The organism is Blastomonas sp. CCH1-A6 (assembly GCF_001556365.1).
Classification (GTDB): Bacteria; Pseudomonadota; Alphaproteobacteria; order Sphingomonadales; family Sphingomonadaceae; genus Blastomonas; species Blastomonas ursincola.
In genome coordinates, this window is record NZ_LSIS01000187.1 from 1 (window position 1) to 48,492 (window position 48,492).

53 protein-coding genes are annotated in these 48,492 nt (G+C 65.3%); 6 read left to right on the top strand and 47 right to left on the bottom strand.

Translation table 11 applies throughout. The features are described from left to right. Positions 1-101 precede the first annotated feature (101 nt). From AX735_RS08100 to AX735_RS26770, 4 genes are all read right to left on the bottom strand, one after another. On the bottom strand, positions 102-629 hold the full coding sequence (locus tag AX735_RS08100) for a hypothetical protein (protein ID WP_033967159.1): 528 nt from the start codon (positions 627-629) through the stop codon (positions 102-104). A 113-nt stretch (positions 630-742) separates the two neighbouring features. Beyond that, on the bottom strand, positions 743-1,261 hold the full coding sequence (locus AX735_RS08105) for a hypothetical protein (RefSeq protein ID WP_010409110.1): 519 nt from the start codon (positions 1,259-1,261) through the stop codon (positions 743-745). A 22-nt stretch (positions 1,262-1,283) separates the two neighbouring features. After that, entirely contained in the window at positions 1,284-1,475 is a 192-nt protein-coding gene (locus AX735_RS08110) for a hypothetical protein (protein ID WP_156445886.1), read from the bottom strand. Positions 1,476-1,570: 95 nt separating this feature from the next. Beyond that, complete coding sequence (locus tag AX735_RS26770; protein ID WP_082741042.1) at positions 1,571-2,152, bottom strand: group II intron reverse transcriptase/maturase; 582 nt, start codon at positions 2,150-2,152, stop codon at positions 1,571-1,573. A 163-nt stretch (positions 2,153-2,315) separates the two neighbouring features. Between AX735_RS26770 and istA the strand changes: the two genes are divergently transcribed. Both istA and istB read left to right on the top strand, forming a co-directional pair. Beyond that, entirely contained in the window at positions 2,316-3,803 is a 1,488-nt protein-coding gene (gene istA, locus AX735_RS08120; protein WP_066278423.1) for an IS21 family transposase, read from the top strand. Then, positions 3,800-4,651 carry an IS21-like element helper ATPase IstB gene (istB, locus tag AX735_RS08125; protein WP_371859768.1) on the top strand — a complete coding sequence of 284 codons (852 nt, stop codon included), beginning with the start codon at positions 3,800-3,802 and terminating at the stop codon, positions 4,649-4,651. Before istA ends, istB begins: the two co-directional genes overlap by 4 nt. Here istB and AX735_RS24225 read toward each other — a convergent pair. The 19 genes from AX735_RS24225 to AX735_RS08225 form a co-directional block, all read right to left on the bottom strand. Further along, positions 4,546-5,967, bottom strand: coding sequence for a reverse transcriptase/maturase family protein (locus AX735_RS24225; protein ID WP_202189532.1), 1,422 nt, complete (start codon positions 5,965-5,967; stop codon positions 4,546-4,548). The genes istB and AX735_RS24225 overlap by 106 nt on opposite strands. Before the next feature lie 827 nt (positions 5,968-6,794). Then, the gene (locus tag AX735_RS08140) at positions 6,795-6,989 is read right to left on the bottom strand and encodes a hypothetical protein (RefSeq protein ID WP_010409103.1); all 195 of its coding nucleotides are present in this window, start codon (positions 6,987-6,989) and stop codon (positions 6,795-6,797) included. Beyond that, positions 6,986-7,534: a hypothetical protein gene (locus AX735_RS08145; RefSeq protein WP_035386550.1), complete on the bottom strand. Its 549-nt coding sequence runs from the start codon at positions 7,532-7,534 to the stop codon at positions 6,986-6,988. The genes AX735_RS08140 and AX735_RS08145 overlap by 4 nt, the downstream gene beginning before the upstream one ends. 22 nt (positions 7,535-7,556) lie before the next feature. Continuing rightward, the gene (locus tag AX735_RS08150; protein WP_010409098.1) at positions 7,557-8,678 is read right to left on the bottom strand and encodes a phosphoadenosine phosphosulfate reductase domain-containing protein; all 1,122 of its coding nucleotides are present in this window, start codon (positions 8,676-8,678) and stop codon (positions 7,557-7,559) included. Positions 8,679-8,684: 6 nt separating this feature from the next. After that, a complete protein-coding gene (locus tag AX735_RS08155) occupies positions 8,685-9,401 on the bottom strand; it encodes a hypothetical protein (protein WP_062126508.1) in 717 nt (238 codons plus the stop codon). 44 nt (positions 9,402-9,445) lie between these two features. Further along, on the bottom strand, positions 9,446-9,955 hold the full coding sequence (locus tag AX735_RS08160) for a hypothetical protein (RefSeq protein WP_010409093.1): 510 nt from the start codon (positions 9,953-9,955) through the stop codon (positions 9,446-9,448). Positions 9,956-10,019: 64 nt separating this feature from the next. Continuing rightward, complete coding sequence (locus tag AX735_RS08165) at positions 10,020-10,334, bottom strand: hypothetical protein (protein WP_010409090.1); 315 nt, start codon at positions 10,332-10,334, stop codon at positions 10,020-10,022. Between the two features lie 16 nt (positions 10,335-10,350). Continuing rightward, the gene (locus AX735_RS08170) at positions 10,351-10,644 is read right to left on the bottom strand and encodes a hypothetical protein (RefSeq protein WP_010409087.1); all 294 of its coding nucleotides are present in this window, start codon (positions 10,642-10,644) and stop codon (positions 10,351-10,353) included. A 77-nt stretch (positions 10,645-10,721) separates the two neighbouring features. Continuing rightward, a complete protein-coding gene (locus AX735_RS08175; RefSeq protein ID WP_062126506.1) occupies positions 10,722-11,528 on the bottom strand; it encodes a Mom family adenine methylcarbamoylation protein in 807 nt (268 codons plus the stop codon). 11 nt (positions 11,529-11,539) lie between these two features. After that, positions 11,540-12,544: a deazapurine DNA modification protein DpdA family protein gene (locus AX735_RS08180; protein ID WP_066278431.1), complete on the bottom strand. Its 1,005-nt coding sequence runs from the start codon at positions 12,542-12,544 to the stop codon at positions 11,540-11,542. A 50-nt stretch (positions 12,545-12,594) separates the two neighbouring features. Next, entirely contained in the window at positions 12,595-12,954 is a 360-nt protein-coding gene (locus tag AX735_RS08185) for a DUF3768 domain-containing protein (RefSeq protein WP_062126565.1), read from the bottom strand. Between the two features lie 43 nt (positions 12,955-12,997). Then, on the bottom strand, positions 12,998-13,963 hold the full coding sequence (locus AX735_RS08190) for a hypothetical protein (RefSeq protein ID WP_062126500.1): 966 nt from the start codon (positions 13,961-13,963) through the stop codon (positions 12,998-13,000). Beyond that, positions 13,960-14,154, bottom strand: a complete 195-nt coding sequence (locus tag AX735_RS08195) for a hypothetical protein (RefSeq protein ID WP_062126497.1) — start codon at positions 14,152-14,154, stop codon at positions 13,960-13,962. The genes AX735_RS08190 and AX735_RS08195 overlap by 4 nt, the downstream gene beginning before the upstream one ends. A gap of 1 nt (position 14,155) precedes the next feature. Continuing rightward, positions 14,156-15,853, bottom strand: coding sequence for an ATP-binding protein (locus tag AX735_RS08200; RefSeq protein WP_062126492.1), 1,698 nt, complete (start codon positions 15,851-15,853; stop codon positions 14,156-14,158). Between the two features lie 93 nt (positions 15,854-15,946). After that, positions 15,947-16,132: a hypothetical protein gene (locus AX735_RS08205; RefSeq protein ID WP_024310655.1), complete on the bottom strand. Its 186-nt coding sequence runs from the start codon at positions 16,130-16,132 to the stop codon at positions 15,947-15,949. Continuing rightward, positions 16,129-17,403, bottom strand: coding sequence for a hypothetical protein (locus AX735_RS08210; RefSeq protein ID WP_024310654.1), 1,275 nt, complete (start codon positions 17,401-17,403; stop codon positions 16,129-16,131). The genes AX735_RS08205 and AX735_RS08210 overlap by 4 nt, the downstream gene beginning before the upstream one ends. Then, on the bottom strand, positions 17,400-18,605 hold the full coding sequence (locus AX735_RS08215) for a helicase HerA domain-containing protein (protein WP_010408937.1): 1,206 nt from the start codon (positions 18,603-18,605) through the stop codon (positions 17,400-17,402). Before AX735_RS08215 ends, AX735_RS08210 begins: the two co-directional genes overlap by 4 nt. A gap of 16 nt (positions 18,606-18,621) precedes the next feature. Continuing rightward, positions 18,622-19,176: a hypothetical protein gene (locus AX735_RS08220; RefSeq protein WP_062126489.1), complete on the bottom strand. Its 555-nt coding sequence runs from the start codon at positions 19,174-19,176 to the stop codon at positions 18,622-18,624. Between the two features lie 13 nt (positions 19,177-19,189). Further along, entirely contained in the window at positions 19,190-19,858 is a 669-nt protein-coding gene (locus AX735_RS08225; RefSeq protein ID WP_035386547.1) for a DUF7007 domain-containing protein, read from the bottom strand. 173 nt (positions 19,859-20,031) lie between these two features. Between AX735_RS08225 and AX735_RS08230 the strand changes: the two genes are divergently transcribed. After that, positions 20,032-20,214, top strand: coding sequence for a CsbD family protein (locus AX735_RS08230; RefSeq protein WP_016510257.1), 183 nt, complete (start codon positions 20,032-20,034; stop codon positions 20,212-20,214). Here AX735_RS08230 and AX735_RS08235 read toward each other — a convergent pair. Together AX735_RS08235 and AX735_RS08240 are read right to left on the bottom strand one after the other, a co-directional pair. Further along, positions 20,186-20,623, bottom strand: coding sequence for an HNH endonuclease (locus tag AX735_RS08235; RefSeq protein ID WP_062126486.1), 438 nt, complete (start codon positions 20,621-20,623; stop codon positions 20,186-20,188). The two genes, AX735_RS08230 and AX735_RS08235, sit on opposite strands and share 29 nt — an antisense overlap. 43 nt (positions 20,624-20,666) lie before the next feature. Then, positions 20,667-21,974 carry a hypothetical protein gene (locus tag AX735_RS08240; RefSeq protein ID WP_062126483.1) on the bottom strand — a complete coding sequence of 436 codons (1,308 nt, stop codon included), beginning with the start codon at positions 21,972-21,974 and terminating at the stop codon, positions 20,667-20,669. Between the two features lie 75 nt (positions 21,975-22,049). On the opposite strand from AX735_RS08240, the gene AX735_RS08245 reads away from it, so the two are divergent. After that, positions 22,050-22,574 carry a hypothetical protein gene (locus tag AX735_RS08245; RefSeq protein WP_016510268.1) on the top strand — a complete coding sequence of 175 codons (525 nt, stop codon included), beginning with the start codon at positions 22,050-22,052 and terminating at the stop codon, positions 22,572-22,574. Between the two features lie 63 nt (positions 22,575-22,637). Here the strand turns inward: AX735_RS08245 and AX735_RS08250 are convergent, their stop codons facing one another. The 10 genes from AX735_RS08250 to AX735_RS08290 form a co-directional block, all read right to left on the bottom strand. Beyond that, on the bottom strand, positions 22,638-23,156 hold the full coding sequence (locus tag AX735_RS08250; RefSeq protein ID WP_037447358.1) for a thermonuclease family protein: 519 nt from the start codon (positions 23,154-23,156) through the stop codon (positions 22,638-22,640). Next, positions 23,153-23,398: a hypothetical protein gene (locus tag AX735_RS24955; protein WP_079247040.1), complete on the bottom strand. Its 246-nt coding sequence runs from the start codon at positions 23,396-23,398 to the stop codon at positions 23,153-23,155. The genes AX735_RS08250 and AX735_RS24955 overlap by 4 nt, the downstream gene beginning before the upstream one ends. Then, positions 23,395-24,003 (bottom strand): DUF6927 domain-containing protein, encoded by a 609-nt coding sequence (locus tag AX735_RS08255; protein WP_231729971.1) that lies wholly within the window; start codon positions 24,001-24,003, stop codon positions 23,395-23,397. Before AX735_RS08255 ends, AX735_RS24955 begins: the two co-directional genes overlap by 4 nt. 52 nt (positions 24,004-24,055) lie before the next feature. Then, a complete protein-coding gene (locus AX735_RS08260) occupies positions 24,056-24,700 on the bottom strand; it encodes a hypothetical protein (protein WP_010408914.1) in 645 nt (214 codons plus the stop codon). Positions 24,701-24,751: 51 nt separating this feature from the next. After that, entirely contained in the window at positions 24,752-24,943 is a 192-nt protein-coding gene (locus tag AX735_RS08265; RefSeq protein WP_024310640.1) for a hypothetical protein, read from the bottom strand. An 84-nt stretch (positions 24,944-25,027) separates the two neighbouring features. Continuing rightward, entirely contained in the window at positions 25,028-25,219 is a 192-nt protein-coding gene (locus AX735_RS26775; protein WP_446471797.1) for a DUF7673 family protein, read from the bottom strand. 421 nt (positions 25,220-25,640) lie between these two features. Next, positions 25,641-27,875, bottom strand: a complete 2,235-nt coding sequence (gene acs, locus AX735_RS08275) for an acetate--CoA ligase (protein ID WP_446471796.1) — start codon at positions 27,873-27,875, stop codon at positions 25,641-25,643. A 47-nt stretch (positions 27,876-27,922) separates the two neighbouring features. Next, positions 27,923-28,957 (bottom strand): alcohol dehydrogenase AdhP, encoded by a 1,035-nt coding sequence (adhP, locus tag AX735_RS08280; RefSeq protein ID WP_066278433.1) that lies wholly within the window; start codon positions 28,955-28,957, stop codon positions 27,923-27,925. 79 nt (positions 28,958-29,036) lie between these two features. Continuing rightward, on the bottom strand, positions 29,037-30,557 hold the full coding sequence (gene adh / locus AX735_RS08285) for an aldehyde dehydrogenase (protein ID WP_066278437.1): 1,521 nt from the start codon (positions 30,555-30,557) through the stop codon (positions 29,037-29,039). Between the two features lie 140 nt (positions 30,558-30,697). Next, a complete protein-coding gene (locus AX735_RS08290; protein ID WP_231738994.1) occupies positions 30,698-31,774 on the bottom strand; it encodes a helix-turn-helix domain-containing protein in 1,077 nt (358 codons plus the stop codon). Between the two features lie 25 nt (positions 31,775-31,799). On the opposite strand from AX735_RS08290, the gene AX735_RS24230 reads away from it, so the two are divergent. Further along, positions 31,800-32,593, top strand: a protein-coding gene (locus AX735_RS24230) for an IS5 family transposase (RefSeq protein WP_425475286.1) whose coding sequence is annotated in 2 segments (ribosomal slippage) — positions 31,800-32,157 and positions 32,157-32,593 — 795 coding nt in all. Because the reading frame shifts where the segments join, the coding sequence is not laid out codon by codon here. Between the two features lie 192 nt (positions 32,594-32,785). Here AX735_RS24230 and AX735_RS24960 read toward each other — a convergent pair. The 12 genes from AX735_RS24960 to AX735_RS08355 all read right to left on the bottom strand — a co-directional run bounded on the left by AX735_RS24960 (position 32,786) and on the right by AX735_RS08355 (position 47,652). Further along, positions 32,786-32,947, bottom strand: a complete 162-nt coding sequence (locus AX735_RS24960) for a DUF7673 family protein (protein WP_156445589.1) — start codon at positions 32,945-32,947, stop codon at positions 32,786-32,788. A 40-nt stretch (positions 32,948-32,987) separates the two neighbouring features. After that, positions 32,988-33,479 carry a hypothetical protein gene (locus AX735_RS08305; RefSeq protein ID WP_016510938.1) on the bottom strand — a complete coding sequence of 164 codons (492 nt, stop codon included), beginning with the start codon at positions 33,477-33,479 and terminating at the stop codon, positions 32,988-32,990. Between the two features lie 15 nt (positions 33,480-33,494). After that, the gene (locus tag AX735_RS08310; protein ID WP_062126480.1) at positions 33,495-34,433 is read right to left on the bottom strand and encodes an ArdC family protein; all 939 of its coding nucleotides are present in this window, start codon (positions 34,431-34,433) and stop codon (positions 33,495-33,497) included. A gap of 125 nt (positions 34,434-34,558) precedes the next feature. Beyond that, a complete protein-coding gene (locus AX735_RS08315) occupies positions 34,559-36,607 on the bottom strand; it encodes a ParB/RepB/Spo0J family partition protein (RefSeq protein ID WP_066278458.1) in 2,049 nt (682 codons plus the stop codon). A gap of 164 nt (positions 36,608-36,771) precedes the next feature. Beyond that, the gene (locus tag AX735_RS08320; RefSeq protein ID WP_050811008.1) at positions 36,772-38,496 is read right to left on the bottom strand and encodes a strawberry notch C-terminal domain-containing protein; all 1,725 of its coding nucleotides are present in this window, start codon (positions 38,494-38,496) and stop codon (positions 36,772-36,774) included. Positions 38,497-38,652: 156 nt separating this feature from the next. Further along, complete coding sequence (locus tag AX735_RS08325; RefSeq protein WP_063142269.1) at positions 38,653-39,657, bottom strand: tyrosine-type recombinase/integrase; 1,005 nt, start codon at positions 39,655-39,657, stop codon at positions 38,653-38,655. Next, complete coding sequence (locus AX735_RS08330; protein ID WP_063142271.1) at positions 39,654-40,568, bottom strand: tyrosine-type recombinase/integrase; 915 nt, start codon at positions 40,566-40,568, stop codon at positions 39,654-39,656. Before AX735_RS08330 ends, AX735_RS08325 begins: the two co-directional genes overlap by 4 nt. Beyond that, entirely contained in the window at positions 40,562-42,109 is a 1,548-nt protein-coding gene (locus AX735_RS08335; protein WP_063142273.1) for a tyrosine-type recombinase/integrase, read from the bottom strand. The genes AX735_RS08330 and AX735_RS08335 overlap by 7 nt, the downstream gene beginning before the upstream one ends. Before the next feature lie 145 nt (positions 42,110-42,254). Continuing rightward, positions 42,255-44,711 carry a strawberry notch-like NTP hydrolase domain-containing protein gene (locus tag AX735_RS08340; protein ID WP_066278463.1) on the bottom strand — a complete coding sequence of 819 codons (2,457 nt, stop codon included), beginning with the start codon at positions 44,709-44,711 and terminating at the stop codon, positions 42,255-42,257. Between the two features lie 91 nt (positions 44,712-44,802). Next, a complete protein-coding gene (locus AX735_RS08345; RefSeq protein WP_043153120.1) occupies positions 44,803-45,624 on the bottom strand; it encodes an IS5 family transposase in 822 nt (273 codons plus the stop codon). A gap of 102 nt (positions 45,625-45,726) precedes the next feature. Next, entirely contained in the window at positions 45,727-46,566 is an 840-nt protein-coding gene (locus AX735_RS08350; RefSeq protein ID WP_010408880.1) for a DUF7146 domain-containing protein, read from the bottom strand. Positions 46,567-47,022: 456 nt separating this feature from the next. Further along, positions 47,023-47,652, bottom strand: a complete 630-nt coding sequence (locus AX735_RS08355; RefSeq protein ID WP_029623217.1) for a ParA family protein — start codon at positions 47,650-47,652, stop codon at positions 47,023-47,025. A 552-nt stretch (positions 47,653-48,204) separates the two neighbouring features. Here AX735_RS08355 and AX735_RS25725 point away from each other — a divergent pair. After that, the coding region (locus tag AX735_RS25725; protein ID WP_202189533.1) for a transglycosylase SLT domain-containing protein at positions 48,205-48,492 on the top strand (288 nt) is incomplete at its 3' end.

The following is a 48,492-nucleotide window of genomic DNA, read 5'->3' on the forward strand; positions in this document are numbered from 1 at the left end:
CCTCCCCGGCCCTTCGGCCGGGCAGGGCGCGATGAGCGCCCCTCACCGACCGCGTCTTCACGCGGACGGTGGATCGTGCGGCAGGCGGACGATGTCGGTGCTCAGTGGGCGAGCTGGTCGGTGAGCGCGGTGCCGATATCGGCGTGCGCCGCGGCGAGCGCGCCGATCGCGCGGCTGACGACGTCGGTCGCCTCGTCGCTCGGATCGATGCACCAGCATTTGCCGGCGTGGCGGATGTCGATCAGCCGGTCGGACTTGTTGTCGATCCCGAACGTGTAGCCTTGACGCTGGTCGAAGCCGGCGACGGTGACGTCGGTCGTTTTGGCCTTGATCGTGACGACGGGCGCGACCGCGGGGGTCAGCAGCACGGTATCGCGCGGCGTTTGCGCCTGTGGGACCAGCGCGGGTGCGGGCGGCTTGCCGAGCGTCGGCATCTTCGGGATCGGCACGAGGCCGTTCACCGCGTCCTGCGCCATGTCGGCCGCCATTGCGGTCGCCATGAAGATGGCGGTGCGCGCGAGATCCTGGGCGATGGCTTCGCGGTGCGGCTCGGTCAGCGTGGGCAGGAGGTGGCAGAGTTTGGTGTCGAGCGCGAAGGCGACGGGCTCGGCGTTGGGATCGATGCACATGATCGTGACCTTTCGGCAAAATGCCCGGACCCCATGTCCAGGATGCCGATCCGGTCCCTCTCTCCTTCCGGCGCAGCCGGTGCCGGCATCGTCGCGAGGCGATGCCGTGCCGTTCAGCGAGGCGGTCGCGGATGTCGCATGAGGCGCTTCCGGGCGGCCGACAGATGATCGATCGAGCGTTGCAGGAAGAAGGCGTGCGCGCTGTCGGATTCGAGTGTCCCCAACCGGCGTTCGAGCGCCGTGATACGGTGGTGGATCGCATCGATCGTCAGCATGATATCGTCGAACGAGAGCGCGACGACGGTCTGCGGATAGGGATAGGGCAGCGCCGGCGCGACGAAGGCGAGGAAATGGGGCTGCACGGGCAAATGGTGCAGGAGGGCGGTCGCGACCGCGCGGCGGATCTGGGAGGCGCCGTGGACGAGTTCTGCTAGCAGCACGTCCATCGCCATCGGGCGGACGATGCGCAGTGCGCCGGGGTCGAGGGTGACGGCGATCGGATCGGTCGAGGCGAGACCGATGACGCCCTCCGACAGGATGGCGAGAACGTCGCCTTCCTCGATGCAGGGACCGTCATCGAGACAGGCGTCATGCGCGGCTTCGCTGGTGTCGAAATAATGGACGCGATACATGGGCTGGTCCCTTTCTGCTGGGTCAGGAATATTCCGGGCGACGTGCGGGAAACCGCGTGGGCGGGAGGCCGGAGAAGCTGAAGGCGCGGAAGCGTCCGCCGGTGTAGGCAGCCGAATCCACCGGCGGGCGATGCCGCTGCAGGCGCTCGAGCAGCCGGTTGGCGCGGCGCATCGCCGCGACCGCGGCCTCGTCGTGGTAATGGAGGGCGATCACGCGGACGAAGGTGCCGGTGTCGTACCGTAGGGTAGGCAGGGTGGCGTCTACGAGAGAACACCCCACTGCCCCCCTCCGAACCGGACGTGCAACTTTCACTGCATCCGGCTCTCCGCTCCGGGCACTGTAGAACGAAAGTCCGGCAGCTTCCCTGCATGAAGGAGTTGATGACAGGGCGCGCAAAGCGGCCTCGTCTTCCGGGCCCGTTCGGCGTGAAGCCTCCGGAACACCGGCCCATCCCTCATGCGACGCACGGGGTTGCTGTGGTGAAGATGGAACGGTCCATCGGTGCCGCCACATGCGGAGCATGCTTGGGCGAGCACTCGGTCAGTCAGGTTGGTCCTGCTTAACCGAAGAGCTTCCGTGCGAGGCGTGTTGTCGACCGACGGCCAGAACACCGGCCTACGATCGAGTTCCGCCAGTCGCCAAACCGCGATCCTCCTCTCATCCCTCCCAACGCCGATACGCACTACGTACCTGCCCGGGCCAACCCTGAGGCGCCGGAGCGAAGCCATTAGGCTTGTCCGATGCTTGTGCGCGAGCGTCTTGAACAGACTACCGCGCCAGAGAAACTCGAGCTTGTTGAGTGCGCCTTTCACATCCACGGCCAAGGCATAGTAATTTGCAAAGCCGCGAAGTTCGGCGTTGTAGACCTTGACGATCTCCGCATCATCCATGTGAAGCAGGCCCGGACGGTGCACAGCCCGTCCCAAGTCGAACTGACCATAGCCGTGCTGTGTAGGGCGGTGACAAACCCGGCCACGGGAGCGCCGGCATAGGTGCCGGTGCGGCGGAGAGAAATCCTGCCAGTGGTAAGCTGCTCCATTTGGGGCGGCGAGGATGTTTGCCTTGGAGAGCTACGCGGCCGTTCGGCGTTTCGTGTTCGTGGAAGGTCATAGTCGCCGGGAAGCGGCGAAGGTGTTCGGTCTGAGCCGGGACACGGTGGCGAAGATGTGCGCGTTCTCGCTGCCACCAGGCTACCGGCGCGCGAAGCCGCCGGAGAAGCCGAAGCTGGGGCCGCTGTTGCCGGTCATCGACGCCATGCTGCGCGAGGACCGCCTGTCGCCGGCCAGGCAGCAGCACACCGCCAAACGGATCTTCGAGCGGCTGCGCGACGAGCATGGCTATGGCGGCGGCTACACGGTGGTGAAGGACTATGTGCGGCTAAGTCGGGCCCGCAGCCGGGAGACGTTCGTGCCGCTGGCGCACCCGCCGGGCCATGCCCAGGTCGACTTCGGCGAGGCGTGGGCCGAGATCGGCGGCGTGCGGCAGAAGGTTCATTATTTCTGCATGGACCTACCGCATTCCGATGCGTGTTTCGTGAAGGCCTATCCGCGCGAGACGACCGAGGCGTTCCTGGACGGCCATGTTTCGGCCTTCGCCTTCTTCGGCGGCGTGCCGCTGTCCATTCTCTACGACAATCTGAAGATTGCGGTGGCGAGGATCTGCGGCGACGGCAAGCGCGAGCGCACGCGGGCCTTCACCGAGCTGGTCAGCCACTACCTGTTTGCCGACCGGTTTGGCCGGCCCGGCAAGGGCAACGACAAGGGGAAGGTCGAGGCGCTGGTAAAGCACGCCCGCGCGATGTTCATGGTGCCCATTCCCGTGGCGGCCAGCTTCGACGAGTTGAACGAGCGCCTGGCGAAGGACTGCCTGGCCCGACAGAACGGGCATGCCGGACGCCATGCCGACACCATCGCCGAGCGGCTTGCCGCCGACCGGCAGGTCTTCCGGGCCTTGCCGGCGGTGCCGCTGGAGCCGTGCGAGAAGCGGTCGGCGCGCGTGTCGTCGACCGCGCTGGTGCGCTACCGGACCAACGACTATTCGGTGCCGACCGCCTACGGCTTCCGCGACGTCCTGGTGAAGGGGTTCGTCGACGAGGTCGTCATCAGCATCGCCGGCGAGGAGATCGCCCGCCATCCGCGCAGCTATGGCGAGGGCGCCTTCGTCGCCAACCCGCTGCACTATCTCGCGCTCATCGAGCAGAAGCCCGGCGCGCTCGACCAGGCGGCCGCCTTGCAGGGCTGGGATCTGCCCGAGATCTTCCAGCATCTGCGCCACCTTTTGGAAGCCCGTATGGGCAACAAGGGGAAGCGGGAGTTCATCCAGGTGCTGCGGCTGCTCGAAGCCCTGCCGCTCGCCGTCGTCACCGACGCGGTGACACAGGCCGTGCAGCTCGGCGCCATCGGCTTCGACGCGGTGAAGCTCATCGCGCTGGCGCGTATCGAACGGCGACCGCCCCGTCTCGATCTGGCCGCCTATCCGCACCTGCCCCGGACGGACGTGAAGACGACCCGGGCGGCGGACTATGGAGTGCTGGCGGCATGACAAGCGACAAGATGCCGACCGGCACGACCGGCGGGACACCCCAGGTGCTGCTCGCCCACCACCTCAAGCAGCTCAAGCTGCCGACCGTGCTGCGCGAATATGAGAAGGTCGCGCGCGAATGCGCCCGCGACGGTATCGACCACCCGCGCTACCTGCTGCGTCTCATCGAGCTTGAGCTCATCGACCGGGAGCGGCGCACGGTCGAGCGGCGGATCCGCGCCGCCCGCTTCCCGGCGGTGAAGAGTCTCGACACCTTCGACTTCACCGCCATCCCCAGCCTCAACAAGATGCTGGTGCTCGAACTCGCCCGCTCGGAATATATCCTGCGCCGGGAGAACGTCATCGCGCTGGGTAACAGCGGCACGGGCAAGACGCACGTCGCCCTCGCGCTCGGCCTGGCGGCTTGCCAGAAGGGTTTCACCGTCGCCTTCACGACCGCGGCCTCGCTGGTCAACCAGCTGATGGAGGCGCGCGACGAGCGGCGTCTGCTCAAACTCCAGCGGGAACTGGCGGCCGTGAAGCTGCTCATTGTCGACGAGCTCGGCTATGTGCCGCTGTCGGCGACCGGCGCAGAACTGCTCTTCGAGGTGCTGTCGCAGCGATACGAGCGCGGCTCGACCATCATCACGTCGAACCTGCCGTTCGAGGACTGGACCCAAGTGCTCGCCTCGGAGCGGCTCACCGGCGCGCTGCTCGACCGCCTCACGCACCACGTCTCCATCCTCACCATGAATGGCGACAGCTACCGCCTCAAACAGTCCGCCGGCCGGCGCTCCGCCAGAAGGGCGGAGCAAAACCAGGCCACTGTGTCGGCCGACCCCAACACCGGAGAGATCCCGCCGACATAGCCGGGAGAAAACGGTCGCGACGACATGGAAAGGGCCCCGATCGGGGCCCTTTCCATGTCGTCATCACGCCTCGACCGCTGGCCTACTTTTACACCGCCACCGTGGCCGGATTTTGCTCCGCCGTTGACACCGTGCCTCTGGCTGAACGATTGCACCTTGTCGCGCGGGACCAGCAACTGAATTTGATCCGTCACCGTCCGCTTGACTGCGACGATGCCCGTCCGTGCCCGTTGTTTGACGAGCCGGTCGGACGCCGTGCGAGTGCGCACGTCGTAGCCAAGGAACCTTGCTCCCTTCCGAGCCTCGCGGATCCCGCTTTTCAACGGGGACGTTCGGAGCTCAAGCTCGCTCGCGAGGAAGCCCTCGATGGCGGCCTTGATCTCTTCGGCCTCGGCCCGGCTGCCGATAACCCCCAGAAGGAAGTCGTCGGCGTACCGGACGTAGCGAAGGCGTCGAAAGTCTGGATCGAACGGGTCCGTCGCGGGTAGCTTGCGCATCGCCGCGAGCGTCTCCTTTATTCGGTCCAGCCATGGTTGGATTTCATCAACCTGCCCTTTGTCACGCAGCGCAGCCACGCGCTTCCGGGCGTACTCGGAACGGCGCTGAAGGTGCCTGTATTCCGCCGATTTGCGACGTTGGGCACCCTTGTCGAAGCCAGCGACGAGCCCTTCCACATAATGGTCAAGCTCGTGCAGGTAGACGTTCGCGAGCAGAGGCGAGACGATGCCTCCTTGCGGCGTGCCACTATAGGTTTCGTGGAAACGCTGCTGCTCCAGATACCCTGCCTTCAGCATCGCACTGATGAGAGCGGTAAACCGCCTATCATCAATGCGACGTTCAAGCAGGCTCAACAATTTCTCGTGAGAGATGTTGTCGAAGTATCCTTCGACATCGACTTCGATCAGCCACTTCACGCCCTTCCATGTCTTGCGGACATGGTCGAGCGCCGTGTGACACGACCGCCCCCGTCGAAAGCCGTGTGACCGATCAGAGAAGATCGGTTCATAGACTTCGTTCAGGATCATCCTGACCACTTCCTGCACCAGTCGGTCGGTTGCAGTCGGGATGCCGAGCGGTCTTGTTTTACCGTTGGTCTTGGGGATGTGGACGCGCCTGACCGGCTGCGGGCGATACGTGCCCGCCGAGAGTTGCGCGATCACCGCATCGATCCGGCTTTCGTCGAGATCGGTTACGGCCTCACGGTCGATGCCGGGGGTCTCTGCCCCACGGTTCTGTTGGATGCGGCCCAAAGCTTCCACCCACAAGGAGCGGGATAGCAGCAGTCGGAACACACCGTTCACACGTTTGCCGGTCAAGGCAATCGTTCCAAGTGATTCCAGCCTTTTCAAGGCGGCACAGGGTTGCATCAGCAGACCTCCGCCCTGGTTCGATGCTGGATCGAAGCTGCCGCACTTCCCCCGCTCGGTTGCGCTTTCGCTCGGGTCACCCCGAACTTATACGGCCGACCGTCCCTCACCGAGGCAAGGGCTGTCCCGGCAATTACGCCGGGTGTTCGGGTAATATTGCGGCTCCGCCGCCATACAGGTCGATAACTCGACCAGCTACAGGCGGTCCCGTAGTTACGCGTGAAAGGAGATAAGCTAACGGTCTTAGGTGGCCTTTTCATCTCTAGTCCTCCGAAGGAGGTCACGCCGACAAGGTTGGCCGGTCAAGTCGATGGTACGGACTTGGCCGCTTCTCGGGTCCGAGCTGGTAGAGTGGACCCGACGCGTCGGTGCGGGGTTTCAGTCGCTTTCCTCGCCGCCAAGGGTTTAGGCCGCGAGAGATTGGGCTTCACGCAGTGTAGCGTTCACCATAACCGTCTTGCCCTGACCCGTTGCTTCAATGCGACTATTCACTTTGGGCCTTTTCCGAGCATGCTATGGTCCCGTTCTCCTTTCGAAGTTTCAGCCCGAGGGCACCGGTAAGCTCGGTGGGCAGATGCCATTGCCAACAAGCATCACGTCATCAGACGCACTCCTTTCTCGCGCCACAACGGCGCACACCATCCCCCTTCCTCGGGGCCGCCCCAGGCACGGTCGATTTCGTAGAAGGCGAGGATGCTGCGCATGGGGTCAGCTCCGGTTGTCACCGGGTCGGATGATCCTCCCGGTTCATAACAGCCGGTCCCCCTTCCCCTTCCTCAGACGTCCGGTGCTTCGTCGGGACGCTGGTGGCGCAGCGCACGCGCGAGCGCCCGCTTGCGGGCGGTCGCCGCGGCGCGCGACGGATAGGCGCCCGAGAGGCGAGAGGGGTGTGACAAGCTGTTGTCGAACACGACCCAGCCCGTTGCGGTATGGGCGACGTGCATCCCGTCGCTGCGCGAGGGGGTGGTCATGACGGGCGCGCCCGCCTGATCGCGGCCTCGGCGATGAGCTGGCCGGCAAGCGTGTTGCGATGCGACGCGATCCGGCTGTCGGGCGCAGCCACGACTTCGGCCGCGCGTGTCAGCAGCGCAGCGAGGTCAATGTCCGACATCGGCGCCGGGTTGGTCGCGGATCGCGCGGGTTCTTCCCCGGCCTTGTCGAGCATCAGCACGAGGATCGAGGGCTTGATCTCTTCGTCGAGCGGTCGACTGTCGGCGACGAACTTGCCGCCACGCGTGATCGCGAACGCGTTGAAGGTGGGTGATACCCCGTTATCGGCGTTGGGGATCGTGGTGCCGCGGTCGTGGAACTGGATGTCGATGAAGCGGGGCGGGCCACCATAAGTGGATTCGAGAAAGCAGAAGGTGACGCGGCGACCCTCGCTGGTCTTCGCCGTGATCGTGAACGCGCCGTCGGGCACGTCGATTGGTTTGTGCGGCACGTCGTTGTAGCCGGCGAAGCCCGCGGCGATCGCGTCGGCGCGCGTCATGACGGGGAGATCGGTGATATCGGGCATGATGAAAGCTCCTTGCTCTGGATCAGGCGGCACGCTTCAGCGCGATCAGGTCGGAAAAGCGGTCTCGCACCGCGCCGGCATTGGGATAGAGATCGGCGAGACCGTGCCGCGAGAGGATCGGTGCGCGGGACGCGGCGATGATGCCGGCCTCCTCGATGGTGGGAATGCGCGGCGGCCAGCCTTTGACGTAGCGCAGGTCGGGCGGCATCGCGGCTTCGAGCCGTCGCCGCTCGGCGGCATCGGCCTTGGCGAGGGAAATCCGGTTCCTCAAATTACCCGGTATGTGACGCGGTGCGACGTCGGCGAGCCAGCGTGCGGGCTGGAACGAGAAGGTTGAGGTCGCCTCGAGGCCGACCAGGTGGAGCAGCGCGGGACGGTTCGCCGGTGCCGAAGCCGATGCCTGGGCGTCGCCGAGCGATTGAAGGACGCAAAAGCGGCACGACAGTCGTGACGACTGGTAACAGGTGTAGGCGACGTGCAGCGGGATGCCGAGCGTATCGTGCGCGGCGAAGACCTGTGGTGTCGTCCAGTGCGCGATCGGGTTCCACAGCATCATCGCGGTGCCGTGCGGATTGCCGGCAGCGGCGTAGCGCGCGTCTGCTTTCCATTCGGGTGTGCGTGACCGAGCGATGCTCTCGTCGCGGCGCAGTCCCAGCACGTTGATGATAGTCTGGCCGCGCAGCAGTCTGGCGAGGTGCGGCCCGATGACATGGGCCTTCATCTCTGAGGTGCAGAAGCGCAGCGCCGAGGATGACCAGGGACCGATCAGATTATAGGTTTCGAGTGCCTCGTAGCGCGCCTTGCCGTTGGCAAAGCGCGTGGCCCAGCGGTCGAACAGGTCGCCGGCGTTGCGCCGGACGATCGTCAGCGGGACGCCGGCGTGGGCCGCGAGATCCTCGACCGTCGCGGGCGTTTCGTCCCATTCGGCACGGCCGAGGTCGGCGTGAATGGCGATACGCCGCTCGCGCGGATGGCCGAGCGCATCGAGGATCAGGTTGACCGCGAACATCGCGGCCGAGCTGTCCTTGCCGCCCGAGAGGTTGAAGACGATCCATGCGCCGCGTTCGACCGCGTCGAGGATGGCGGGCGGCAGGGCGAGGGCCGGAAGGCCGGCGACCAGGCCGCGTCCGATGTCGATGAACATGGCCGTTCAGGCCGCGAGCGGCGCTGGCAGCGCCAGCCACTCGGGTTCGTCGTTGGCGATGACCGGATCGTGTGCGCGGGCCTCGGCTTTCGAGAACACGGTCGCGCTGGCGAGTGCCCCGAAGCCGTCGTCGTTGTTCCAGAAGACGGCGTGGCCGTCCTGGTCGCGCGAGGCGAGCACGAAACCGAAGCGACCCTCGTGACCATGGGTGTCGGGATCGGCTGCGGCGCTGCGCGCGGCGCGATCGAGGATGTCCTGGGTGCTGTGGAACGTCAGCCCCGCGTCGGTAATGATGACGCAGCCGCTTCCGAACTCGCCGGGGCGCAGCCGGTCGCAGTCGGAGATCCATGCGAACCCGCAGGGGAGCGCGGACTTGCAAGCGCGGAAGATGAGCTGGGCGACCTGTTCGACGCCGAATTGATCGCCGCTGAAGAATACGCGCGCGTTCCCGTCTTCGCCTTTCCAGTCGATGTCGATCGCGCAGTCGAGATAAGGGAAATGCCAATCGTCGAATATCTCGAGGAAGCTTTCGAACTTCATCGGCCCCTTCGCCGGGAACACGGCGTGAAACGCGGGATCGAGCGCGTCATATTCGTGGGCGAGGTCGGCATCGTCGCCGTTGGTGTCGAGGATATCGACTGCCTGTTCGGCAATGGTTAGCAACGCCGCGTCGGCGTGGCTCATGGTCAGCGTGAACGCGGCCTTGGTGTAGGTGTTCGCCATGGGAATGCTCCGAAATGATGGGAAATCGCTCTGTGCGGTCGCGCTCAGGCGTCCGCGGCCTCGGCGAGACGCGCGTTGGCGGCCGCGGCCTCGGCGGGGTAAGCCTGCGTGAGATTGCCGTGCAGGACCGCGAAATCCGGGATCGGGAAAAGACCGTTCGGCCCGGGCCGGGTAATCAGCAGCGCGCTGATGACGGCATCGGCCGGATCGGCATGGACGATGGTGGGCGTCTCGCCGTTATACTCGACCGGCGCGGTGAAGCCCGCCTCGCGCCAGGTGGCGAGTCCCTCCTCGACGCGTGTCGCATAGTCGGCGACGGCCTCGTCGAGCTCGTTCTCGATATGGAGGACGAGTTCGACATAGCGACCGAAATCGTGTCGGTTGGACAGGCCGGCGAGGCGGCATCCCGGGGGCGGCGGGCCGTAGCGTGCGATCAGCGCGGACTTGTAGACCGCGATTTCGAGGCGGTTGAGGCTGTCGAAGTTGGGCGACTGGCCGAGTTGCGCGCAATCCTCCTCGGCGGGACCGGCACCGAGATCGATAAAATATGGCATGGGGCTCTCCGTCGATCGTCATTGATCGACGCGCCCCATCCCCCTCCCCTTTCTTGTCGGGTACTCAGTCGCCGAAGAAGCGGCGCTTGATGGCGATCTGCGCCTCGCCATCGGACTGGCCGAGGGTCATCAGCCGGTCGGTCTCGAGCGTGATCGCGAGATCGGCGGGAAGATCGGCCCAGCGTGAGGCGATGGTGACCGCGGCGGCCGCTGTGGTCAGCTCGCCGGGGTGCGCGCCATGCCATGCGACGGTTTCGTCCTCACCCGTGAGATGCGGGTGCGGGCGCAGCACCTGGACGAAGAAGGTGCCAAGCGGGCGGTCCCACCCGATGCTGACGCTGGTGCCGGGTTCGATACCGGGAAACTGGTGGCGGCTCATGGCGATCCTTTCAGGGTCAGTGCAGCGAGATCCACTCGCCGTGCCAGGGGCGCGGGTGCGGGTAGAAGCGAAGAACGCCTGGAACATCGGTTTCGCCGCTGGCGAGGCGTTCTTCCAGCCAGAGGATGTAGAGCGCGGCGTCGGCGAGATCGCCGGCGAGCAGATCGTCGAGCATCGCGGCCTCGCGCGCGGTCTGTTCGTCGAGCGCGGACCAGTCCAGCGCATCGAGGAAACGGTCGCGTCGATCGGTGTAGCGCGCGATGCGGGCAGCGTCGGCCTGGACGCTGGCGATGGCGAGATGGATATCCACGGGCGGTGCTCCTTCCGGCATGTCGGTGACATGCCGCCCGCTCCCGCTCCCCTTCCCTCGCGCCGCTGGCGCGGGGATCATGCCGCGAGGATTTCGCGGATCGCGTCGCTCCGGCGCGGATAGGCAAGCCGGGGCAGATCGCGCGCGGTGCGCCGGGCGTCGCGCGTCAGCTCGAAGCAATAGGTGAATAGCGGGCTTTGCCGGTGCGGGCGGAGCAGATTGTCGGCACGGAGCCGCGCGAGCCAGTCGGCGGGGTGTTCGTGCGCCTCCGGCCTCGGCGCACCGAGCCGCACCAGCTGGTCGATCGCCCCGGCATGGCCGGATTCGAGGTTGCGGATCTTCGACAGCGTTCTCTCCGAGATCGTCTCGCCGGCGATGCGCAGCACCGTCCGCGGCCTCGTGCGGCCGCGATAGGCGCCCGACAGCGCGGCATAGACGACGCCGCAATGGCCGAAGGCGGGATCGGAGAAGCTGACGACAGCGTCGATCCGGGGCTTGGCGAGGCGCAGGAGGCGGAAGGCGCGCGACGTGAAGAAGCTTTCGCCGTTCGCGGCGACCGAGGGCAGGCAGATGAGCCGTTGCAGTACGCAGCCCCGAGCGGGATCGGCATAGCCGGTGTGCCGGGTGATGACCGCGCCGGTCGCCGGCACGCCGAACACGATGAGACCGACCAACGTGGATCTGCCCGGGTCGCCCGGACCGAACAGCCCGCAGGCGAGCTGGGCGGCGGGATAGCGCGGGAGGTAATGATGGTCGGCGAGGAATGCGCGGGCAGTATCATGGGCGACGACATCGACGGCGTAGCGGCGCGGGTCGATCACGCTGTCGCCGGCAACGAACAAGCTGCGCCGGTCGCGCCAGCGCTGGGAGCGGTCGGTGAGCATGGTTACCTCCGTCAGGCCGCGTCGGCGTAGATCTCGGCCGCCCAGGTCTCGATCCATCCGGTGGTGATCTCATCGTGATCGAGATCGCCGCTCTCGATCAGGGCGCGGATCTCGGCGCGAGCCTGCGCGATCGCGCGTTCCCAGGGGTCGGCGGTTGGTGGCGGTGGAGCAGACGCCGCGGCCTCGGGCAGGTGTCGCGGTGTTTCGAGCGTTCGCGCGCATTGCGTGCGATACCAGCGTTCCATGAAGTCGGCGCCGAGCGCGTCGGTCTTGGCGATGCGATGCCTGAGCGCGTGCTGTCGCACGCCTACGCCCCATCCCTGGCTGTCTATCGAGGCGATCCAGCGTGCGAACGGCGTGAGGTACGGCAGGGCATCGCCTTTCACCCCGAAGAGGTGCGCCTTGACGCCGATCGGCAGGATGCGGGTCAGCCGCTCGACGACGGCGATCAGCCCTTCGGGACCGTGGATCGGTCGCCGGCACATGCTGCCGATGCCGACGACGGTGCCGGGCAGGATCAGACCGCCGATCGCGTCGAGTGAACGGACGTAGTCGTCGGGCACGCGGCCCTGCAGCACGGGCATCAGCCGGTCGCGGATGGCCAAGTCGTCGGCGCGGGCAAAGCATTCTCGGTTGGTGGCGGTGGTGCGCGCGATGCGGTCGAGCACTTCCTCGCGGTCGTGGGCAACGCCCTCTTCGCAGCAGTAATCGACCGACGAGATGCGTCGGAACGGCCATGACGCGGCGAGCGCCATGTAATCGGCGATGCTCCAGGGAAGCCCGCCATAGCGGACCATCATGGTGTAACCGGCGGAATCGAGGTCGACGCTGGCGAGCGGTCGCGCGTTGGCGAGCGTTCCGGTGCGCCATCCCGACCACTCGCGCCAGCCATCGGCCTTGCGCCAGCGCGACAGACAATTGGCCGAGATCAGCACCGGTGCTTGCAGCGCGACCGCGCGCTGAAGGATAGGCCCGTTTGCGAGATGCGGCAGGCCGAGGATGATCTCGATCGTCATCGTCTAGCGGCCAGCTAGCTGATAGCTGTCGGCCATTCCGACAATACGCATCACAGATCCTCGCGCAGCATGAGCGTGAGAACACGGCGCGTGATGCTGGCGTCGGCGGGGTCTTCCGATCCCCATTCCAGCGCCACGTCATAATAATCGATACGGAAGTGTATCGTCTCGCCTGACAGCTCGAACTGGCCGCGATCGCGCTCGGGACAGTCGGCGGGGAAAGTGTAGCGGCGCAGCGCCTGCAGGACATGCGCCTGGGCGACGGCTTCCGAGGCGAGCGTGCCGTTCGACAGCGCGCCGAGGCACGCGCGCGTCATGACGATCTTCGCGGTGCGGTCGAACCCCTGGCGGCAACGGTCGTTGAGCCTGGCCACGGCTTCGAGGCGCGTTTCGGTGGCGGTCGAAATCATGTGATGATCCTCCGTTTGGTCGATAGCGATGGTGGCGGGGACTTCAGGCGGCGAGCGCGTCGCTTCGTCCCCGGCCTCGTTCGGGAAAGGCCGCATGGAAGCGGTCGAGCCAGTCGCCCATCGTCGGGCGCTCGCCGAGCGGGATGACGGCCGCGACATCCTGGAACCGGATGAGGTCGAGCGGCGCATCGCGGATGATCCGGTCGATCTCGTCAGCCGGCAGGAGGTGCTCGTCGCGGATGAAGGCGGTCATCGATCCCGGGCGCGCGCGGGTCGATCTGCGCCACAGGCCCTCGACCGTGTGCAGTCGCGGGGCGGCGCGTGCCTCGACCAGCACGATGAGTCGCAGGCACCATTGCGGGAGGCCGCGGATTTCGCTCGGATGGTTGGCGATGCACAGCCAGCACGCCGATTTGGGTGGCACCGGCAGACCCTCGGCCTGGATGCGGGCGACGCAGTCGGGCCGGTCCCATCGCCATTCGCGCAAGGGGTACTCGCAGTCGTACAGCGGATCGTCGATCGACAGCGCATGGTTGGCGCGCGCGGTGTCGCGCGGTCCGGCGTCATAGCCGATCAGGCGAACGACGCGCTGCCCGCGCGCCCAAGCGTCGACCGCTGGTTGCCAGGTCGACAGGAATTTGTCCTGCGGCGCCTTCTTGTATTTGAGGCTGCAACTCGACCCGCCGAGCGACTTGCTCGGCAGCGTGGCATTGGTCAGGCACATCTCGAGGATGCCGTAATAGGGCGGCCAGTGCTTGAATCGCTTCGGGACATAGCTGACCAGCTCGAAACGGATACCGCGGTCGCGCATCCAGGGCCGGATCACGTCGAGATATTCGTAGGTCGCCGGTTTCTCGACCGAGGTATCGGCGGTCAGCACGAGGTCAGGCGCTTCGCCGCGCGCGTGCTTCTCGATCAGCAGCGCGGTGCTGTCGACGCCGATGCCGTAGGCCAGCACCACTGGTGGCGGCGGCGCCAGCGGCACGACCGGAACTGGCGCGCCGGTCATGGCGCCTCCTCCGGTTCTAGATAGGTGTCATAGGGCGCACCGGCAGACTCGATCCAGCTACCCTCCTCGTCGAGATTCTCGATCCGTGCGAGCAGCGCCGCCTTCAGCTGGCGCGCATCGACGTCGTGGCCCTTGTCGTCGTTCGAGACGAGGCTGAAGGCGAGCGTGTAGGCGTGGTTGTAGCGCGCCATGTCACGCGTCCTCCGCCGCGGCCTTGGGCGCGGCGGGAACCGCGCGGGGCGTGATCGTCACGTCGAGCCGGTCGCGATTGATGACGACGGTGACCGTCCGGTCCTCGGGGACGAGGAAATAATGCCCCGCCAGCTTGTCGCGAATGCGGTTCTCAAGCGCGGCATCGTCGCCTTCGAGCAGGCCGATGATTCGTTCGGCGGCATCGGCCTGGAAGCGCTCGAGCTGCGTATCGTAGCTGTCGGCATCGCTGTCGTCGCTGGCATAGAAGATCGCGCTTTCGAGGATGTCGGCGACGCCGAGCGCGGTGATTTCGCTGCCCCGGCGGACGAAGACGGACGTCTCGTCGACCGAGTTGCACGACCATTGGTCGGGTGCGAAGGCGACATCCGCGTCGGTCGATACCTCGATGAATGCGCCGGCGTGGCTCATCGTCGCCTCGAGCGTGATAGCCTCGACCCAACCGTTTTCCGCCTCGGCGGGGGCTTCGCGGCTGTCGGAGACGATGAAGGTGCGGTCGCCCTGGGTGACGCGGAACCGCATATCCTCGACACGGGCGAGGATATCGTACCAGCCATAGCCCTTGAACGCGTCCTGGGCCTCGACCAGCGGACCACCGAACGGATTATGCTTCGCGATCGCCGCCTGCGCGGGTTGGCCGATCAGCGCATCGAAGTCGGGCATCAGCACCATGCCGGTGTCGGTCACGCGTGCGCCGCTCTCGTAGTTGCGCGAGCTGTCGGCCGCATAGGCGGTCCATGCGAACAGATAGGGCTCGGCTTCGGGTAGTGCGATACCGAGCGAGCGCGCCTCGCGCCAGTCATGCGCCGACAGCCGGTGCGTCCCCGCGGCCTCGATCGCGCGGTAGATCGCGAGCCGGACCGCATCGCGCAGGGCGGCGATGCCGGTGTTCTCGACCACTTCCTTGCGCGCCGGGAGGACGAGCTGGATTTGCGGCGCGTCGAAGATGTCGACCCGCGCGATCCAGTGGCCGCCCCGGTCGACTTCCTGAACATACGGCAGGTCGCACGGGATGGTCAGCCCGTGGAAGTTGAGGCGTCCGTCGCGCGAGGAATAATGCGAGGGGTGTTTCTGGAACACGCCGATGCGCACGCCGTACCATTCCTCGACATGGACCGCGTCCTTCAGCCAGTCCTCCTGCGGAAGGACCGCGCCGTTCCAGGTCACGGGAACCGGATAATGTTTGGCGGCGCGGGCCACGTCGCGCTCGAGCGTCTTCAGCCACTCGTCGGGCACGCGCACGGTGATCGCGGTGCCGCGCATGATCGGATCGGGTTCGATCGCGATCGGGCGGCTCGTCTCCCACGCCGAGGCCGGGATATGCGCCATCCAGCCCTGGCGGTCGGGTTTCGAGAAGGAGCGGATGATGACGTCGCGGCCTGCGAGGCTGAACACGCCCATGCCGGCGGGATCTTCGGCGCGGCGCGTCTCGTCGGACCAGCCCGAGCGGCCGAGCGTGACGATGCTCACCGGATCGGCGATGCCGTGGCCGTCATCGGTGATGTGCAGGAAGTGCTCGGCGCCGGCGCCGTTCAGCGCGAGCGCGACGCCGGTCGCACCGGCGCGGCGCGCGTTCTGGAGGAGTTCGCAGATGACGTCGAACGCGGTATTGTTGAACAGGCGCGTGACCTTGGCGATCGTCTCGGGGGCGACCGCGGTCGCGATGGTGGCGGGAATCATGGGAGTGCGCTCCTGGAAAAGGGCTCAGGCGTCCGTCACGCCTTCCCTCCCCGCTCCCTCTCTCCTTCATCGGCGCATCGGGCCGAGCCCTGGTCAGCCTGCCTTGCCGTCGCGGAACGCGCCGACCACGGTGCCCGCGTCCCAGTGACCGCTGAGGATACCGCGACGCGGGACCGAGTTGATCGCATAGCGCCGCGCCGCGAGGAGGCGGGCACGCCGGGTGTCGCGGTCGATCGGCGCGCCGGTTGCGATATCGCGGGCGAGGCGAAGCGGCGTCATGGCTTTTCCTCATCGATTGTGCCGGGGATGGCAACATGGTCGGTGACGCCCGTTCCCGAAGGATCGAGCGCGATAATTTCGGCGAGCGTCCAGGGGGCTGCGCGGCGCGGGCGACGCGAGAAGCGAAGCTCGTGCTTTTCGGCATATTTGTGGACCGCTGGATATTTGCGGCCGATCGCTGCCGCAACATCAGGCAGCGCGACGCCGAAGTCGTGCGCGATGCGCAGCGCCCGGATCTCCTCTTCGGTCCATTTCCGGTGATAGCCGTGGACAAGGCCGAGGATGTTCGCGCGCGTGAACAGCGAAGCCTTGGTGCGACCCATCTTCGTCGCCAGGGCGTCCATCGGCATCGTGCCGTAAAGGTCGCGCAGCCTTTCCAGATCATTGTCGCTCCACACCGGCCCGCCCCGGAACCCGTCGCGGTTGGCATGTGTGCCGCGCAACCCGAGATAGTCGGCGCGCCAGCGGATAGAGCATTTCGTGCGGCCGAGCCTGGTCGTGAGCGGGGTCAGGCTTGCCCCGTCGGCATAGGCGCGGATGAGCAGTGTGTCTTCGTCAGGGGTCCAGTTGCGGCCCCATCCCCGGCCATAGCCGAGCTTGCGCAGGTGCGGCCCGAAGCCAGCCTTGGTCCTGCGCGGAAAGCCCTCTGTGGCGAGAATGTCGATGATCGCGATATAACGAAGCCCCTCCCCGGCCAGCGTCAGCGCCCGCGTCGCCTCGGCCTCGGTCCAGTCAGCGGGCTTGTTGGGATGGCGCAAACCGAGCGCGTTGGCACGGGTCGCGGTGCCGGACAGCGGGCGTCCGATCAGCGTGGCGATCTGTGCGATCGGGATCGCCTGCGCGTAGCCGGCGCGCAGCTGGGCATCCTCCCAGTCGCTCCATTTTGGAGGATTTCCTTCGGTCAGCCCGAGCACGCCCGCGCGGGCATAGACGCTGGTGCAGGCGCGGCCGAGATCTCCAGCGAGATCGGCCGTGGGGCGAAGGCCATATTCGCGGGTGAGCCATGCGTCTTCGTCGGTCGACCACGGACGCGACGAATTGCGGCGCAGGCCCAGTTTGGCGATCTTGTCGCGCACGCCGGCGCGGCCGCGACCGAGCGCGGCGACGATGTCGTCGATCGCAGCGTCGTCGCAGAACATGCGTTCGACCGTGGCGATCTCGTCGGGGGTCCAGGCATCGTGCCGGAACGGCATCTCGCGCAGGCGCCCGCACGGCTCGGGCAGCTTCGGACACGCGACCAGCTCGACGATATCGGGCGCGAGGTCGGTCACAGCGACACCACGGCGACGTCGCTCAGCCGCGCGCGCAGCCGTGCATGCAGGCGGGCGATGCGGTCGTCGCCCTTGGGCATGGTGTCGACCGCGGCGATCGCCGACAGGAGGTTGAGCGCGCGGTCGGTGCGCTCGGCGTCGAGCGACAGGTGCCGTGCGAGGTCGCGCGCGGTGCTGGCGTTGGGGGAGATGCGCTTCAGCGCGTCCATGATCGCGGCCGCGTCGGTCGCAGCGGGATCGAGCAGGAACGCGTCGAGCGCGCGCGTGCCCTTGAGGGCGATGGCGGGGCCGTGGTCCGCGACCTCGGCCAGGCCCGCGAGATCGAGCAGCTTCGCCGCCTCGTCGGCATCGACGGACGCGGCGGCACGCAGTTCCGGGGTCTTGCCGAGATGTTCGGTGATGGTGGGATCGATATGCGCCAGCACCGGGGTTGCCGACAGCGCCGGACCCATCGCGAAGAAATCGCCGGGGGCGAGGTTGCGCAGCAGGTCGGCGTCACGCGCGGGAAAGCCGAGCAGGTCGGCCGCGCGCGCGATGTCGCGGTCGAAGACGTTGAGCCCGACCAGCACGTTCTGCAGCTCGGACACGACCGAGGTGGAGAGCTTCGCGAGGCGCTGGGTGGCGATGACGGGGGCGAGACCGCGCTTGCGGCCGCGCGCGCACAGGTCGGTCAGGGTGGCGACGCCGAGCCGGCGGGCATCGGCATCGAGCGCGGAACCGGCGACATGCGGTGCGAGCAGATGGCCCTCGTCGATGCACACCAGCATGGTATGCGCCCAGTCCTCGCGCGGTGCGCCGACCAGGCCGGCAAAGAACGCGGCTGCCTTGATGATCCGCTGGTCGGGATCGAGGTCGGTGAGGTCGATGTGCATCGACAGCCGATGTCGCCGGCTGCGCGTCGCCGCGGCCGTCAGCCCGTCGGCGGTGAGTTCGACCGCGCGGATCGTGGTCGCGCCGATATGGCGGGCGAGGTTCTCGAATTCCCCCTCGGGGTCGACGATCGCAAGCGTCGTATAGTCGAACGCCTCCTCGATGATCCGGCGCAAGGTCCTGCTCTTGCCCGCCCCGGAGCTGCCCTGGATGAGCAGGCGTCCGGCAAGCAGGCGATCGAGGTCGAGGCTGAGCGTGCCGGTCGAATGATGGCCGAGCGGTACGCGATTGTCCGCGGCCTCGGGCGCGCGAATCGGGGTGACACAGGTCATGGCGTGGTCCTCCGGGTCAGGCGGCGTCGGCATCAGGGGGCGCCGGATCGTTGGCTGGGATGGCGGGAGCGTCGGGATCGGGAGCGGGCGCACCATCGAGCGTCCGCCATTCGAGCATGTCGTCGCTTTCGCGCTCGCAGTCCTGGCAGGTGGTGGAATCGTAGGTGCTGAGCAGCACCCAGGCCTGTTCGGGCTCATCCCAGGCCGCGACGGCGTCCTTGGTGACGTTGTCGCTGCCGCAGTCGTCGCACACCGGCTTGACCCGGGAGGCGGCAGGCGAGCACAAGCGATCCCCGGTGCAGATCGACCAGTCACCGTAGAATTTGCCGTCGTAGGGCAAGCAGTCGCCGGCGAGCTGAATGGCGTGTTCGCCGTAGCCGTCGTGGAAATGAATTTCCGAATTCGGGAAGAACTTTTCCAGGACCGCCTTCGCGCCGCGGATCTTCACCTCGCTGCCATAGGTGGTGTGGACATAGTCGAGCGGTCCGATCGCGGGGCCTTCGCAGCCCCAGTCTTCGACGTCCTCGTCGGGCGTGGCGCGGCCGTGGAACAGATAGAGATAGACGCTCATCGTGGCGGTCCTTTCAGGCGCTGGGGAGGAGGTGCGCGAGCGCGCTCGCGTCGACCTGTTTGGAGATCGGGGCGGTGCTTTCGACGCGGACCGCGTCGAGGCTCTCGAACGTCTCGGGCATCTGGCGGCGTTCGTAACGGTCCTTGTCGACGAGACCGTGGATCGGCGCGCCCTCGTGGCGCGCGAAGCCGAGCGCATCGACGCTGACGACACGGCGGAAGACGCAGCCGACCTTGCCCTCGGGCACCCAGTCCGCCCAGGAACCCGACGCCGAGACGCTCTCGTACTGGCCGATGATCACCTGATAGGCGGCGCGGCGGCGGACGACGTGGCTGTCGTGGATCGACACTTCCTCGCCGGTCAGCGCGGTCCAGCGGTCGGGATGCCAGCAGCGCACCGAACGGCGCGCGTTCTCGACCTGCAGGGCGATGCCCGGAATGGGCAGGCGGCGAAACTCGCTGCCGAAGGCGTAGAGCACCAGCGCGTAATCGACGTCTTCCTCATAGTAAGGATCGTCGCGGCGCAGCGCCTCGGGCATCGCGGCCTGGCGTTCGTCCGACAGGACATATCCGCCATGACTGGGTGTCGATACGCGCCAGATGCCGGGCAGGACCTGGTCAGCGCGGTCGGGTGCGTCCCAGGGTGTCGTCTCAGGGCGTGGGCTGGGCTGGAACCGGGTCATCTGTCGTCTCCCTCAATGGATTCGACAGATTCCCTCTCTCTCTCCTCCCCCTCGGCAGACCGGGATGATGGCGGCAGGCAGGGTCGTTCATGGTGCAGCCGTGACTGGCCGCACGGATCGCGCTCACGCGCAAAGTGTTCTCAGTCCTGATATTTCACGACAGGAGATCGATCATGGGTGAAGCAACCGACAAGCTGAAGGCGGCAGGCAACAAGCTGGCCGGCAACGTCAAGGAAAGCATCGGCAAGGCGACCGATAACGCCAGTCTCGAAGCCGAGGGCAAGGCGCAGAAGGTCAAGGGCGCCGGTCAGGACGTCAAGGGATCGGTCAAGGGCGCGCTCGGCGACGATATCTGACCCCCCCGACCTTCGATGACACGATCGGGCCGCTTCGGGCAACCGGGGCGGCCTTTTCCTTGCGCGCCGGGAATCCGGGATTTCGAGCGCCACCTTTGAAGATCGACTTGAGGCTGCGCGGGCGCTCGGCTAGCCGTGCCGCGACCACGGTCATCCAGATCGCATCGCACCCCGTGGACGGCCTCGCGCCGCGCGCCTGATTGCAGCGCAGATGCTTCAGCAGGCCGTTCGACAGCGATCGCCGTCCACCCGCGCTGCGCAGCGTGACATGGTCGAACGTCGGGTAATCGGGATGATGGCGGGCGAGGCGCCGCGGGCTCGGCAGGGGCATCCCGCATCCGGCGCACAGCGACGACTGCGCCCAGCGCAGGATCCGCCGCTGGTTTCTGGCTTGGGTGGTCGATGCCATGATGCGAGAATGGTGGCCCTGGATTAAATTCCTGCCAACGACGTCATCCGATGTGCAGCTGGTCAAGCACGGCGGTTTCGAGACTGTCGCCTTCGAGATCCTCGGCATGGATCGTCACGACGGGGGCGATCTCGCGAAGTTTCTCGACCTGGCGCAGCTTCAGCCCGAGCGCATCGGCGTCGTCGCCGGTGACGACCTCGAGCGCCGCCTCGATCACCTCGCCGGTGGTGAAATCACGCAGGTCGAGAAGGAGGTCTGGACGCATCTCGCCGATCGACGTCGCGATATCGAACAGGAGCCGCTTGAACCCGACGCCGATGCCGCGCCGGCGAAGCCGGTACTGGAGATCGAGCAGGCCGACGATCGTCTTGCGTTCGGCGAGATTGTGGATCGCGACGAAATTGGCGGGGCGCGCGATCGGCTGCGCATAGGCGCGCAGGCACGCATAGCCCTCGCGCGGGTTGTGCTCGCCGACGACGGCCAGGACCAGATACGGCGGTCCGATGTGGCGCTGGTGGACGCCGATGTGGCGGATGCGGTTCTTGACGATCAGCTCGCGCCCTTCGGCAAGCGTGATGGTCGAGCCGGAGACGTCGATCGCATACAGGAGGAGGAAGGCCTGCGGGGCGTGCTCGCTCGGCCATTTCTTCGCCGCCTCGCGCAGTTTCGCGAACACGACGCCGCGTTCATAGGGGTCGATATGGGTGTAGAGATGGCGCGCGAGCGGGATGCCCGGTGCGATCTGGACCCGCTCGGCCGCGGCGCGCATCGCCGCGAACTCGCTCGCCATCGATGTCGTGCGCGGCTCGCCGACCTCGAGTGGTTCGACGACGTTGACCTGCGCCATTTCCATCAACTGCCACAGCAGGCGCGCGAGGCGCGGGATCGCGACGCCGCGGGTGCGATCGTCGGGTTCGCTGTCATCAGGGAGCTGCGCCAGCTTCTCGGGGGCGAGCCGGTGCGCCGAGAACAGCCCGTCGGGCTCGTTGATCGTGCGCGGGGTGGTGGTCGCCTTCTCGCGGATGCGGGGCGGCGCCTGCTCCCGGAAGAACGGGCAGTCGACGTCATGTTCGGGGCGACGCTGGCGGATGCTGGTGAGCCGGCGCAGGTAATAGGTTTCGGCTTCGGAGAGATAGGCCGGCGAGAGTAGCGGCGGGTCCGTCCCCTCCCCCAGGCAGTCGCAGGCTATCCACTGGTGATGATCGCGTGCCTTGACCACCATGATGACCGAGGCGCGGTGATCGCTGTCCTCGCCTTCGCCTGTGTACCAGCGCACCAGCGCCTCGCGCACCACGTCGGGTACGGGCGAGCGCAGGGTAAGACCCCGGGTATCGCGTGGGACGAGCCACATGGTGGTGAAGCTACTCCATAATGCTTGCCTTGTCGCCTTTGTTCACGTTACGTTCAATGAACAAAGGAGCTGGCCATGAAGCGTTCGGAATTTATCGGAGAGTTCGACCTCGATGCGGTGCTCACCGAATTGTCGGTCGATCTGGATATTCGCGTTACCCGGCGCATGCTCGCGGGGGCGTGCATCGGCAGCAATCCGGAGGATGCGTATCTCTCGGCGCGCGAGTTGCGGGAATCGCTCGAATGGATCCACGAGGGCGAGAACGAGGGCAAGGTCAAGCTGACCACGATCCTCAGCACCGCGTGCGACGATTTCCAGCGGTGCCTCTATTATTGCGTCGCCGGCAAGGGCGTCGTGACCATGCTCGACGATCTCGTCTGGCTGGAGAAGCTGCTGGAGGCGCGCGGTCGCATCGCCGGGCACATCTATCGCAACAAGCTGCCGGTGAAGCCGCTGGTCAATCCGTATGTCGCGGCCGAGCCGGATGGTCCGTTGGGCCGCTTCGACCCCGCGTTCGCGATCGGCGCGTCCTGGTCGCATGACCCGGGACCCGATTACGATTCCGACGATCGTGGCCCCGGTCCGAAGCTCAAGGGCTGACGACAAAAAGAAAAGGCGGTTCGGCAAGGGAGCATGCCGGACCGCCTCTTCCAGGGGGGGATATCAGTAACGCGCCTCGCACGCGAGCCGTTCCCCGCGCCGCCAGCGCGCCGGATCGATGAATTCTCCCGCATAGGCGCCGCGGCCCGCTGATCGCGCCTGTTCGGCCGCAGCGACATAGCGCGCGGCGCGCTGCGGATCGCCGCGCAGATATTGCGTCGCCGGCACCGCCAGACCCTGCAGGATCAGTTGCTCGCCCAGGTCGTAGCCGTCGACCGTGACGATGGCGATCGGACGGCCGTAGCTGCTCGCGCCGGTCATGCGGATCGTGGCGACACTGCTCTTGAGGATACGCGAGGCGGAATCCTGCGCGAACTTGCCGCACGGATAGCAGGCACCGTCCTTCGAGCACATCTGCTTGCGCTCGAAGGCGTCGGCCCCCGACAGGCGGAAATCGACCGAGACCGTGTCGCCGTCGATCGCCCGCCCCTCGCCGGTGATCGTCGCCCCGTCGCGGCCTTGGGGTTCCCCTGCCCCGCAGGCGGCGAGCGCGGCGATGCCGAGGAGCAGGGCGCCCCTCATGCGTAGCGCAATTCGACTTCGACGTTCGGCCCGTCGACGATGACCGGGAGGACGCGGAAGGGTTGCAGCGGATCGCCGGTGCGCACGATCGAGACCTGGCGTGCGCCGGCATCGAACATCCGCATGGCGACGCGCTGGGCATGGGCTCGGCTGCAGAGCTGCGACCGCTTCGGGCTGGGTGTGACGGGCGGATACGGGGCGGACATGGCGATGATCCTGACGTGGGGGATGTCGGCGATCAACCGAACACCGTCTTGTGGACGCGAGTTTCGGGCTTGGGCGGCACGAGTGTCCACGCCCATTTGCGAAGGTTACCGATCCGATATTTCGGGTAGCTGTTGCCGGGGATCGCGAGCGAGATCTTGCGGCCGCGCTTGTGGACGATGAACTCGTCTCCCTCATAGCCGTCAACGAAGGTGACCTTGCTCGGCAAGCGGATGTGCATGCCGTGTTCGAGCGGGCGTACCGGGGTCGCGAGCCGCTCGAGGCAGCGTCGGCGCCAGTCGAGCGCACCGGGATCGTCGGTATCGCCGAGCAGCGAGAGGATGCGCTCGGGGCATTCGGCCTCGCAAGGCCCGGCGTGTTCGGTCATATCCTTGTAGGCGAACACGAATCCGTCCTTGGCCCGCGGATTCCAGCTGACCAGGCAGACGGCCGCGAAGGCGGGTTCGTCGGTGCCGTCGGTCGACGGCACCACGGCCGCGTACCAGACCTTGTTGCGCAGGCAGGAAGAGGCGATGACGCGCAGCGCCTTGCCCTTCCCGTCGGCATCGCGGTTGTCGTAGGTGAATTGCGCGTCGAGATAGGCTTTGGGGCCTGTGTGCGGGAACATCGACGACAGCGGCATGCTTAGCCAGCCCATGATGGCGGTCCTTTCGCGTGTGTGGACGGGTGATCGATCAGCCGAACAGGCTGACCGGCTCGGCGACCGGCGGTGTGAGCCGCAATTCCTTGCGCAGCCGCACGGCGAACCGCTCGGGCGCGAGCAGGTCGCGGATCGAGGCGTAGCAGTCGCGCTCCCCGAGGTGATCGTGACGACCGCTGACGCGGCGGTAGATGACCTCGCGGTCGGCCATGGTGCCGTGGAGCGATAGCTGCATCCACAGCTCCTCGCCGTGGAGGGTGATCTCGCCGGACCGGGAGGCGTGGCTGCGGTTCGAGCGAAGGTCGTAGTGCGCGGGGTCGAGCCCCAGCGTTTCGGCGAGCCGGCGCAGCGCCTTGCGTCCGTCGCTGTGGAAGCGATCCTTGGCGGCCGCATCGTGCGCGACGCCGCGCACCGCGAGCGTCAGCAGCGCCGGGTGCTGTCGCAGCTCGGCGATACGGTCCATGCAGCGCCGCTTGAGGAGCGCGTCTTCGGACTGCCGCGCGGTGACGCTTGCGAGATGGCGGGCGAGCAGGATGACCGCGGGATCGGTCTCGAAGGCGATGCCGGCGTTGCGGCAGTCGTCGATCGCGCGGGTGATGGCGTGAAGGCTTGCTCCAATCGTGACCAGCGCGCTCGGGTCGAGCGCCTGCTGGTGGCGGAAGGCGACATCGTAGGGCATGAGCGATCTCCCGAGCGCCTCACGCGCTCAGAAATTCGCTCCCCCTCCCCTTCACGATAACCAGTTACGTAATTGCTCCGGTATTTCAGGATCGATGTCCTCGCCCGGTTGCATAGGCCGCAGACCCTGCTCCGCATCGACCGCGGCCTGCAGATGACAGGCGGCAACGGTCGCTCCGTCGTCGGTCGCGTCATAAAGCGCGAGCGCCTGCCGCATTAGCGCGAGCCGTATATTATCGCTCATGCCAGTCTCCCACTACGGTCTGCCGCCATGATTGCGTTCGGGGCAAACGAAAGCAGGCCCATAATGGTTGTAACGGCCGTGCGCTCATCGCAGCCTCCATCGGCCGACAAGGTCGACCATTGCGTCACGATAGCCCCACGCATCGGGATAGATCGCAGGCTCCTGCGCGAGCCAGGCCATGACAATTAGCATGTCCTCGGAAATGATCGCGTCGCAGTTGCTGAGGTGGAGGATGGGGAAGTGGCCGTTGTCGTCACCATTCCACCACGCCAGCAGGAAGGGGTCACGACACGAAAGTGAGTTTTGCGTACGCTAGGAGCGAACAGAACGTGTCCGTAAACCCGTTGCGCGCCGATCTTGTCCGGCAAGCCGTCAAAACCGTGCGCTGCCGGACACTCTGACGCTGACCGGCATACCAGCGTTTGACGGCGACGGCAGGAACCGCCCAAATCCTGCCGTTCAGTAAATCGTCTCGGCGTTTCGAAACCGGCCATTTGCCGTGCAGAAATATTCCCGCTTTCCCATGTACGACGGGCTGTTTTGAGAAAACTCAATCGGGAACAGATTTCGAGAAAGTAGCTCCCCTAGGCGCATCAAGAGAACGATCCTGCCCAGCTTTCTCGCTGCGCCTTCCCAAACGAGACGGTGCCGGAGACGATCCTAACTTCGGAAAGCTTTCCTGTCCCCGTCACGGACCCTAGGCGCTGATGCGGTTGGCCACGAGTTCGTCGACCACCGCAGGGTCGGCCAAGGTTGACATGTCTCCGACTTCGCCCGGTTTCCCTTCGGCAATCTTGCGCAGAATGCGGCGCATGATCTTGCCGCTGCGCGTCTTGGGTAGGCTGGGCGCAAACTGGATCGCATCGGGCGTGGCGATCGGACCGATCTCGCTGCGCACCCATTTGCACAGCGCGGCACGCAGGGCCTCGTCGCCCTCCTGATCCGCGTTGAGCGTCACGAAGGCGTAAATGCCTTGTCCCTTGATATCGTGCGGCATGCCCACCACCGCCGCTTCCGCCACACGCTCATGCGCCACCAGCGCGCTTTCGACTTCGGCGGTGCTCATGCGGTGGCCCGATACGTTGATCACATCATCCACCCGGCCGGTAATCCAGTAATCGCCATCGGCATCGCGACGTGCGCCGTCTCCGGTGAAATAGCTGCCCGGGTAGGTGCTGAAATAGGTCTGAAAGAAGCGTTCGTGATTGCCGTAAACCGTGCGCATCTGACCGGGCCAGCTACGGGTGAGGACGAGATTGCCCTCCACCGCGCCGGCCAGTGTGCGGCCTTCGGCATCGACCAGTTCCGGAAATACACCCGGCAGCGGCTTGGTCGCCGATCCTGGCTTCGCCTCCGCCGTGCCGTTCACGGGCGCGATCAGCGCCGCGCCAGTTTCGGTCTGCCACCATGTGTCGACGATGTCGCAACGCTCGCCGCCGATCACGCGGTGATACCAGTTCCAGGCCTCGGGATTGATCGGCTCGCCTACGGTGCCGAGCAGCCGCAGCCGGGACAGATCGTGTTGTTTCACCGGCTCCTCTCCTTCGCGCATCAGCGCGCGGATCGCGGTCGGCGCGGTGTAGAACACGGTGACGCCCAGACGCTGGCACGTTTCCCATAGGCGTCCGGCATCAGGATAGGTCGGCACGCCGTCAAACATTACCGTGCTGGCGCCGTTCGCGAGCGGCCCGTAAACGACATAGCTGTGGCCCGTGATCCAACCGACATCGGCCGTGCACCAGAATAGATCGTCGTCGGCTAACCCGAATAGAAGATCCGTGGTGAGCGTGACCCACAGGAGATAACCGCCGGTGCTGTGCAGCACGCCCTTGGGCTTGCCGGTCGATCCGCTGGTGTAGAGAATGAACAGCGGATCTTCCGCATTCATTGGCTCGGGCGGACAATCGGCATCGACCCCTTTGCTCAAGTCGTGCCACCACCAATCGCGGCCCTCCTTGAGATCGACCTCGGTCGTCGTCCGCTGTACGACGATAACCGTTTCGACCCCGCCCGCCTTTGCACAGGCCGCGTCGACATTGGCCTTTAGGGGAACCGACCTGCCGCCGCGCCTGCCTTCATTGGCGGTGATAACGAGCTTGGCGCCGCAATCGGAAATACGATCAGACAGACTATCGGGTGAAAAGCCACCGAACACCACCGAATGTACCGCGCCGATTCGTGTGCAGGCAAGCATGGCGATCGCGGCTTCGGGTACCATCGGCATGTACAGGACTACCCGATCTCCCTTGGCGACGCCGCGGCCCTTCAACACATTGGCGAAACGACAGACTTCCGTATGCAGTTCGCGGTAAGTGAGGGTTCGCCCCTCGCCCGGCTCGTCCCCTTCGAAAACGATGGCGGCGTTGTCGCCACGGGCATCCAGATGGCGATCGAGGCAGTTGACCGAAACATTCAGTTCGCCGTCGGCAAACCAGCGAATGCCGAACTCGGCTTTGTCGAAGCTGCTCTCGTCCGCTTTGGTCGGGAAGACGCTCCAGTTCAGGCGGCATGCCTCGGCCAGCCAAAAGGCGTCGGGATCGCGCTCCACCGATGCTTGCATCGCGTGAAGCCTGTCGGTTGCCGCCAACATGGTGATCTCGGCCTTCTCATAGACACGGCTTCGCACGAGAAAGCGTCGGCCCGTTCCGTTGTCGAGGCTGAACATCCCGCCCCGTCCCTCCACCACGTCGAGGATCAGCTGCGTGTGCTTCCATGCCGCGAATTGCTGCGCCCCGATATAGACTGGCGTGGTGCCTATGGTGCCGAGCAGCACGTCCGATCCGCCAAGGCAAAACTCGCTGCGGGGATAAACCATCGGGCTGGAACCGTCGCAGCAACCGCCCGACTGGTGGACCAGCACCGGGCCGTGACGGTCGACGATTTCGGCCAGCAGCGCCGCTCCCGCCTCGGTGGCAATCACACGGCGAACCAAAGCGGCCCGCCCCATTTTTCCCTCGTCCTGCTCGTCACCGTTCGCCATTATACGGTCAGGTCGAGGACGACCCGCCCTTCGATCTGGCCCTGCCGCATACGGTCGAACACCGAGTTGATGTCTTCGAGACCGGCAGTCGAGATCGTCGCCTTTACCTTGCCGTCGCCAGCGAATTCGAGCGATTCCTGCAGGTCCAGCCTGGTGCCGACGATGGAGCCGCGTATGGTAATACCGTTCAGTACCATGCCGAAGATGTTGAGCGGGAAATCACCCGGCGGTAGGCCGTTAAGCGCGACGGTGCCGCCGCGCCCGATCATGCCGACCGCCTGTTCAAAGGCCTTTTCGCTCACCGCGGTCACCAGCGCGCCGCGCGCGCCTCCGCTGGTCAATCGCCTTACCGTCGTGGCGGGATCATTGTCCGTCCGTGCGTTGACCGTCTCCACCGCACCGAGCCTGCGGGCGAGGTCGAGTTTGGCGTCGTCGACGTCGACGGCGACCACCTTCATCCCCATGGCCACCGCATATTGTACCGCCATATGGCCGAGACCGCCGATGCCGGAGATGACGACCGCATCGCCGGGCCGGGTATCGGTCATCTTCAGGCCCTTGTAGACCGTCACGCCCGCGCACAACACCGGCGCGATTTCGTTGAAGCCGACATTGTCCGGCAGGTGGCCGACATAATTGGGGTCGGCCAGCACGTAGTCGGCGAACCCGCCATTGACCGAATAGCCGGTGTTCAACTGGCTTTCGCACAGCGTCTCCCATCCACCGAGGCAGTGCGTGCAGTGACCGCAAGCGGTGTAGAGCCAAGGCACGCCGACCCGGTCGCCTTCCTTCACGTGGGTCACGCCCTTGCCCACAGCGGAGACAAAGCCCACGCCTTCGTGGCCCGGGATAAAGGGCGGCTCGGGCTTTACCGGCCAGTCGCCTTCTGCGGCGTGGAGGTCGGTGTGACACACACCGGAGGCCTGAATGGCAACCTGGATCATGCCGGGCTGGACCTCGGGAACCGGAACTTCCTCGATCCGCAGTGGCTCGCCAAAGGCGCGCACGACGGCGGCTTTCATGGTCTTGCTCATGACATCTCTCCTGTAGTTTTATCGTTCGAAGGCCGGGCGGCGGGCGAAACTCCGCGTCGCCGTGCCCGGGCTGTTCGCCTCAGAAGAAGCCGAGCTTCTTCGGGCTGTAACTGACCAGCATGTTCTTGGTCTGCTGATAGTGGTCGAGCATCATGCGGTGGTTTTCGCGCCCGATGCCGGATTGCTTGTAGCCGCCGAACGCCGCGTGAGCGGGATAGGCATGGTAGCAATTGGTCCACACACGTCCCGCGCGGATCGCGCGGCCGAAGCGGTAGCAGGTGTTCGCATCCCGGCTCCACACGCCCGCGCCCAGGCCATAAAGCGTATCGTTGGCGATGTTCAGCGCCTCATCCTGGTCCTTGAAGGTGGTGACCGACAGGACCGGTCCGAAGATTTCCTCCTGAAAAATCCGCATCCGGTTATGGCCACGGAACACGGTGGGTTTTACATAGTAGCCGCCTGCAAGATCGCCTTCGAACCGGGCTGCCTCGCCGCCGGTCAGCAGTTCGGCGCCCTCCTGTTTGCCGATATCGATGTAGGATAGGATCTTCTGCTGCTGTTCGGATGATGCCTGCGCGCCGATCATTGTCTCCAGATCGAGCGGATTGCCTGCCTTGATCGCCTCAACGCGCTGGATCGCGCGTTCCATGAAGCGGTCGTAAATGTTCTCATGCACCAGTGCCCGGCTTGGACAGGTGCATACCTCGCCTTGGTTGAGCGCGAACATCACTAGGCCCTCGATCGCCTTGTCGAGATAATCGTCGTCCTCGCGACATACGTCCTCGAAAAAGATGTTCGGACTTTTCCCGCCGAGCTCCAGCGTCACCGGGATCAGGTTCTCGCTGGCATATTGCATGATGAGCCGACCCGTCGTCGTCTCGCCCGTGAAGGCAATCTTCGCGATGCGGTTGCTGCTGGCGAGCGGCTTGCCGGCTTCCAAGCCGAAGCCGTTGACCACGTTGACCACCCCGGCGGGCAGCAGGTCGCCGATGATTTCCATCAGGACCATGATCGACGCCGGCGTCTGTTCGGCCGGTTTCAATACCACGCAATTGCCTGCCGCCAGTGCCGGTGCGAGTTTCCACACCGCCATCAGGATCGGGAAGTTCCACGGAATAATCTGGCCGACCACGCCCAGTGGCTCATGGAAATGATAAGCGACCGTATCGTGATCGATCTCCGAGATACCGCCTTCCTGCGCGCGGATGCAGCCTGCGAAATAGCGGAAGTGATCGATCGCCAGCGGAATGTCCGCGGCCATTGTCTCGCGTAGCGGTTTTCCGTTGTCCCAGGTTTCCGCGATGGCGAGCTCGCGAAGATTTTCCTCCATCCGGTCCGCGATCCGATTGAGGATCAAGGCTCGCTCGCTAACGCTGGTGCGGCCCCAGGCCTCCTTCGCCGCATGCGCCGCATCCAGCGCGGCTTCGACATCGGCCGCCTGACTGCGTGCCACCTGACCAATGGATCTGCCGGTAATCGACGAGATGTTGTCGAAATAGCGCCCGTCCTTGGGCGCGGTCCACTTTCCGCCGATGAAGTTGTCGTAGCGTTCCGCGAACGGCACCGTCATCGAAGTGGCGGGGTTGGTCTGCATGTCCATCACGTCATCCTCTCGAAACCGCCGGATCCTTCCGGTCGCGAGGACGATAGTTCCGCGAGATGGCGGCGGTGCACAGGGACTGCCGGTTGATGGAATGGGTCGATTGTCTCGCTATCGAGACAATGGGGAGACCAGATATGTCAGCGACGCTGCAAACCTACCCTTTCCATTCGACGATAGAGAGTAGCTCGACCGATGCCGAGTTCCTTTGCCGCCTTGGTGGCGTTGCCGTCTGCCCGCGCCAGCGCGCGGCGCAAGAAAGCCCGTTCCGAGTCAGCGAACGAGGTGGCTTCTTCGCCACCGAGGATATTCGAAGCCGTGCGGCGGCCCCCGAGACACGCGTTGGTCAGTTTGAACCGATGCCTTGCAGCGAAGGTCGCGCCGATGACCAGATCGTCCCGATCAACGGCCAGCAAGGCTGCATCGCCGCCTGGCAGATTGGCATCGATGATCCGGTACGAGGCGAAATGCGCGCGAAAGATGCCGCTCTCGATCCGGCGAGCGGCATCCTGCACGATCTTCTGAACGAGCATTCCCATCGCGGCGCTGTGGTCGTAGCGGCAGTTCGAGATATCCAAGGCGCCGACAAGCTGGCCGGTCGCATCGCGCACCGGCGCATCCATGCAGCTTATGCCCGTATTCCGGCTGGCGAAGTGTTCATCTCGATGGATCGTGACCGGTCGACCCTCGATCAGGCAGGTGCCGATCCCGTTCGTGCCTTCCCGGCTTTCGCTCCACACTCCGCCGGGCGTCAAGCCGATCCGATCGAAAAGCTCGCGGTCACCCGCGAGGCTACGCGCTTCCAGAACGACACCGTCATTGTCCGACAGCATCACGGCGCAACCCGTGGCAGAGACGATCTGGAACAGCTGGTCGACCAAGGGACGCGCGACCTCCAGCATCAACTCACAGCGTTGCCGCCGCTGAATCAGGTCACTTGCAGATACAAGATCTGGAACCCGATCGGCTCCTGCGTCGAGACCGTGCTTTAGGCCCGAACGACACCAGCTGGCAGCAACAAGCGAATGCGCGGCACTGGCTGAGCAATGCAGGACCTCTTCGACAACTGCTTCATGCCGATCCTTCATCGCGCCGGGATACACGAAATGTCGCCAGTTGTCGAACCAATGCCGTAGTGTTCTACATCCCGCCAGCGGCCTTTGGTGTGAAGAAAGGTATCCTTGCGTCGATAAATTGACATCACGCTGACCGGTCACCCTGCCTGCATCGTGCCATCCGGCAATTGCTTGCAGCCGCCCATCGGTTCGTCCGTCAGTCAGGACAGGCCTGTTTTGGCTGACGGATGAGCAGATTGAGCGGCTGCGGCCGTTCTTTCCCAAGAGCCACGGCCGGCCGCGGGTGGACGACCGACGGGTTCTGAGCGGCATCGTCTTCGTCAACCGCAATGGGCTGCGCTGGCGAGATGCGCCCAGCGCCTATGGGCCACACAAGACGCTCTACAACCGGTGGAAGCGCCGGGGTGAGGCAGGCGTGTTCACGCGGATGATGGAAGGGCTGGCGGCGGCAGGCGCCGAGCCGAAGACGGTTATGATCGACGCCACCTACCTGAAGGCGCACCGCACGGCATCGAGCCTGCGGGTAAAAAGGGGGGCCTTGGCCGCCTGATAGGCCGCACCAAGGGCGGCATGAACACCAAGCTCCATGCCGTAGCCGATGCGAACGGACGCCCCTTGAGCTTCTTTATGACCGCCGGGCAGGTCAGCGACTACACCGGTGCGGCCGCGTTGCTGGACGACCTGCCGAAGGCTCAGTGGCTGCTAGGTGACCGCGGCTACGACGCCGACTGGTTCAGGGATGCGCTCCAGGCCAAGGGCATCCAACCCTGCATCCCAGGGCGGCGGTCCCGCAACGAGCCGGTCAGGTACGACAAGCGCCGCTATCGGCGACGTCACCGCATCGAGATCATGTTCGGCCGCCTCAAGGACTGGCGCCGCGTCGCAACCCGCTACGACCGCTGCCCGACCGTCTTCTTCTCCGCCATCGCCCTCGCTGCCACCGTCATCTTCTGGCTGTAATCAACGAGTCCTGACCTTAAAGCATGATCGCGCGCTTGGTGGGTGCCACTGCGGTAAGCATGTAACTGTCCCAAAACACCATCCTTTTCGAGAAAGGCAGCAGCGCGACACGGTAGCAGCTATCAAACCTACCTCCCGGAAAGCGGTCGGATTGCTTCTCGCGAAGTATCGCCGTTCGCTGTCCGTTCGCTCCTAGCGTACGCAAAATTCACTTTCGTGTTGTGACCCCAGGAAGTCCGCGACGCGCGCGGCCTGCCCGGTATCGGACGAGGCGACATCCACGAGGCGGCCGATCGCGGCGCCGACCTCGTCGAAGGCGAGTGCGCGGATGAGGGGGCGGCGTTGCGGTTGCATGGTGCGTATCCTGTCCTATCGGGTGGAAGCTGTCATGCGATCAGGATGGGGCGTGCTTCCCGGCCTGGGCGATCATCACGGCGACCGCCTCGTCGAGCGCGGCGTCATCGCCGTTGACCATGCGCGCCGACGGGGTGAGGCGTTGCACGCCGGCGAACACGATGGCGGGTGTCCTGCCCTTGAGCCGATAGCAGAACACCTGGTCGCCCTCGATCGTCACCAGCTTCGTCCGGCATTGCCGGCGCAGCCGCTTCGCCTCCTCGATCCGGGTGATGAGCGCCGCCACCTCGAATTCGAGGCAGTGCGGCATGACGCTGTCGCCGAGCCGCGAGACGGGCCGGTTGGCGGCGAGCCAGGCATCGACCGCCTGTTCGGTGACGCTGCCGACGGCATGGTAATCGTCCGCGGCGCCATGACCGCGGTTCGAGGCGAGGAAGGCGCGCTGCCCATCGATCCAGATCTCGGCCGAGTAGCAGGTCGTTTCCTCGGACAAAGCGTCGACCACCTTCAGCTTGCGCAATTCGATGTGCATGGTGCGATCTCCAGGTCATGCTGCGAGGGCTTCGGGTTGGTCGATCCCGGGCGCGCCACCCGCGGCGGCGTTATGGAGCCAGGTCACCGCCTGCTCGGCTTTCGCCGCGGCCTTGATGATCGCGCTTGAATCGCCCTTCAGGATCTTCAGCCAATGATCGACGTAGCTGGCGTGGTTGTCGTGCAGCTCGCCGGGCAGATTGAGGTCGGCGCACACCAGACACTGGCCGATGCAGGCGACCAGCTCCTCGAACGCATAGGCGTTGTCGCCGAACTTCTTGCCGAACTCGCGGTTGAGGCGCTGCGGCGCGCCCGAATAATGGACATATTCGTGCGCGAGCGTGCTGGCGTAATGATCGTCCGAGCGAAACGCGCCGCGCTGCGGTAGCTGGATATAGTCGCCGATCGGCGAATAGAATGCCTGATCGCCGCCATGCCGCACGGTCGCCGGCAGGCCTCCGAAGAAGGCATCGATCGCGGCGCGGTGCCGGCTCTCGATGCGCGGTTCGGGCGGTGCGGGCACCGGATAATAATACGCCGGGAGACCGTCGATCTGATCGACGTTGAACACCGTGTACGAGCGCAGGAACCGGATATTCTTCGTCGCCGCCTCGCCGGTGACGCGGTCCGCCTCGGTTTTCGAGAAGGTCGAATAATAGACGCTGTGCGCGCCATGCTCGCCGCGCCGTACCTGTCCGCCCAACTCGGTCGCCTGTCGGTAGGTCATCCAGTTGCGGCCAGAGAACCCCTGGGCGTCGCCGATCGCCCAGAGATAGAGCGCGTTGATGCCGGTGTAGGGCGTGCCGCAATGCCGCAGCGGTCGCCCCCCTGCCCCGGTCAGTCCCCAGGGGCGCGACCAGGGCAGGACGCCGGCTTCAAGCTTGGCGATTATGAGGTTGGTGATCTCGGCCGCGACATCGCGGCGTGGCGCAGTCGATTTGCGGTGAAAGGTCATGGGAAAGCTCCCTCGATGCGCGGGCCACGCGTGACGGTCCGCGGGTAAAAAGAAGGCGGCCGCCCCGGTGAGGGACAGCCGCCAAGGTGTGCCCGGGAGACGAACGGGCCGGGGGTATCGGGGGGCTATTCGGCCGCGATCAGCGCCTCGTCGCTGTCGATCCCGGCATCGTCGGCACCGAGATCATCGGTGTCGCCGTAGTCGTCGTCGTCGAAGCCCTCATCGCCGGGCTCGTCGTCGATTGCCTCGTCGGCACCGGCGACCGACACGAGATCGAACCGCATCGCGTCGGGCACCCAGGCCAGCGCCGCGTCCTTGGTCTCCGCCTCGGTGATCGCTTCGCCGGCGAACAGCTTCTCGCAGCTGGTCGAGATCTCGCCCTTCTTCGAGGCCATGTAGCGGGCCGCGAGCGGCGCGCCCCCGACGTTGGTGAGCAGCGCCAGCAGCGTACCCTTCGACACGCGGTCGAAGAAGTTCGCCGAGGTAGGGCGCCACCATTTGGCGGGTTCGATCTCGAGGATCGAGGCGAGCCGCGCATGGAGCGGGTTGGTGGTGACCGAGCTGTAATCGGGCTTGGCCTCGAGCGAGGTCGCCACCACGACCGCGAGCCAGGCCGCCTTGGCGTCGTCGCTGAGCGCGCGGAACGCCTCGAACCGCTCGACCGGGTTCGACCCTTCCGTCCACGACGTGTCGAGACCCTCGCGGGCTTCGGCGATCGCGACCTGCGCCTGCGTGGCGGGCTGATCCTTGGGCATCTGCGGGTCCTGCGGACGCCCTGCCCGAACCGTCGTCCCGTAGCGGCCGTAGCCGTGGCTGGGGTCGGCGAGGCAGAACAGCATATAGTCGAGCGCGAGCCCCGGATCGCCGAGGATCGAGGCGGCGAGGATGTCGCGGCGCTGGACCGCCAGTTCGTCATGGAGCCGCGCGCTGAGCGGCTTGCCGCCAGGAGCGACCGCCTCGGGCGGCAGGTCGGCGGTGCGACGCGACGACGGCGACGACGGCAGCGGCCGATCGTCCCCGGGCAGGCGGATCGGCGTTTCGCTGTAATAGGTCGTGTCGAGCGTCATCTTGCCGTCGCGGCCGAGCGTCAGGAAGACGCCGACCTGGCCCTTGACCTCGTCGGTCAGCTCGGGCGCCTTGTCGTGGATCGCCTGATATTCCTCGCGCAGCCGATCCGATTCCGCATCGAGCGCGGCATAGGTGTCGTCATCGATACCCTCGTCCTCCATATCGCTCTCGATGACCTGCACGCGCTCCTCGATCTTGTCGCAGCGCGTCTGTTCCTCGTCCGTCAGCGGCGCTGCCGGCAGCGTCACGCGGTGGAGGTCGGACGTGATGCCGTAGAGGCTGGTCGTGGCGACGGGGCGCACCCATGCGACGCCCAGTTCCTCGCCGAGCCGCTTGGCCTCGGCCTCCATCAGCGAGGCAGCGAGCGTCTGCGCGAGTTCCGGGTCGGTCCAGCGGTCACCGTCCTCGCTGAACAGTTCGCGCTCGATGCGGCCGCCCGCGGCGACATAGGCATCGGCACCGACCAGGATCGCGATCGGATCCGTCGCCTTCATCGTGTCGTTGGCGATCGCGCGACGGATCTGGTCGGCGTTGACGTAGGACGAGTGACCATACTGCTCGAACACGCGCTCCTGCTTGGCCTTGTCGGCCGTCGAGCCGTAGGCCTTGGCCATCTCGTAGGAGATCTTGCCCGCGGCCAGGGCTTCGAAGATCGGTTCGGCAAGATCGGCGAGGCGCAGCCGTCCCTCGATGAAGCGGCGGGTCTGGCCAAACCGTTTGGCGACCGCGTCGACGTCACCGTCGGTCTTGAGGAAGTGCTGGAACGCGACGCATTCCTCGGCGACGGTCATCTGCTCGCGCTGGAAATTCTCGGTCAGCGACACCTCGCGCAGGTCCGCCTCGTCGCCGGTGATGATCTTGACCGGCACGTCATAGTCGGCGGCAACGATCTCGCCGGCTTCGGCCAGCATCATCGCACCGAGATAGCGGCGATCGCCGGCGATTATCTCGAACATGCCCTTCGGGCGGGGGGCGGTCACCAGCAGGTTCTGCATGATGCCGCGAGCGCGGATGCTGGCGGCCATCGCCTCGATATTCTTGGGCGGGGTGGTGCGCACGTTCTTCTCGGAACGCTTCAGCTTCGCGAGTTTGACGGTCTGGGTCATCTATCGTCTCCATGAGCGGGAAAGTGTCCGGTGCACGGGTGTTTCCCCCGACCCGGACACCCTCCCCGCTCCTTCTCCCCTCTCGTTTCCCGCTTGGGCGGGAGGGCGACTGGGGCTCGCCGACAAGCGGCTACCTTGCTGCTAGCTGGCTGTTATCGTGCCGGTCAGGCCATCAGCTTTGCGAGAACCGCATCGGCCGTCTCGACGGGGATGAAGACGCGCGTCTTGTAGGCGATGATCTCTGTGAAGCAGCCGATCGACTTGAGCCACGCGAGCTGGTCGGCCGGTGCGCCGCTGATCTCGATGCGCGGCTTGGCGTTGACGCGTACGCGCTTCACCTCGCACACGAACGGTCGCCGGATCGTGACCGTCCCGCCCTCCATCGCGGCGCGCGCGACCTCGGCCGGGCTGAGCACGTCGTTGCTGTCGAGGCCCATCTTCGAGAACAGCGCCGGCACGTCGCCCGGGAACACCATGCGCCCGAGCCAGGAGCGACCCTCGGCATCGACCACGCGGTTGACCACGAGATGGTCGCTCGGCAGCGCCGACCAGATCGGCAGCAGAAGGCCGGTCGCGAGCCGGATCGTCTCGACGTCGAGCTTGCCGCGGATCTCGTCGACCTCGGCCGACCATTCCGCCTCGAACCGTGCGCGGCTGCATTCCTCCCAGGCCGTCTCGTAGAGATCGTCGAGTGCGAGATATTCGTGCCGGGTCGGACGCATCAGTTCGATGCGCGACACCGCCACCCCGTCCTCGGTCAGCCAGGAGCGCGCGTTGGTGCGCAGCGCGACCTTGCCCGACTTGCCGTTGCGCACGAACACGGCGGTCTGGTCGGTATCGGCGATGCGCAGCACGCGCTCGAGCGACATGGGGTTGCGGCGCCGGGTCACCTCGATCGTCAGCAGGTGCGAGGTCGCCTTGCTGACCGGGTCGGTGCGCAGGATCGTATCGTCGAGCACGGTCGCGGTCTCGACCGTCATCGTCTCGACGCCGACATCGAGTGTCCCCGCCTCGCGCGCGGCCGCGACCCGTGCCTCGACCAGCGCCAGGAATTCGTCAAAGATGCAGTTCTGGAGCCCGATCGGCAGCGCCAGCAACCGGTTGAGCCAGCGCTGGATGGGCGGGAGATCCTCCTTCAACACGCCGTCGGTATCGAGCAGTTCCAGGCCGGTGCGATGCTGGAAATCGGTGAGGTTGGTGCTGGTCAGCTTCCCCGCGACGAGCAGGTGATACCAGCTGATGAGCGCCGCCTTGGCGTAGTCGCTTTCGAGATTATCGGCCGGGTCGAACAGATTCTGCCCCCCGGTCTGGCGCTGGCCGCGCGTCAGAGCGCCGAGGCTGTCTAGACGCCGCGCGATGGTCGAGGTGAACCTGAGTTCGCCCTTGCAGTCGGTCGTGACGGGCCGGAACAGGGGCGAGCAGGCCTGATGCGTGCGGTGGGTACGTCCCAGGCCCTGGATCGCGCGATCGGCCCTCCAGCCCGGCTCCAGGAGCAGATGCGCGCGTTGCTGCTGGTTCTTCGCATCGAGGCTGGCATGATAAGACCGCCCGGTCCCGCCGGCGTCGGAGAAGACCAGGATGCGCTTGGTGCCTTCCATGAAGGCGGCGGAATCGGCCTGCGTGGCGCGGGCCGAGCGCGATTCGAGCTTCTGCCCTCCCCCGCTCACCGTGATGAGGCGCTTGGTGCGCCCCGTCACCTCGGCGACCATCTCGGTGCCGAACCGGGTGATGATGGCATCGAGCACGGCCGCGATCGGCGGCAGCGCGCAAAGCTGCTCGACCAGATTGTCGCGCTCGGCTTCGGCTTCGGGGTTGGTGACCGGGTGGCCGCTCTCGTCGAACAGCGGTCGCGAGCGCACCTCGCCGGTGTCATCGCGGAAGAAGGTCATCTGCTGGACCGGGAATGCCCGCGTCAGATAGTCGATCACGGCTTCTTTGCAGTCGCAGTTTACGTCGAGCGTGGCGGCGGGATGCGCAGGTTTCCTTCGGTTTTCCATGATTTCACTCCAGATAAAGTGAGTGCCAGGGGGGTGTCCGGAGACGGGCTAGGCTCGCCTTCGAACGTCGGTGAGCATGGTGATCAGGGCATCGGATGGCGGCTTGAAGCGCCCGGGCTTGATGGCAGGTGCGCCGTGCGCCGCGAGAATCTGCAGCTTCTCCTCGGGATCGGCGCGCAAATAGGTCTCGGTGCTCTGGATGCTGGCATGGCCGAGCCACAATGCGACTTTGCGAATGTCCCCTGTCGCCGCGAGCGTGTGCATTGCGCAGGAATGGCGCAGCACGTGCGGTGTTACGCGCTTTCCAAGGATTGACGGCTGCTTCGTTGCCGCGGTCTTGACGTGCTCGGCCAAACGAAACGCAAATCCGTCGCGGGTCATGGGCTGCCCGTTGGCATTGAGGAATATCTCGGCAGCTTGCGCTTTGGGCCGTATCGCAAGCCACGCGCGCAATACGAACTGGGTCTCTTTCCAGAGCGGAAGGACCCGTTCACGCCGACCCTTGCCCATGATGTGCACGGTGGACAGGGAGCGGTCCGGGAAATCGCGCAGTTGTAGCGTTACGAGTTCCGACACCCTCAGCCCGCCAGCATAGGCCAGATGCAGCATTGCGCGATCGCGGGTGCCAAGGCGTGTCCGGGGATCCGGGGCATCGAGCAAAGCCTTGATCTCTGCCCGGTCGAGGTAGTCGATCAGCGCCTTGTCGGTCTTCTTGGTAGGGATCGATCTGACGCGAAGGGCCTGATCCAGGCAGGCCGGAATACGATACTCGATGTAGCGGAAGAAGGACCGGATCGCGGCGAGCCTGCCATTGCGGGTCCGAACACAGCTGCCGCGACCGTTCTCGACATGGTCAAGGAAGGCCATGATCATGTCGGTGCCGAGATCCTCGATCTCGAGATCGGTCGGCCGACGCTTCAGCCGATCGGCAGCGAACTCGACCAGGAGGACGAAGCAGTTGGCATAGGTCTTCACCGTGTGCGGACTGACAGCACGTTCGCGCGGCAGATGTTCACGCAGGTAGATCGAGAGATGCGGAGCGAGTGCCGTCATGCCGCTTCTCCCCGGTAAAGTTGCTCGCTGGCGGCAGCGATATCGCGCAGCAGCACCGGAGTGGCCTCGAGATACCAATAGGTGTTGGCGACCGACGCATGCCCCAGATAGACGCTGAGTGTCGCCATGTGGTGTGCGATGGCTTCCCTGTCGCGCGGGCACGACTCAAGCGAACGCACAGCGAAAGTGTGCCGCAGGTCGTGTAACCGCATCCCGGCCGTTCCGGTCGGTCCGCGGTATCCGAGCTGCCGGGCCAGCCTGACGAACACCACGTGGGCGCGCACCTTGTGTGGTGCTCTCCCCCGAATGGTCACGAACAGGTCATTGCCCGTGGCGCCAAGCCTTGCCCGGGTGGCGAGATATGCTTCGAGCGCCTGACGGGTCGATGGCTGCAGGGTAATCAGCCGCTGCTTGCCGAACTTGCCGTTGCGGACGATCAGGCCATCCTCGACCAGATCGTTGCATTGCAGAGCGAGGGCCTCGGAAATCCGGAGACCTGTCGCCGCCAGCAGGCCGAACAAATAATGGTACGTGTATGGGCTGATCGTGTCTTGGGACGCAACGTCCAACGCCGCGGTCATGATCGCCCGGACCTGTTCCGGTTCGATGATGGTCGGGGTCGGGCGTGGCCGCTTGCCCCGGCCGAAGACACCGGCAGGCGGAACCTCGTGAACTGGATCATCGGCTTGGATAAAGCGGCTGAAGTTGCGAACGGTGTCGAACCTACGGCGGGCCACATTTTGCGAACTCGCCGTGTGGCACCAGTCGTAGACCCGCTGGACTTGGATGTGTCGGTCGCCGAATCCTCCGGCGTAGGCGGCGTACAGGTGCAGCAAGCGTTCCTGTTCGGAGAACTTCCGTCCCAAGCTGCGATGGAGCGTGACGTATCTGGAAATGTGCATGTTCAGCATGACTGTTCTCCCGGCCAGGGCTGCGCGATCTTCATGAGCATCGGCAGATCGACCTTGGCGTAGATGGCAGTGGTCTCGGGCGAGCTGTGACGCAGGATGGTCCCGACGGACTCCAGGCCTGCGCCCGCTCGCAGCAGGTTGGTGGCAAGCGAATGCCGGAATATGTGCGACCCGGTCGGCACCCCATCGATCCCACCGCGGTCGCGCGTACGGGCGACGATGCCGGCGATCTCGGCGGACGAGCGGAATGGCCGGAACGGCGCTTGTGCGCGCAGGAACAGATGCTCTTCGACGGCCTTCGGGCGGGCTGCCGCAAGATATGCCAGGATCGCGTCGCCAACATCCTGCGGCAACGGCAGGCGGTCCGGCCGGCGCGTCTTGCCCTTGACCGTCAGGTGGCCGGATCGCCAGTCGATATCCTCAAGGCGCATGTCCTGAATATCACCAGCGCGCAGCCCAAGTCTGGCGAGCAAGAGGATGATGGCCTTGTCCCGGACCTCCACCGGACGATCTGTTGGACAGGCCGCAATGATCCTCTCGATCGTTGCCGGGTCAACGTGGCGCGGCAGCTTCGAAAGGCGGTAGCGCTGCACAGATGGAACTGCATGCAACAATGCCGGCCGGCACTCGCCACGCACGACCAGAAACCGGATGTAGCTCCTCATTATCGTGACGAGCAGCGATACCGAGCCCGGCGTCTCCTTGCTTCGTCGCTGGAATGCGCTCCTGAGTCCGGCGGCATCCCATAGCGAAGGCTCGCCAAGCATTGGCATCAGCCGTCTAATATCGGTCCGGTAGCGCCGGATCGTCTCGTCCGTGGCGCCGCGGTGTTGCTTGAGCCATGCCAGGTAAGCCGACATGTGCGGGTTATCGTCCGCCACCGGTTCAACCAATGGGATGGCGCCCCGGCCTCGCAGGAACTCGACGAAGTGCCGTGCGCATCGCCCCCGCCGCTTGGTGCCTGTTGCGACCAACTGGCCCCGCTTGCGCCAGACCGGGCATCGGCAATCATGCGCGGCGTACTCGTCGATGATCGTGTCGTCGATATCGATCCATTGGCGTCGCGTAACACGAAGCCAGGCCACGACATGCTCTGCCTCGGATCGATAGGACTGCGCCGGGCCCTCGGCGAGTTGCAGGCGATCGATCGCATCGGAATAGTCAGCGAGGTGCCGTGGCAGATCGTCGATCCCGTCGTCGACTTCGACGTAGCCTTGATCTTCCAGGAACCGGACGAAGCGCCTGACCCTTGCTGCTTGGTCAGCCTTGTAGTGCGCTTGCTGCGCCGAATACCGGTGGCACCGGCACCGATGCTTCTCGAACCGCCGGACAGCCTGATCGTCAATCGTGCGGATCGCGGTCCTATGCCGCTCCAGCCAATGCAGGAAATGGCGGACCGCCGCGCCATACAGAACCGCACAGCCTGACTTCTCGTCGAGGGACAGAGAGGAGAGGAATGCGGTGAGAAGAGCGCCGTGACTGGGCGGGTCTTCGACCCTGAGCGGGGCAGTCCGAAACGGCAGTGATGATCGTGTTCGCATGTTGGCTCCTTCGACTTGCTGAGGTCGACGGAACCGTAGTTATCTGGAGTGAAATCATGGAAAACCGAAGGAAACCTGCGCCTCCCGCCGCCACGCTCGACATAAACTGCGACTGCAAAGAATATGTGTAATGTTGAGCTCAACATTACACATACTCGCGCGGGGAGAGATCGATGTCGAGGTCGGCGCGCTCGTCGGGCGACAGTTCGCCCAGGCGGCGGTCGAGGATCGCCTCGGCGGTGCTGACCAGCTGCAGCACGACCGACTGATCGGCCGCCAGATGCTGTTCGATCGCCGCGATGACGGTCGGGAGCTTCGCTGACAGGAGGAGCGCCCCGAAGAACCGCTGCTTGCAGCTTTCGAACCGCGAGCGCGCCGCGGCCTTCGCGCCCGAGTTGAGCGTCTTGCCCTCGTTGCCGTCGACGACGCCGGTGAGTTCGAGCGCCTTTTCAAGGCCGCGATGGATGATCGCCCAGGCATCGGCATAGGTGTCGTACACCGCGATCTGTTCAGGCGTCAGCTCGTGGCGGAGGATGTCATATTCGACCCCGGCGAAGCTCAGCGCGCGCGCGGTGTAGAGGCCGGTCGCCTTGAGATCGCGCGCGACCAGTTCCATCGCCGCGATCCCGCCCTGCCGGATCTGGGTGATGAACGCCTCGCGGTTGGCGAAGGCGGTCTCCGGCCCCCACAGGCCGAGCCGCACGGCATAGGCGAGGTTGTTCACCTCCGACGCGCCGGTCGCCGAGGCGTAGAGCACGCGGGCGTCGGGCAGGTGGTTCTGCAGGAGAACGCCGGCGATGCCCTGCTGCGAGCCCTTCTTGGTGCCCATCGACCCTTCGCCACCCGCGACGCCGCCCATCTCATGCGCCTCGTCGAACGCGATGACGCCGTCGAAGTCGGCACCGGCCCAGGCGATGATTTGATCGAGCCGGGTGGCGTCGCCGCGGTTGGAGCGCAGCGTCGGATAGGTCACGAACAGGACGCCCTCGTCCATCGTGACGGGCTCGTCGATCTTCCAGCGCGAGAGCGGCTGCACATCGGCCGCGAGACCGCCGAGCGCGGTCCAGTCGCGGATCGCGTCGGTATGGAGCGCCTCGTTCTTGCTGATCCAGATGTTCTTGCGACGACCCGCCAGCCAGTTGTCGAGGATGACGGCCGCGACCTGCCGCCCCTTCCCTGCCCCGGTGCCGTCGCCCAGGAAATAGCCCTTGCGGTACGCGCGTCCGTCGTCGGAGAGCACCAGCCCCACGCCCTCCTTGTCTGGCTTGCTCAGGCCCGGGATATACTGGGTCCAGGCATGGCCGGCGTAAACGACGGTCTCGAGCTGCGAGGAGGACAGGAGGCGTTCGGTGACGGTGCGTTCGGGCAGCGACGGAACATGGACGGGGATCGGCGCGGGGATCGAGCCCATCGCGATCGATTCCACCAGCGCGGTCGGATGCTCGCCGGCAGCGTCGAACACGATACGGCTCGGCCGATAGGGCAGATAGACGCCGGACTGCTCGGCGAGTGGCGCCGGCGTCTCGAGTACCTGGTAGCCGACCGGGAGAACCTCGTTCCTGGCGAGAGCGCGGAAGATGCGCGGGGTGGCAGCGGGCTTCGATCTCACGCTGCGCAGGAGGGACAGCCCCCCGCCCCGCTTGACCGGCGCCGGAGTGGCGGCCTCCGGGATCAGATCCTGCCGGGGCGGGATGACCAGCGCCTCGACCAGGTCGCTTACGGCGCCGCGCTGGAGCGTGACCGTCGTGGTATCACCCACCGTCTTGTCGATGACATAGAGTCGCACCGCGACTCCGGTGCCGTGCTTGCCATAGGCATGGGTCAGCCGGATCGAGGTGCGCAGCGCGACGCTCGCCAGCGTCGTCGACCAGATCGTGCCCATGCGCGCGGAGTTGAAGAACCAGTCGGGCATGATCGCGACGACGCGCCCGCCAGGCCGCACACGCTTGATCGCCGCCTGCAGGTGGCGGACCGCAGCGAGCGCGTCGGCACCGCGGCCGAGCGAGCGCGAGAAGGGCGGGTTCATCAGGATGAGGCTGGGGCGCTCCGCGGATGCCATGACGCTGGCGATCTGCGCGCCGTCGTGGCCGGTAACGCTGGCTTTCGGGAAGGTGGCCGACAGCCGCTCGCGGCGCGCGGGATCGATCTCGTTGAGCTGGAGCGCCGCGATCGGCGGGAGGCCCGCTACCAGGAGACCGTTGCCGGCGCTCGGTTCGAGTACGATGTCATCCGCGCGTGCGTTCGCGAGCATGACCGTGATCGTGGCGAGATCGAGCGGGGTCGAGAATTGCTGCCAGTCGATCTGCTCCTCGCTGCGCACGGTCTGGGTAGGAAGGCGCGCCATAAGCCCGATCGCGGCGTCGACCGCCGGCGTGGTGCCTGCTGCGCATACCGCCAGCGCGGTCGCATGCTCCAGCACCTCGAAGCTCTCGCGCTGGGTCCAGCGACCATCGGCGTCGGTGCCGCCATAGGCGCGGATCATCGCGTCGTTGAGCATCGCTCGGGTGATCTTCGCGTCGCCGGCGATCGCGGGGAGCAGCAGGCGGGCGGCAGCGGTGGCATGGTCGGCGCGCGCGGGCGCAGGGTCGAACAGGTCGGTCATGGGGGTCTCCGGGTCTGTGGCTGCTCGTGCAGCTCACGACCCCGACCCCCCTTCCCTCTCAGAGCCTGATTCATAATTATCCGATGAAATTTCATAGTCTTGCGATGCGACGCGCGAATAGCTGGATGGAAGCTATGAACAGCCACGCAGTTGCCGATGCGATGGTCTGTTCAAAGTCCTTGGCGAGCCGACGGTTGCGGTTCAGCCAAGCCAGTGTTCGCTCGACGACCCAGCGGCGCGGAAGAACCACGAAGCCTTTTGCAACATCGGATCGCTTGACGATCTCGACAGTCCATTTGCCGGTACGCCGGAGGGCTTCCCTGAGCTTGTCGCCAGCATAGCCGCCATCGGCAAAGACATGGCGCAGCCATGGAAAGCGGTGGATGATTTCACGCAGGACCAGCGGCGCGCCGTCGCGGTCCTGAATGTCGGCGGTATGGATCACCGCATGAACCAAATGGCCCTCGGTGTCGGTGAGGATGTGGCGCTTGCGCCCCTTGATTTTTTTGCCCGCGTCAAAGCCGCGAGGGCCGCCACTTTCCGTTGTTTTCACGCTCTGACTATCGATCACGCCAGCACTGGGCGAAGCCTCGCGGCCTGTCGCTTCACGCGCCATCAACAGCAGGGTATGATTGAGCGAGAGCCACAGTTTGTTATCGCGCCACAGGTAAAACCAGCGCCGAACCGTCGAGACCGGCGGAAAGCAGGGCGGCAGCATTCGCCACGGCAGCCCCCCACGCAGCAGATACAGGATCGCCTCGACGATCCGTCGCAGCGGCCATTTGCGCGGACGGCCTACGTGGGAGGGTGGCGGCAAGAAAGGTTCGAGCACCGACCATTCGGCATCGGTCAAATCGCTTGGCAAAGTCAGTCCCGCGCGGGCATATTGCGCCCGAGTGGTATCGGTCCACATCGTTGATCTCCGGAAGTTTGTTGCAAAACCCCTGAATCAACGACTGCGGCAAGCGTCAAGCTAACCCGCTGATACCACTCAACTTAATTTCGGATCGGGCTCTCAGGCTCCGGGTTTCACGACGTCGGCCCAGTCGCCATAACGTGAGGGTGGCGGCATCCGCTTCAGCGTCAGCCCGCGCGGCCGATAGGCGGCCCACGCCTTGCGTCGTGCGCGTCGGCCCTCGAAGTCATTGTCCTCGGCGAAGATCAGCGTGGTGACGCTATCGGGGATGTGGACACGGTCGAGCCGCGCCGCGCCGAGCGTCGCCCAGCACGGGATGCCGTGGATCTGGGTGAAGGCGGCCGAGGTCTCGAACCCCTCACCAAGCGCCAATGTGTCGGTGACGCGCATGCCCTGCCAGGTCGCACCTCCCGGCGTGCCGAGCGTCGCCTTGTCGAGATAGCCGCCATGCGCGAGGTCGAGGAAGATGCGCTGAATCGAGCGCAGCGTGCGCCCCTCCCGCGCCGCGATCAGCAGCGCCGGGAGGAACCGGGTATGCGGTTTCGGTCCCCACGGACAGCGCGGGTGGTAGCTCAGGTCGTCGAAGGCGCCGGTGATGCCGCGAAAGCGGAGATAGGCTTCCGCGGGCGTTCCGGCGATCGGCAACCCCTCGTTCCACAGCCGTTCGATGTTGGCGGGTCTGCCGGTGCGCTGTTCAGCGGGTGGGTCGTAGGTGCGTCCGGGTCTGATGCGCGCGATCTCGCGGAGCACGTCCTCGGCGGTGCAGCCGGCGAAGCAGTGAACGAGGATGCCGTCATGGCCCTGCCGGATCGAGAGGCTGGGATCGCTGTCGGCGTGGGCCGGGCAACGGCACATGGCGTTGTAGCCGTGCCAGGTGCCGCCGAGGGCGCCGACGATGTCCACGATGGTCTGGGTGGGTTTCAGCGCAACGAGGGGCATGACCGATCCTTTCTCGCTGCCTCTGACCCCCTTCTCTCCCTTCCTAGGTGACTCAGTAGCTGCTGGCTAGCAGCTAGCGGAAGATCCCCGTGTTAGCAGTTAGACCTCCGCTATCTAGCGTTGAGATGGCTGGTATCTAGCGGCTAGCTACCTTTGAGCTAGCAGTTTCTCATAAGCGTCGAGTGCCTTCTCGAGCACTTCTGTAAGAAGCAGACCCTCACGTTGAGCTATTTCGCGGATTCGATTGTCCCATTCGGGTGTGACCCTAGTCGCAAATTGTTGAGTGCGGTTAGTCTTGCGCGAACTGCGGGCATCAATGCGGGTTGCGGTTATCAGCGGTGCAGCCGGAGGGGCGGGGGCTACTTCGGGTGCATCCAAATTCTGGCTCGCCTCACTGATTGGTGGGGGTGAACCCAAACGAGTAGCCTTCTTTAGCTTCGAGATATCGGCCATCATTCACCCCGCTACTTTGTCGATTAGGGATTGGATCAGAGTATCAGCACGCTGGTTAAGGCCGGAGAATTTGGTTTCGGTAATTGACAGGCCTTGGTTCTGCGCTTGCCGGTATGCTGGTCGTTCCACGATCGAACCGTCGAGGACATTATACCCCGCTTCGGTCAAATACGCCCGCGCGTCATTTTCTTCAGCCGAAGTTCCAATGCGGTTGAGCGCAAAAACGAGCCGTCCAGTCGGGATACCCTCCTTAACAAGGGCATGGTATTCGCGGACGGCAGGCCTGAGATCGTCCAAGGATGCGCCGGTGGGTTGAACCACGAGTGACGATGACCGTGCAATTTCAAGTGTAGCTTTGCTGGTCCGAGCGGGGCCGTCGATGATAAGCAGATCGAAGCCGTCTGCAGCGGCCAGGGCCTGAGACGCGGTTTTGAATGCCTCAACCGACACAATCGGCTCGATGGAGATGCCAAGGCGTGCTCGGTGCCAATCGACCGAAGTGCCCTGTTGAGTATCGAGATCGGCGATTTTAACCCGCAGTTCGCCTGCCGCCGCCTCGCGAGCAAGGGCTCTTGCCAAGGTGCTTTTTCCTACACCGCCTTTTTGTGAGACGAATGCTACGACAGCAGCCATGACCGATCCTGTAATAGTTCGAACGACTGGATAGCTAGCCGCTCTCTAGCAGTTTGGCAACCGCTACCTATGTGATAGCTAGCTGATACCCAACCAGCAGATATCTGTGAGCTAGCTGCTACCCACGGGGGTTTGCCTGACCTAGTCTGGATCAAGCACTGGGAGATAGTGGAATTTTTTTCCACGTTGTGCGGTTGATCGAAACATGATGTTCAATGATCGATGAACACGCGATCGAACTCGAGCTTATGCGTAGTGGGTAGTGTTATGGCACTGCTATGGGCGCAAACATCGGCAGCTAAGCAGGCCGAGGTAATGACATTTGATGGGCAGGCAGTTGAAGCCGTCATCGATGTGGGCCCGAGAATGCGGGGTATGCCAACAGACGGAACGCCGCCAGTACCAAGCATGGAAGCCGTTTTAGGCAATGACTTCAGATCATTCGGCAGCCCCGTAATGGAACCCCAAGAGGAGGCAATAAGCACGTCGCATATATCGGTGCCCCTTTGGATGCAGACTGGCCAGGTTTCGGGGGGAGCTGGCCGGGCAGCGATGTCCGATATCGCAAGTTATCTCTACACCCCACAGGCTTGCTCAATCACACCCTACCGTCCACGCGGCGATTTTCCAGGCTGGCTCGAAGCTCGGCGGGCTCAATATTACCCCTTGATCCAGGCCGTGGCGTGCGAAGCTGGTGTGCCAGTCGGGCTTTTCGATGCACTGGTGGCCCAGGAAAGCCGCTATGACCCATTGATCGTATCACCGAAGGGCGCCGTTGGCCTTACCGGCTCTGTTGCAAACATGGGGCACGGCCGCGCGGCGTCACCCAGTTGGGGGATT

Excerpts from the sequence above, each read along its gene's own strand:
- AX735_RS08220 (WP_062126489.1), bottom strand. The coding sequence starts at position 19,176 with ATGAGCGTCTATCTCTATCTGTTCCACGGCCGCGCCACGCCCGACGAG.
- AX735_RS08175 (WP_062126506.1), bottom strand. The coding sequence starts at position 11,528 with ATGCTCACCGACCGCTCCCAGCGCTGGCGCGACCGGCGCAGCTTGTTC.
- AX735_RS08345 (WP_043153120.1), bottom strand. The coding sequence starts at position 45,624 with ATGTGGACCGATACCACTCGGGCGCAATATGCCCGCGCGGGACTGACT.
- istA (WP_066278423.1), top strand. The coding sequence starts at position 2,316 with ATGTTTGCCTTGGAGAGCTACGCGGCCGTTCGGCGTTTCGTGTTCGTG.
- AX735_RS08150 (WP_010409098.1), bottom strand. The coding sequence starts at position 8,678 with ATGTTCATCGACATCGGACGCGGCCTGGTCGCCGGCCTTCCGGCCCTC.
- adhP (WP_066278433.1), bottom strand. The coding sequence starts at position 28,957 with ATGAGCAAGACCATGAAAGCCGCCGTCGTGCGCGCCTTTGGCGAGCCA.
- AX735_RS08165 (WP_010409090.1), bottom strand. The coding sequence starts at position 10,334 with ATGAGCCGCCACCAGTTTCCCGGTATCGAACCCGGCACCAGCGTCAGC.
- AX735_RS08310 (WP_062126480.1), bottom strand. The coding sequence starts at position 34,433 with ATGACCTTTCACCGCAAATCGACTGCGCCACGCCGCGATGTCGCGGCC.
- AX735_RS08100 (WP_033967159.1), bottom strand. The coding sequence starts at position 629 with ATGTGCATCGATCCCAACGCCGAGCCCGTCGCCTTCGCGCTCGACACC.
- AX735_RS08155 (WP_062126508.1), bottom strand. The coding sequence starts at position 9,401 with ATGGCGAACACCTACACCAAGGCCGCGTTCACGCTGACCATGAGCCAC.
- AX735_RS08105 (WP_010409110.1), bottom strand. The coding sequence starts at position 1,261 with ATGTATCGCGTCCATTATTTCGACACCAGCGAAGCCGCGCATGACGCC.
- AX735_RS08340 (WP_066278463.1), bottom strand. The coding sequence starts at position 44,711 with ATGACCGACCTGTTCGACCCTGCGCCCGCGCGCGCCGACCATGCCACC.
- AX735_RS08350 (WP_010408880.1), bottom strand. The coding sequence starts at position 46,566 with ATGCCCCTCGTTGCGCTGAAACCCACCCAGACCATCGTGGACATCGTC.
- AX735_RS08320 (WP_050811008.1), bottom strand. The coding sequence starts at position 38,496 with ATGACCTTCTTCCGCGATGACACCGGCGAGGTGCGCTCGCGACCGCTG.
- AX735_RS26770 (WP_082741042.1), bottom strand. The coding sequence starts at position 2,152 with ATGGATGATGCGGAGATCGTCAAGGTCTACAACGCCGAACTTCGCGGC.
- AX735_RS08305 (WP_016510938.1), bottom strand. The coding sequence starts at position 33,479 with ATGCACATCGAATTGCGCAAGCTGAAGGTGGTCGACGCTTTGTCCGAG.
- AX735_RS08185 (WP_062126565.1), bottom strand. The coding sequence starts at position 12,954 with ATGATTTCGACCGCCACCGAAACGCGCCTCGAAGCCGTGGCCAGGCTC.
- AX735_RS08140 (WP_010409103.1), bottom strand. The coding sequence starts at position 6,989 with ATGACCACCCCCTCGCGCAGCGACGGGATGCACGTCGCCCATACCGCA.
- AX735_RS08225 (WP_035386547.1), bottom strand. The coding sequence starts at position 19,858 with ATGACCCGGTTCCAGCCCAGCCCACGCCCTGAGACGACACCCTGGGAC.
- AX735_RS24960 (WP_156445589.1), bottom strand. The coding sequence starts at position 32,947 with ATGCAACCGCAACGCCGCCCCCTCATCCGCGCACTCGCCTTCGACGAG.
- AX735_RS08325 (WP_063142269.1), bottom strand. The coding sequence starts at position 39,657 with ATGACGGCACTCGCTCCGCATCTCTCGATCTACCTGCGTGAACATCTG.
- AX735_RS08315 (WP_066278458.1), bottom strand. The coding sequence starts at position 36,607 with ATGACCCAGACCGTCAAACTCGCGAAGCTGAAGCGTTCCGAGAAGAAC.
- AX735_RS08245 (WP_016510268.1), top strand. The coding sequence starts at position 22,050 with ATGAAGCGTTCGGAATTTATCGGAGAGTTCGACCTCGATGCGGTGCTC.
- AX735_RS08335 (WP_063142273.1), bottom strand. The coding sequence starts at position 42,109 with ATGCGAACACGATCATCACTGCCGTTTCGGACTGCCCCGCTCAGGGTC.
- AX735_RS08180 (WP_066278431.1), bottom strand. The coding sequence starts at position 12,544 with ATGACGATCGAGATCATCCTCGGCCTGCCGCATCTCGCAAACGGGCCT.
- AX735_RS08190 (WP_062126500.1), bottom strand. The coding sequence starts at position 13,963 with ATGACCGGCGCGCCAGTTCCGGTCGTGCCGCTGGCGCCGCCGCCACCA.
- AX735_RS08215 (WP_010408937.1), bottom strand. The coding sequence starts at position 18,605 with ATGACCTGTGTCACCCCGATTCGCGCGCCCGAGGCCGCGGACAATCGC.
- AX735_RS08240 (WP_062126483.1), bottom strand. The coding sequence starts at position 21,974 with ATGTGGCTCGTCCCACGCGATACCCGGGGTCTTACCCTGCGCTCGCCC.
- AX735_RS08255 (WP_231729971.1), bottom strand. The coding sequence starts at position 24,003 with ATGCCGCTGTCGTCGATGTTCCCGCACACAGGCCCCAAAGCCTATCTC.
- istB (WP_371859768.1), top strand. The coding sequence starts at position 3,800 with ATGACAAGCGACAAGATGCCGACCGGCACGACCGGCGGGACACCCCAG.
- adh (WP_066278437.1), bottom strand. The coding sequence starts at position 30,557 with ATGGACATGCAGACCAACCCCGCCACTTCGATGACGGTGCCGTTCGCG.
- AX735_RS08265 (WP_024310640.1), bottom strand. The coding sequence starts at position 24,943 with ATGAGCGATAATATACGGCTCGCGCTAATGCGGCAGGCGCTCGCGCTT.
- AX735_RS08250 (WP_037447358.1), bottom strand. The coding sequence starts at position 23,156 with ATGAGGGGCGCCCTGCTCCTCGGCATCGCCGCGCTCGCCGCCTGCGGG.
- AX735_RS08200 (WP_062126492.1), bottom strand. The coding sequence starts at position 15,853 with ATGATTCCCGCCACCATCGCGACCGCGGTCGCCCCCGAGACGATCGCC.
- AX735_RS08260 (WP_010408914.1), bottom strand. The coding sequence starts at position 24,700 with ATGCCCTACGATGTCGCCTTCCGCCACCAGCAGGCGCTCGACCCGAGC.
- AX735_RS08235 (WP_062126486.1), bottom strand. The coding sequence starts at position 20,623 with ATGGCATCGACCACCCAAGCCAGAAACCAGCGGCGGATCCTGCGCTGG.
- AX735_RS08205 (WP_024310655.1), bottom strand. The coding sequence starts at position 16,132 with ATGACGCCGCTTCGCCTCGCCCGCGATATCGCAACCGGCGCGCCGATC.
- AX735_RS08330 (WP_063142271.1), bottom strand. The coding sequence starts at position 40,568 with ATGCTGAACATGCACATTTCCAGATACGTCACGCTCCATCGCAGCTTG.
- AX735_RS08145 (WP_035386550.1), bottom strand. The coding sequence starts at position 7,534 with ATGCCCGATATCACCGATCTCCCCGTCATGACGCGCGCCGACGCGATC.
- AX735_RS08195 (WP_062126497.1), bottom strand. The coding sequence starts at position 14,154 with ATGGCGCGCTACAACCACGCCTACACGCTCGCCTTCAGCCTCGTCTCG.
- AX735_RS08160 (WP_010409093.1), bottom strand. The coding sequence starts at position 9,955 with ATGCCATATTTTATCGATCTCGGTGCCGGTCCCGCCGAGGAGGATTGC.
- AX735_RS08355 (WP_029623217.1), bottom strand. The coding sequence starts at position 47,652 with ATGGCTGCTGTCGTAGCATTCGTCTCACAAAAAGGCGGTGTAGGAAAA.
- AX735_RS08230 (WP_016510257.1), top strand. The coding sequence starts at position 20,032 with ATGGGTGAAGCAACCGACAAGCTGAAGGCGGCAGGCAACAAGCTGGCC.